This is a genomic window from Neobacillus mesonae, assembly GCF_023715155.1.
Classification (GTDB): domain Bacteria; phylum Bacillota; class Bacilli; order Bacillales; family Cytobacillaceae; genus Neobacillus; species Neobacillus mesonae_A.
This window is the reverse complement of the sequence record NZ_JAMBNQ010000011.1, coordinates 1-57671: the sequence shown is the minus strand read 5'-3', so window position 1 is coordinate 57671 and position 57671 is coordinate 1. Positions and strand designations below refer to the sequence as shown.

The window sequence follows — 57671 nt, the reverse complement described above, 5'->3', positions numbered from 1 at the left end:
CTGAAGCCTAAGTACTGAAACTGGAAAATTCTTAAAGTTTAATTTTATTTTTTAACTTTTACTTAAAAACTTTTTGAGCCCTTCAAAGTTGCGAAGGGCTCCTTCGTTATTGTAAAGTTTAACCAGTGATGTTTTTTTTACATAGTTTTTTCCATAGTCATAATAATTCCAAAGAAAATAAATGAAAAAGATACAAATGTTTTATATAATAGAAAAAGTTATGATTATATAAGGAGCGAGATTGCAATGATTTTTAAAGTATATTATCAAGAGAGCAAAGTGGAAGTACCGGTTAGAGAGAATACCAAAACATTTTACTTAAAAGCTGAATCAGTTCGAGATGTTTATTCAAAAATTGCGGATCGCGGATATAACATTGAATATATTCAAGAAATAAAAGGAGCTTATTTGGAATATGAACAGCAAAATGAAGACTTTAAAGTATTGGAGATTTGATAATTTATGAAATTTGTAAAAAATGATCAAGCTGCCGTTTTTGCCCTCGGAGGTTTGGGCGAGATTGGCAAAAACACATACGGAGTACAGTTCCAGGATGAAATTATTTTAATTGATGCCGGAATTAAATTCCCAGAGGACGAATTATTAGGTATTGATTATGTTATTCCTGACTATACTTATTTAGTTAAAAACGAGGATAAAATTAAAGGCCTCTTTGTGACTCACGGTCATGAGGACCATATTGGCGGTATCCCTTATCTATTAAGGCAGGTTAATATTCCTATTTATGGAGGCAAGCTTGCTTTAGGACTCATTAAAAATAAACTAGAAGAGCATGGTTTGCTGCGAAATGCTAAATTAATTGAAATTAAAGAAGACGATGTAATTAAGTTCCGCAAAACATCTGTTACGTTCTTCCGAACAACCCACAGTATTCCAGATTCCTATGGTATAGTTGTGAAAACTCCTCCAGGACAAATTGTTCATACAGGAGACTTCAAATTTGATTTCACTCCTGTTGGTGAGCCAGCAAACTTAACAAAAATGGCGGAAATCGGAAAGGACGGAGTGCTGTGCTTATTATCTGATAGCACTAATAGTGAGATACCGGATTTTACGATGTCTGAGCGTCGTGTTGGAGAAAGTATTCAAGATATTTTCCGTAAAGTGAATGGACGGATTATTTTTGCTACATTTGCCTCTAATATCCACCGTTTGCAGCAGGTAACTGAAGCAGCTGTTACAAACGGGCGGAAAATTGCAGTATTTGGACGAAGTATGGAAGCAGCAATTAATATCGGTCTTGATCTCGGCTATATAAGGGCACCAAAAGAAACTTTTGTCGATGCTGGACAACTTAATCGTCTTCCAGTTGAAAAAGTGACCATTCTTTGTACTGGGAGTCAAGGCGAGCCAATGGCGGCTTTATCTAGAATTGCGAATGGAACCCATCGTCAAATACAGATTATACCCGGAGACACTGTAGTATTTTCTTCATCTCCTATTCCCGGAAATACAATTAGTGTCAGCAGAACTATTAATATGTTATATCGTGCAGGAGCAGAAGTCATCCACGGTAAATTAAGTAATATCCATACTTCTGGTCATGGCGGACAGGAAGAGCAAAAACTAATGCTCCGTTTAATAAAGCCAAAGTTCTTTATGCCGATTCACGGAGAATACCGGATGCAAATAATGCATGCAAAACTTGCGGTTGACTGTGGTGTAAAAGAGGAAAATTGTTTCATTATGGATAATGGTGAAGTATTAGCACTCTCAGATTCTACTGCACAAATTGCTGGAAAAGTCCCTTCAGGTTCTATCTATATTGACGGAAGCGGTGTCGGAGATATTGGAAATATTGTCTTAAGAGACAGAAGAATTCTTTCAGAAGAAGGACTTGTCGTGGTAGTTGTCAGCATTAATATGAAGGAATTTAAAATTGCCTCCGGTCCAGACATTATTTCACGAGGGTTTGTTTATATGCGTGAATCAGGAGATTTAATTAACGATGCACAAAGCCTGATTGCAAAACATTTAAACAAGATTATGGAACGAAAAACAAGCCAGTGGTCGGAAATTAAAAATGAAATTACCGATACATTAGCACCATTCCTATATGAAAAAACAAAGCGCAGACCAATGATTCTGCCAATTATAATGGAAGTATAAAAAAAGAGAAGCGCTTTAGCTTCTCTTTTTTTATCCCATAACCTTCTTTTCAAAACGATCGATATCAGTATCTGTTCCGATTACAATTAATACATCATTAACATGAATCAATTCAGTTGCTAGCGGGGAAACAATTATGTCTTCCCCTCTTTTAATGGCAACAATATTCAAGCCGTATTTCTTACGAATATCCATATCGATAATTGTATGGCCTCCAAGCTTTTCATTTGCAACGATTTCTACAATACTATGTTCATCAGAAAGCTCAAGATAGTCTACAACATTGCTGGACGTCATATTATGGGCGATTCTTCTTCCCATATCTCTTTCAGGATGTACGACATGATCAGCGCCTATTTTTCTCAATACCTTTTCATGATAATCATTTTGTGCCTTGGCGGTAACACGGGCTACCCCCAGCTCTTTTAGAATTAACGTGGTTAAGATGCTTGACTGTATATCGTCCCCAATTGCTACAATAACATGATCGAAATTGCGGATTCCCAAGCTCTTTAATACCGCTTCATCGGTAGTATCACCGACAACGGCATGGGAAGCAATCATAGAAAATTCATTTACGCGGTCTTCATTAACATCAATTGCTAATACTTCCATTCCTTCGTCTGTTAATGTACGACAAATACTTCCTCCAAAACGGCCTAGACCGATAACAGCAAAACTTTTTTTCACCAAAACTCCCCCAACAATTTCAGTATCATAATGAATCATTTTAGCATTTTTTTAAGAGTTAATATAGGAAAAAGCTAATTAAAAAATTATCCCTATTTGGGCTTACCATCCAAAAAAAGCTGTCCGTTTTAGAAACGAACAGCTTTTATTAATTCTCGTTGGCTGGCTGCACTGAACAACCAGATACTATGACTAGAATCTTCGGTTTCCTTTAAATGTTATATATTTCGTCATAATCCGAATAGCGGTTTCTATTGCTTCCTCATTCGGGTTTAATTTTGCATGATGCAGACCAAATGGTGTATCAACACCCAGCCAGAACATAAACCCAGGGATTTCTTTCAACATGTAGCCAAAGTCTTCACCTGTCATGGCTTCCTTACATTCAAATAACGTAACATCTGGATTTCCCCTGACAAAATCCATAAACTCCTTTGTTAACTCATGATGGTTATATACTTGATAGTACATTGAACCATAATCAATTTTCGTTTCACATTCAAAGCCCGTTTCGATTCCTTTTATAATCGCTTCAATCCGATGTTTCACTTTAGCCATGGATTCTGGTGTTAACGTCCGAATGGTTCCTTCCAGCCTTGCATTTTCAGCGATTATATTCTGGACAGTTCCTCCGGTGATTTTCCCAATCGTAATCACGGCACTATCTAATGGATTCACATTTCTTGATATAATTGTTTGTAATTGCGAGACAAGTGCACAAGCTGCAATCACCATATCGTTGGTTTGATGAGGTAATGCTGCGTGTCCTCCTTTGCCTTTTAGATCAATAAATAACTCAGATGTGTTAGCAAATAATAATCCTTCTTTAACAGCTATCGTCCCAACTGGATACTCTGGAGCGATATGGAGGGCAAAAATCATATCCGGCATCCATTCCCGCATTTCCTGTGATTTCAACATTGGTTCCGCACCACCAGGACCTTCTTCTGCGGGCTGAAAAATAAATAATAGATCATCGTCTACAGGATGAAGGGTAAAATATGTAAGTATTCCTAATGCGATGCTCATGTGAAAGTCATGGCCGCAAGCATGCATCTGAGCTTCATGTGTGGATGAAAACGGTAAACCTGTTTCTTCCGGAATCGGCAGCCCGTCAATATCTGTTCTGTATCCGATGGTTTTTTCAGGATTTAAACCATGGATTTTTACAAATATTCCCGTCTTCCACTTTTTTAATGATAAACGATCCTGAGGTAAAGAATCTATGTAATTCAATAAATACTTCTGTGTTTTAAATTCTTGAAATCCAAGTTCCGGTATTTGGTGAAGATCGCGGCGGATTTTTACAAAAGGGTTCATGTTTTCACTCCTTCAAAAAGAAGCGTGGAATAGCTCCACGCTTTTGAACAGTTTTAGTATTGCATGACTTTAATTTCGGTTAACTAAACCTAAGACTGAACAAGGCTGTTAATCTTTTTAGATTTGACGAAGTTCCTGCATAATTTCAGTTTTGGATTTTGTTTTATCGTCAATATCCTTAATTTTTCTTGCTGGCATTCCAGCCACTACTGTGTTTGGTTCAACATCTTGGGTTACAACAGCACCAGCAGCCACTACGGCGCCTTTACCAATGGTAACACCTTCTAATACTACAGCATTTGCACCAATTACCACGTCATCTTCAACAATTACTGGTTTTGCGGATGGCGGTTCAATTACACCGGCTAAAACCGTTCCAGCTCCGATATGACAATTCTTACCGACAGTTGCTCTGCCGCCCAGCACAACACCCATATCAATCATTGTTTTCTCACCAATGACTGCCCCGATGTTAATCACTGCACCCATCATAATAACTGCATTATCCCCAATTTCCACTTGATCACGGATGGTAACCCCTGGTTCAATTCTTGCATTAATATGCTTTGTATCCAATAATGGGATTGCTGAATTACGGCGGTCGCTTTCTACGACATAGTCTTCAATTTTCCCTTTATTTGTTTCCAAAGAAGCTTCAATTTCTGACCATTCTCCAAAGACAACTCCAGTAGTTCCATTTATAAAGGATTTAGAATTGCTGCCAAAGTCAATTCCTTCTAAATCACCCTTTACATAAACTTTTACTGGTGTAGATTTTTTACTATTTTGGATAAAAGAAATAATTTCATGTGCATCCATCATACTGTCCCCCTATTCTTTCTAAAAATTACTTTAACAAACAAAAGAAGCGAACACAAGAAAAATTACCTTATTGGTCTTTCGAATCCGATATATGTTCCTTCACAAGGTCAACAAATGCTTGTACCTGTTTTAGCTGGAAAGAAGACTCATATCCTAATAGCCATGTGTCCCTTGCAACCGGTTCATTATTTTCATCTAATAAAGGAATCTTAAAAATACTTTGCCCAGCTTTGGTTAACGTTATGGCAGGTAAAATGGCATATCCAATTCCATTGAAAGCCATTTGCTTGCATGTTTCGATTTGATCAACAACAACCGTCCTTTTCGGCGAGGTTTTAAAATTTCTCATCCACCAATCTTGAATAACCTGATAATAATTCGAATCACTTTTAAACTGGATAAACGGACGATCTGTATTTAATACTTGTTCAGGTTTGTTGATTTCTCTATCAACTAAATAGAGCGGATCTTTAAAAAGATGGATCTTATGCCCTTTCCAATCCGGAGTCCCTCTAATAATGCCGATATGAACTTGATCTTCATATAAACACTTTAAAATCTCACTGCTCCAGCCCGTCATTAGTGATATTTTCACTTGTGGATACTTATCAACAAACTTCTTTAAAACTTCTGGGAGCCAGTTCTGACCTACGATAGAGGCTACCGCAATTCTTAAGGTGCCGGAAACATCGGATTGAAGTGAATAAATGGCCTCACGGACCTTCTCTTCCTTTTTAAGTACATCATTGACGAAATCGATAACCAACTCTCCGGCTGGAGTAAGTGACAGCCCTTTTTGCGATCTGATAAATAGCTTTGCTCCCCATTCTTTTTCAATTGTTTGAAGCCGCTGTGATAATGCAGGCTGGGAGACAAATAATCGCTCAGATGCTTTTCTCATGTTCATTTCTTGAGCCAGAACAGCTAATAGTTGAAATTCTGATAATGAGGACAAATACAACTACTCCTTTCAAAAAAGCCCTGTATTCATCATACAGAGCTCTCGTTCTTTTTCGGTATAAATAGTATAAACAGCATACTGATAATGGCAAAAGCAAGCACTACATAATAAACGGAATGCAAAGAAATGGTTAAGCCGTCTTGTAATATTGTACGGACAGTATCTGAAAGTTGAATACGGTCCTCCGCTTTTAAAAGTCTATTAGCATCATCTACCGTAAGAGCTGCATTTTTTTGATGAAAATAATCCATCATCCGATTGTTTAAAATGCCCCCTAATAATGCTGCTCCTATCGTGTTTCCAAGATTCCTCATAAACATATTGGCAGCAGTTGCAATGCCACGCTGGTCCCAGCTGACAGTACTCTGGATAGATACAATAAATGCGGTTGAGGTTAACCCCATACCTACTCCGACTAAAAAAGAACCAATTGCTGCCCAAATTGGACCTGAAGCAGCTGTCATAGTTACAAAAAGAACACTACCTAATATGAGAAACACCCCTCCGATAATAGAGGTTTTTCTATAACCAATCGTTAAAAGCAGCCTGCCAGAGAGGGTTGAAGCGATTGGCCAGCCAATAGACATAGTTGTAAGAGTAAATCCAGCAACAATTGGAGTCTTCTCCATAACTCCTTGAACAAACGCAGGCAGGAAGCTGGATATACCGATTAACATAATACCAGTAGTTAATGAAGAAATATTAGCAATAAATATAGATTTTTCTTTCCAGATTGAAAACGGCATAACAGGTTCTCGTGCACGGTGTTCTTGGAAAACAAAACCAAATATTGTGACAAGAGCCACAGCTGACAGACTTAAAGCCTGCCAGGAACCCCACGCCCACCTGTTTCCTCCTTCAACCAACAGCAGCATGATGGAAGAAATCATAATGGTCAGTAATAGGGCACCAGAATAATCAATTTCATGTTTCTTCTTCTGAATGTTTTCATGTAAAAACAACCACAAGCCAACTAACGAAAGTATTCCAAGAGGGATATTTATCCAAAATACATATTTCCAGCTGACATACTGAACCAACAATCCGCCGACGGCTGGCCCGGTAATGGCGGAAATCCCCCAAACACTTGAAAGATATCCTTGGATTTTCGCCCTTTCTTCTGGTGTGTAAATATCCCCAACAATAGTCGTAGCTATTGGTGCCACTGCACCAGCCCCGAATCCCTGTACAAGCCGAAAAATAATTAACATGTGCATGGTTGTTGCAAAACCGCATAGGATAGAACCGATTAAGAAAATAATAATTCCGAGACTTAATATCGGCTTTCGCCCAAATAAGTCAGATAATTTTCCGTAAATTAAAACCGTAACAGAATTCATTAATAAATAAGCGGAAAACACCCAGCTGTATAAAGTGAATCCGCCTAAATCGGCTACAATTGCAGGCATCGCCGTCGCCACAATTGTAGCTTCAATTGCCCCCATAAACATGGCAAGCATAACCGATGCCAATACCAAATGCTTCTTTGTCTGCTTTTTACTCTTTAGAGATTTCTTAACTGCCTCCCCCATTTAAACACCTCTATTTCAAATGAAAAATGACGGCTCCCTATTTGGGAGCCTTCTCATTTGATTTACTTATTTTCATGATTTTATTTAATTGGTTTAAGAATGTGCTTCTCGGTAAAATTCCCTCGAAATAACCATCATCTGTTTCAACACAAAGAAATGGATGATTCACAAGTAAATCAAGGCATTCCTCGATTGAAGCAGAGATTTTAACCCTTGGGATGGTAATCTTCATGACTTCTTCGACTCGTTTTTCCTCAAGCTTTTCAAATTCAATTCTCTCCAGTCCTAAAATTGAATCCATGATAATGGGTGTACTGATTAATCCATGAAGCTTATAATGCGGATCTAAGACAGGGATTGCTGTATATCCGCTTTTCGTTAACACCAAAAGGGCATGTTCAAGGTTATTCCCCACTTGAACATGTGCAACCCGCTCAGATGGGATTAATAATTCTTTTATGGTTAATTCTAAAAATTCCCCGCTGGGAAGACTGATCATCGTCGAAAACCCCTCAATAAATGTATTCTTATGGTTTATTTTAACATAGTAATCGGGGACTAGGGAAAATATTCAACCCATAAAAGGCAAAAAAAAGGAACCCTAAGGCTCCTATTGGATTAAATCAAATATTTCAATTGTAATCATATCAATATTATCAAATTGATAACGTTTTGGTTTTTCCTTTTCATTATAAACTTCCAATTCAAATGTTTCCGTCTTTGGATGGAAGGTTACCTGACACTTTCTTTCCCCATTAACTTCAAAAAAGCGCTGGGATGGTTCTCCATTTAAAGATTGTTCTTGAAGATGTTTTAATCTTGTTATTATACCTTGAAGCTGTGACATAGCTTTTCGACTCCTTTCAAACACATACGACTTTCTATCTTTATGTTCTGCATTAGACATGTTTCTATCCTGATGAATTATTTCTTAATCTACATGTCAATATTAAAAGCATAAAATAACGAACCCTATTTGTCCAAACAAAATTTATAAAACAAGCAAATTTTTTTCAAATATAAGGCATTATCTCACAATAATTGGTCATGTTCATATAAGTATTGATAGGAAATATCGATAAATAAATACTCCCTTCCATTCATTGGAAAGGAAAATGTCCTGATGGTTTCACCTGTTTCAATGTCACTATATAAATCTGACATGATTCCCTTCCGTTCATTTCTCATTTTTATAATATTTTCTAAAAAATACGGACGCCAGCTCCAGTTTTTATTCTTATATTCCCCCTGAAAATTCCAGCCTTCCTTATCTTTGAAATAATTGGCAGATTTCTGAAAGCCGTCCTCATCGCAAATATACATCCGGAATGCCGCTTGGTCCATTTCCTTAACAATTGCTTGGAAAAGACCTTCATAGCCCAATTTTTTATTTTTCATAACGATTTCATGAACTTTTGTTTGAAATTTTTCCGATGTCGAAAAAACGGTCTCTAATTTTCTTTTCTCATAGGAAATAAAGTCATGAAACATTTCTTTTAGCCGGTACAGTAAGAAATCCCTCGGGACAAATTCTGCTGCTGGCGGATGTAAATAAAACCCTTGATAGTACCGGCCGCCGTTTTTCCAGGCAAACTGCAGCTGATAACTCATTTCAATATTTTCAAATAAAACGGTGGCCCCTATTTTCCTTGCTAAAAGGGAAATCGTAAATAATACATCATTAAAGTTCACTCCGGTTGCGGTTGATTTCAGCGCCTCTAAATTAATTTTTAAAATATCCGGTTCAAGCTCGGCAATCCGTTCAAAGTTACTGCCCTTCTCCATACTGGAAAGTGCCACTTTAATTCCATATGTTCGGTAGTATTGTAAAAGATGATCGAATTGATCTAAATCTCCTTCATAATTACGATCAGAAATTTCTAGAACAATCCGTTTAAGGTTTACCCCTTTTTTTTCAAAATCCAAAAGTGTTTGTAAAAAAGGTTCTCCGTTTCCATACATAAGCAGCTCGGCATTACGATTAAAAAAAATACTTATCTCCTCATCAAGCTCCAGTGCTTTTTCAAGGGCCTGATTAACTAATAATAAATCAACTTCGAATTTATATTCATCAGGAATTTGATCATCCTGAAAAAAAGGCCCCAGGCTAATGATTGTACCATCTGATTGATATCTTCCTAATACTTCATAGGCAATAACCAGCTGTTCATCGGCACTAAAAATCGGCTGGAAATAAGGAAAAACATTTTCTAAATCAGAGAGAATTTCCAAAGCATCCATCCAAGTACCTCCAAAAAATGATATTCATCATTATACCATACGCAAGCCAAATACTTCTTGTTCTTTGCCAAAAGGATACTATTATAGCGCATGAGAAACAAACAGACAATAATAACAATTCTCTTTATAGGGGGATCAATTTTTGAAAAAACTCAGCTTTTTCCTATTATTGCTGCCGCTTTTAGGGTGCAGCCAGACTGATAAAGGGCAGGAGAGCCCCACCGTCAATAAAAAAATTGAAAAAAAGATATCCGTAAATAATGATTCCAGCCATGTCAAAGATCCATCAAAAATTGAGGAATATTCTATTGGAGACCTTAATGAACAAATAATAAATGTCGGCAATAGAAAAACAAACAGTCAGACAACAAATAGTTCTTCAAAAAAAGATTCAGCTTTATTAAATGTCAAGTTAATCAAACAAAATCCCGAGTTGAAATATGGCTGTGAAGTAACAAGCCTTGCTATGATGCTAAACTATGCTGGGGTAAAAACCAATAAAATGGAACTTTATCGATTGGTAAGGAAGGACCCTGATCCACTTGTAAAATCACCCAAAGGAGATATATTGCGCTGGGGAAACCCAGCGGATGGTTTTGTTGGGGATATGACGGGGAGAAGGCCTGGTTATGCCGTTTTTGATAAACCTATGATTGATTTGATTAACCAAAAGCTCCCAGGGAGAGCTGTAAATTTAACTAACCAGCCGTTTGAGCGTATATTATCCCATGTTTCCAATGGACATCCTGTGGTAATCTGGACAACCGGGGATTACCGCCTGCCAGATCGGCCTGAGGGATGGTATCATGGGAAGGCGTATATTAAAACACCGCTTGATTTACATGTTGTAGTTCTTGTCGGATATGATGCCAATTATGTCTATTTAAACGATCCGTTATCCGGCAGAAAGCAAGTAAAGGCAGGAAAACAACAGTTTATTTCTTCATGGAAGGCACTAAATAGAAGGGCTGTAAGTTATAGATAATTGAAATTTCAATCACCGGGGAAACTTCCATCCCCACTAATTGTCAGCTATTCCCGATTAACGCCGCTAAACCTTTGATGCTAATCGGGGCATACGGCAGTTACCCTCTATACTTTCTGTTTACGCTTTTGTCTCAAAGAGGGATATTTAAAAAACACCCCCTTTGAGCAGGATATAAAATTCCTGCTTAAAGGGGTTTTTTTGATTGCTTGTCTGCATATACATAAACAAAAAGAGCCTTTTTGCTTGCAATATTTTCTATTTTTAAAGACAATACACTTATTCACTATGACCCGAAAAACTTGTATAGGTTGGTTGAAAAAATGCCCAATAAAACGACGAGGAGAACTTTTTTAAAACGAACAGCGGGTTCGCTTCTTACCTTACTTGGCTTGAGCTCAGGAGGCTATTATTACGCTAATAAAATTGAACCTTCCATGTTGGGTATTGAGCAAATTAAGATTGAACATTCGCTAATCCCCAAAAGCTTTGATGGAATAAAAATGATTCAATTCAGTGATACTCACATTGGTTTCCAATATACTCTAAGTCAATTTAAAAAGCTCGCTAATCGAATAAATCAGATAAAGCCGGATATCATTCTTTTTACTGGAGATTTAATGGACGAACCTAATAAGTTTAAAGAAATAAATCAACTCCTTCCGATTTTAGAAAACCTGCATGCCCCTCTTGGGAAATTTTGCATTTTCGGAAACCATGATCATGGCGGCTATGGATCCGATCTTTATCGAAATATTATGGAGGAAGCAAAATTTGAAGTCCTATTAAATCAATCCTCGCCCATCAGACTTATGGATGGAAGCCGTATTTATCTGCTCGGAATCGATGATGCGATGCTCGGTCAGCCAGACTTACTTGCCGCATTACAAAATGTGCCAAACCACCATTTCACCATACTATTATCCCATGCACCAGACCTTGCTGATAATGCTTTAGAATATCCCATTGATTGGCAATTAAGCGGACACAGCCATGGGGGACAGGTAAAGCTGCCCTTCATAGGAGCACTGATCAAGCCTCCTTTTGCACAAAAATATCCGGAGGGATTATATACACTTGGTACTGAACAAAAGTTAACCCTGTATGTCAACAGGGGGATTGGAACCACCAGACTTCCCTTTCGTTTTCTATCCAAACCAGAGCTGACCATTTTTACATTAAAATCAGAGAAAGCATAAAAGGATATACTTTCTCTTTTATTTTTAATAATTATTTTACTAACCCTTTTCTATTCTCATTAAAAAAAGTATAATATAGTTGGTTGAAATAATAGAAAGGAGAAAATGTTTTGAATCCCGATCAGAAACGCCCTCAAAGAAACGAAAATCTAACCATCGAAAACCTCTCACAAGCAGTCTTTATTGTTAATCGCCATGCCAAAACTGCGATTAATCCCAAATTTTTGTATAAATTAAAACAAGAATCATTAAAGAAACTAATTGAAGAAGGAAAAGCGAAAAAGATAGGACTCCATTTTTCAGAACATCCGCGCAACAGCCAGCAGCAATCCGATTGTCTGGTGGAATGCGGCAGATATTTTTTTCACATACCTCCAACGAAATCAGACTTTGTTAACCTTCCCCATTTGGGAAAGCTTGATGGTCGTGTAAGAAATCCAAAAGCATCAATGTCCCTTAATTCCGCCAAAGCCATTTTACAATCATACACCGGAATTTTGGAACATGAGAATCCACCAAGATATCGAAAAAATCAACGCCCCTATCAAAAACCAGTATTTAAGAAACTTGGGGAAAGATATTAAATTAAAGCCGATGGGTGAAGCCAGGAAAATTCTCCTGGCTTTAAAAATGGAAGGATGAACAAGATTGGAACATTTAATTAATCAACAAGTTAAAGACATTGAAATCTCAGGTATTAGGAAATTTTCAAACATGGTAGCACATATGGATGATCTTATTTCTTTTACCATTGGCCAGCCGGATTTTCATACACCAGAACATATCAAAAAAGCCGGTATTCAAGCAATTGAGGCTGACATTACCACATACACTCATAATGCCGGTACAATGGAATTAAGGCGTGCTGCCAGCCATTTTGCCGCCGAAAAATATGACTTACACTATCATCCCGAAACAGAGGTTATTGTTACAATAGGAGCAAGTGAAGCCATCGATATAGCCTTCAGGACGATTTTAGCAAAAGGAACTGAGGTTATATTACCTGGGCCGATATATCCCGGTTATGAACCAATTATCCGTATGATGGGAGCAGTTCCAATACATGTGGATACCCGGCAAAATCAGTTCCGCTTCACTTTAGAAATGATAAAGCCATATATCTCGGATAAAACCCGTTGTATTGTCCTCCCGTATCCATCAAACCCTACAGGAGTAAGTCTTACAGAAGAGGAATTAAAAGAAATTGCTGCCTTTTTAAAAGAAAAAGATATCTTTATCCTGGCAGATGAAATTTATAGTGAACTTACATATGACCGCCCACATAAATCAATTGGACATTTTGTTAAAGAAAAAACAATTGTGATAAACGGGCTTTCCAAATCCCATTCAATGACAGGCTGGCGTATTGGATTCTTATATGCCCCTGAAAATATAGCAAAACATATTCTAAAGGTACACCAATACAATGTATCATGCGCCAATTCAATCGCACAAAAAGCTGCTCTTGAAGCGCTGACAGCTGGTTTTGATGATGCCAAACTAATGCGGGAAGAATATGAATCAAGGAGAGATTTCGTTTACCAGCGGTTACAATCCATGGGGCTTGAAACTGTTAAACCGGAAGGTGCTTTTTATTTCTTTGTTAAAATCCCTGATAGAATTACTTTAAACAGTTTTGATTTTGCTTTAGATCTTGTTAGAAAAACAAAAGTCGCTGTGGTGCCGGGAAGTGCTTTTTCGGAATATGGGGAAGGTTATTTCCGCTTATCATTTGCCTGTTCAAGAGAAACTTTGATGTTAGGACTTGACCGGATGGAACAATATCTTGAAACATGGAAATAAAATAATATATTAATAAGACCCTCCTAAAACTTAAGGAGGGTCAACTTATGCTTATTGTCCAGTATATTTTCCATTATTTTTTGCCGCTTTTACTTTTTTGGCTTTATCTTTGTGAATCTTGTTTGTATCAGCAGCACCCATTTCATGGGCAAATTCCTCATTTAAAACTGCGGAGTCAAAGCCTTTTTTATTTTTTTGCTTTGCATCGTTTTTCTTTGTTCTTTTGGCCATCATCCATTCCTCCTATATAGTAAAACATCCATCAGTGGGGTTTTCTCCTTCCCGTTGATGGTTAGTCCCGGTTTACGGACAGTTGACTCCCAACCCAGCATCTTTGTTCACTTATAACACTTAGACGGGATGTCTTACTGCCTGTTAAGGCGGGTTCGAAAATCTATTACTAGTGTTAGATGGATACTCTGGATTTATGCCTGCCAGAAATGGGGATTAATTTTTCCAATATTTATATAATGCTTGCGTACCGCTGTTTTCTTCCCCATTTTTAGCCAATTGATCATACAAAGACTTGGCCAAAGTGAGTCCGGGTACTTCCATATTCATTTGCTCTGCTTCATCAATGGCAATTTTCATATCTTTAATAAAATGTTTTATGTAAAAACCTGGTTCGAAATTCCCATTGAGCATTCTTGGAGCAAGATTGCTCAATGACCAGCTGCCAGCTGCACCGGTTGAAATACTTTTTATAACGGTATCAGGATTTAATCCAGCCTTTTCTGCATAAATGATGGCTTCACAAACTCCAATCATATTAGAAGCAATTGCAATTTGATTACACATTTTGGTATGCTGGCCGGAACCTGCTTTACCCTGATAAACAATATTTGTCCCTAACAGGTCTAAATAAGGACGAATGGTTTCAAATGCATCAGAATCACCGCCGGCCATAATGGAAAGCTTTGCTTCCTTAGCACCGACATCGCCGCCTGAAACTGGTGCATCAATAGCATGAATCCCCCTTTTTTTTGCTTCATTATAAATTTTTACTGCAAGTGATGGTGCTGAGGTAGTCATATCAATTAAATAGCTGCCTTCCGTACCATTAGGAACTAGCCCGTCTTCCCCTAAGTATACTTCTTCTACATCAGCTGGGTATCCAACCATAGTAAAAATAACTGTTGCTTTTTCCGCTATTTCCTTTGGGGTCTCAGCCCAAATCGCTCCTTTTTCTACTAAATCCTTTGTCTTATCTTTCGTCCTTGAGTAGACCATCAATGGATGGCCTGCTGCTAATAGATGAGCCGCCATACTTTTCCCCATTACACCTGTTCCAATAAAGCCTAAGATAACATGATTTTCATTTGTCATCTTTCTTCTCTCCTCTCATTTTTTGCCTTCTTTAAAGTTCCGAAGAAAAATTTGTTAAATAAACTCGTCCAAAGACCTCTTTATTATTAAATATTTCTATGGATACTGCATTATCTTGTTCAATCTTTTTTTGGAGGTCGTATATATGCAAATCTTCTTTTAATGGGATTGGATTCATATAAATGTATTGCTCACTTTTCCCCTTTACATCTATATATTCTCCATTTAGCACCTGATCTTCACCATAAATAATCTCCCGTTTGCCAATTGCTGCAGCTAATTTATCATCATGAATCATTACTTTTACTTTATATAATTGGTGATCATCAATAATTTCATTGTTTATTCGGAAGCGGAATTGAATTTCATTATTCTTTGTCAAAAGAGCATCTGCATACTGATTGACAATGGATTCATTAGACAAGAACTGGCTGCATCCATTTAATATGAAAGAGCTTGTCATTACAAATAGCAGTACAAAAACCACATGTTTATTTTCACGCATTGTAAAACACTCCTTTATATTTCTACCATAGCCAAAAAGATCTGGTAATAAACGTAAACGAGTCTTTCGCGCCAGCCTTCTAATGATGTTATACTGCCTTTACCAAACCGCCATCCACCAGTAGTGCACTGCCTGTTACATATGAATTTGCATCAGATAAAAGGAATGCTGCAACATTCGCAAACTCTTCCGGAGTTCCATAACGCTTTAATGGAATTTGTGCTTTCGATTGTTCTTCCACTTTATTGATGTCAATCCCCAGCTTGTCCGCATTTACTTGATTTAAATGTTTTACCCTGTCAGTAGCAATTCTTCCGGGGGCAATTGTGTTAATTAGAATGTTATATGGCGCCAATTCAGAAGCAAGCGTTTTCGACAAACCTATAATTCCTGTTCGGAAAGTATTTGATAGAATTAATCCAGGAATCGGTTCTTTAATTGATGAGGATGCAATGTTTAGAATCTTCCCGCCTTTCTTTTTTAAGTATGGTAAAGCTTCTCGAATTGTCCTTACGTAAGAAAGCAAATTTAATTCAAAAGAGTCCTGCCACTGTTCATCTGTCAATTCTTCAAACGACCCTGCAGGAGGACCTCCAGCATTATTTACGAGTATATCTATTGAGCCAAAAGTTTCAACAGCATGTGATATTAGCTGTTTAATGTCTTCCGTATTCGTAATATCAGCCTTTTGATAAGTTGGTTTCCCGGCCCCGATTGTTTCAAGCTCACTGCATTTTGATTTTAACTTTTCCTCATTCCGGCCAGAAATGACCACGTTAGTTCCTTCTCTTATCAGCCGCTCTGCAATTGCAAAACCCAAACCCTGGCTTGACGCCAATATGACTGCCGTTTTCCCTTTTAATTCTAGATCCACTATCTTCAACCCCCTCTGATTATTTGTACTTTAGATTATACAGGATTAATAGAAGAAATACTCTGAAAGAAGTCTTAAAACCCAAAAAGACCGGCTATGTACACAGCCGGTCTAATACTTCTAAACTTTATTGAATTGCTTTATTCACAGCATCCACTACTTGAGAGGTTGTCTGCATATTTATTACTTCAGCAGCCAGGTTCTCCATGTCGGATTTATTCAGGTTTTTAATTAAGGAACGAGCTTTCAAAATAGACGTTGCACTCATTGAAAATTCGTCAAGACCCAGCCCTAGAAGAACTGGTACAGCTGTTTCATCTCCAGCCATTTCACCGCACATTCCAGCCCACTTACCTTCAGCATGAGCAGCATCAATGACCATTTTTACAAGCCGTAAAATGGACGGGCTGTATGGCTGATAAAGATAAGAAACCCTTTGGTTCATACGGTCAGCAGCCATTGTGTATTGAATTAAATCATTAGTGCCGATACTAAAGAAATCAACTTCTTTAGCAAATTGGTCTGCTAATACAGCAGTTGAAGGAATTTCCACCATAATTCCCAGCTCAATTTTGTCTGCAACTTTTTGTCCTTCAGATAAAAGCTTTTGCTTTTCTTCTTCAAGGATAGCTTTGGCAGAACGGAACTCATCAAGGGTAGCAATCATCGGGAACATGATTTTTAAATTTCCAAATGTGCTGGCACGGAGTAATGCACGAAGCTGAGTTCTAAAAATATCCTGCTGTTCCAAGCATAAGCGGATAGCACGGAATCCTAAAAATGGGTTCATTTCTTTAGGCAGGTCTAAATATGGAAGCTCTTTATCACCGCCGATATCCAGTGTTCGGACTACAACTGACTTTCCGTCCATACCTTCTAATACTGCTTTATATGCGTCAAATTGCTCGTCTTCTGTTGGAAGCTGCTCCCTTCCCATATATAAGAACTCAGTACGGTAAAGACCTACACCTTCGCCGCCATTAGCTTTTACTCCATTAAGATCATTTGGAGTACCTATATTTGCAGCTAACTCGACATGGTGCCCGTCCTTAGAGACAGTTGCTTCGTTAACAAGCTTAGCCCATTCTGCTTTTTGATTTTCATAATCTTGATGTATTTTTCGGTATTGTTCAACAAGCTCAGGTGTCGGGTTAATATGTACTTCCCCTTTTAAACCATCAACGATGACTAAATCACCATTATTTATCTCCTCAACTGCTGTTTTGGTGCCAACAACTGCAGGAATCTCTAAGGATCTTGCCATAATGGCTGAGTGTGATGTTCTGCCGCCAATATTTGTTGTAAATCCTTTAACAAATTTTCTATTTAATTGTGCAGTATCAGATGGAGTCAAATCTTCTGCCACAATAATAACTTCCTCGGCTATCATGCTTGGGTTTGGCAGCTGTACATTAAGTAAATGAGAAAGTACACGTTTCGTCACATCACGTATATCAGCGGCACGTTCTTTCATATACTCATTATCCATCTGTTCAAACATCGTCACAAACATATCTGCAGTTTCTTTTAGTGCTGATTCTGCATTAACATTTTCCGTTTTAATCTTATCTTCTATTGGATTATTTAATTCTGGATCACTTAGGACAAGAAGATGTGCATCGAATATTGCTGCTTTATCCGGACCCAAATCCACTTTAGCACGATCTCGTATAGCCTCAAGCTCAGACTTAGCCTTTTCAATAGCCTGTTGATATCGCTCTACTTCAGCAGAAGTATCCTCAATTGTTTTTTTGTCGAATGATAAATCTGGTTCTACAAGCAGGTAAGCTTTAGCAATAGCAATCCCATTAGATGCTGCAATTCCGTTTAAAAAAGTCATTATTCTGCCAGACCCTCTTTTCTAATAGTTTCTTCTAAACTGTTTAATGCTGACTCTGCATCACTGCCCTCAGCAGAAATTTTAAAGTCAGCTCCCTTACCAATACCCAATGACATAACACCCATAATGGATTTTAAATTAACTTTCTTTCCTTTATACTCCAAATTTATTTCAGCATCAAATTTGCTGGCTGTTTGTACTAACAGTGTTGCCGGTCTTGCATGAATTCCTGTATCGGCAATAACTGTGAACTGTTTCTCTGCCATCTAAACCGAACTCCTTTTAATAATTTGGAGGCATCTCTTCCTCATATTTTGCCTTTGAAAATATATTTTCATTCTCACAAAGGATAGAATAGCATTTTTTATCCTATCTATACAACTAAAAAATATCAATTTGTGAAACCTTGAACGAAAAAATAATATTTTTCTAAAAAAACAATTAGATGTCATGCATCTAAAATTTCTATTAAATAAAAGCTGTCTATACAACAGCTTTTTAAAGGTTTCCATTTCTTAAAGCCCAACGAAAAAATTATCCATTTCCGTTAACAGGAATAACGGCTTCATTTAAGGCCTTCTCAATAGATAATGTATACTTTTTGATGTCCGAATCAGACCATAGAAACTTGTCAGCCATATAGGAGATCACTTGACTTTTACAATTTTTTACTATTGATATATCGAACCAAAGAGCCCCTGTCCTGCGGACAAAAAAATCAATTGGTGTCGCAATCATCTCTTTCTCAATGGCATAAATAAGCTTTGCAAATATAACAATAGGCAAATCAAATTTTACGGCATCATCTTTATTTGCTTTTAACAAGTCAAAAACGATATCAATATTTGAACCATAAATTCTTGCTAATTTTCCTGCTTCCAAATTTGTGAGTCCTAAATCGACTCCTTTTTCTATTTTGGACTCTATAAATGCAGTTAAATTCTTTGAACCAACTATGTCTCCACCAGAAATGGGGAGATTTTTGGTTTGGCAGGGTAAAAAAAAGCTTCCTCTCTCGATTTTAAATTTCGAAACCAGCAGATCAACAACCGTTTCCGCCATTTTACGATATCCAGTTAATTTCCCGCCTGCTATGGTTATGAGACCAGAGTGAGACTCCCAAATTTCATCTTTCCTTGATATTTCGGAGGGCTTTTTCCCTTCTTCTAAAATCAACGGCCGAATCCCGGCCCAGCTTGATTCTATGTCCAGTCCGCTTATATTCACTTCTGGAAACATATAGTTTATCGCTTGAATTAGATAGCTTCTGTCACTTGTCGTTATTTTAGGCTCTGGTATTGCCTCATTTACAAATGTATCAGTTGTACCCATATAGGTCTTTCCATCTCTAGGAATGGCAAAAACCATCCTGCTGTCCGGTGTATCAAAGTAGACCGCTTGTTTTAATGGAAATCGTTTCCCATCAATCACAATATGAACACCTTTTGACAGCTTTAGTGTCTTTCCTTTTTTAGAGCAGTCCATTTCTCGGATGTCATCAACCCATGGTCCTGCTGCATTCACAATCTTTTCCCCGTGGATCTCATAGGTCTCACCTGTCAACTGATCCTCAACCAGAGCACCGATGACTTTGTTCTCATCATAGACTAGCTTAACAGCTTTTATATAATTACAGGCAGCTGCACCTTTTTCTGCCGCTGCCTTCATAACCTCAATTGTTAAACGGGCATCATCCGTCCGATATTCTACATAATAGCCGCTTCCCTTTAAGCCGTCTTTTTTTAAAAGAGGTTCTTTGGCTATTGTTTCTTCCGGTGATAGAATCGTTCGGCGTTCTGATTTTTTCACTCCCGCTAAAAAGTCATACATCCATAAACCTATAGAAGTGCTAAACGTTCTGAAAGTACCTCCCTTATGAATGGGGAGAAGCATCCATTCTGGTGTAGTGACATGTGGGCCGTTTTCATAGACAATTGACCTTTCTTTTCCTACTTCGGCTACCATTTTTATCTCCATTTGTTTCAAATATCGGAGTCCTCCATGAACTAATTTCGTTGACCTGCTTGATGTTCCTGCGGCAAAATCCTGCATTTCAATAAGCGCCATTTTCATTCCTCTTGTTTGACCATCAAGGGCAATCCCTGCTCCAGTAATTCCCCCTCCTATAATTAAGACATCAAAATCTTCATTTTTTAATTTTTCTACTTGTTCATGACGATATAAATTTGAAAAGGCCATTTTATTTCCTCCTAAAAGAGAAGCTGATCCATTTAATAACCTTATGGTATTTATATTTAAACTTTCCAATTTCGCCATGGTGTATGGTTATCCTTTTTTAGAAAAAAGAGACCAGCAGGTACACAATCATAAAATGATCATGTATATGTGGTCTCCTTTGATGTATTATTATTGTTTTGATTATTTCAATATGAGAAATTTTTATCCCTCATTAACGGACAGCAGCCTACCCCGCTGATTGAAGGCTCAATTTATTTAAAAGCCATTGCAGCTTTAACTGCCTTCTTCCAACCCTTATAAAGGCTTTCTCGATGTTCTTCAGTCATTTTAGGACAGTATTGCTCATCTATTGCCCATTGTTTCTTAATCTCCTCTGTGCTGCTCCAGAAGCCAACAGCAAGCCCTGCTAAATATGCAGCACCTAACGCAGTGGTTTCGTTTATAACCGGGCGTTCTACCATGACATTTAAGATATTGCTTTGGAATTCCATTAAAAAATTATTTTTTACAGCCCCGCCATCAACGCGAAGTGCTTTAAGTTTGATTCCAGCATCCGCTTCCATTGCCGATAAAACATCTTTCGTTTGGTATGCAATTGATTCAAGAACAGCCCTGATGAAATGTTCTTTTGTAGTACCTCTGGTTAAACCAAAAACTGCTCCACGGACATCGCTATCCCAATAAGGAGTTCCAAGTCCAACAAATGCAGGAACTACAAATACCCCTTCCGTAGACTCGACCCTTTTTGCATACACTTCGCTATCTTTTGCCTCTTTAAACATTCTCAACCCGTCCCGAAGCCACTGAATTGCTGAACCAGCCACAAAAATACTGCCTTCTAAAGCATATTCCACTTTATCATTTAGGCCCCAGGCAATGGTGGTCAATAAACCATTTACTGAACGGACTGCTTTTTCTCCCGTATTCATTAGCATAAAACAACCAGTACCATAGGTGTTTTTTGCCATTCCCTGTTCAAAACAGGCCTGACCAAAAAGGGCAGCCTGTTGATCCCCAGCCACTCCTGCCACAGGTACTTCTTGACCAAAAAAATGATAATCAACTGTTTTGGCATAGATTTCCGATGAAGGTCGAACATCCGGAAGCATAGATTTAGGTACAGTTAGAATGTTCAGTAATTCATCATCCCATTTCAATTCATGAATATTATACATAAGTGTCCGTGAAGCATTGGAATAGTCGGTGACATGTGCACGGCCGCCGCTTAGCTTCCAAATCAGCCATGTATCAATTGTTCCGAACAGTAATTTACCTGCATCGGCCTTTTCACGCGCACCTTCAACATTGTCTAATATCCACTTTATCTTTGTCCCAGAGAAGTACGCGTCAATTAAAAGCCCTGTTTTACTTCGAAATAAGTTATTATATCCCTTCTCTTTAAGTTCTTCACAAATTTCACTTGTTTGCCTAGATTGCCAAACAATGGCATTATAAACAGGGACACCTGTTTCTTTTTCCCAGACAACCGTTGTTTCCCGCTGATTAGTAATTCCAATCCCTGCAATTTGATCAGGCTTAATACCTGATTCCGTTAATACTTCTGCAATGACCGATAGAATCGAGCCCCAAATTTCATTGGGATTATGTTCAACCCACCCAGGCTTCGGGAAATACTGAGTGAATTCCTTTTGAGCACTATGAACCATTTCCCCCTTCTTATTAAATAGAATAGCTCGTGAACTTGTTGTCCCTTGATCTAGTGACAATATATACTTCTCCAAGCAATCTCCCCACCTAACCGCATATTTTTCTATCTAACTTCTTGGTTCTTTTAAATATTGAAATAATACGTCTCCGCCTCTTTGACCAATTCCGCGAAAATGTTTAAAGTCTTCCCTTTGTACAAGTACACGGCGAAAATCCATAAAATCCTCATTTTTTATATAGTATTCCGAAAGTTCCCCTGACTTTAAACGATTTAAAATATCCGTGATAAATTCTTCATTCAATTTATACACCACCTATGAATAAATTTTATCTTACATTTAGCGAATTTACGCCAGTTCTAAAAAAATTTTTATTTTTTGCAAGCGTTTTCTTACTTTTTATTGATTTTTCAACATATAATCTATATTATCAGTAGTAATTAACTATATTATCAAATTTATTTCTTTACGAATGCAAGAATTTGAGGCAAACTGTTAATAATAGTTTGCAATTTTGGTAGAAAAAGGAGAGAGACGGAATGAAAAAAGCAGAGGTTGGTAATATTATTGAATTTCGCGACGGCCTGCAAGGGATTGTTGAAAAAGTAAATGAAAATTCCGTAATCGTAGATCTAACATACATGGATAATTATCGCGATTTAGAATTGGATCAGCGGACTGTGGTTAATCACAAAAATTATAAGGTGATAAAAGAAAGCGCTTATTTATAGATAGTTTGGCAGAAAGGCAGAGGATGGTCTGCCTTTCTTTTTTTTATTCAGTATTCATAGGTAGAAAGGCCTTTAATTTTATCTGCCGTTTTCCGTTTCTTTGGCTAATTGTTTTAAAGATTTTACCTTTCCATGAGGGTTTTGATCTTGTTTTCTGACCGTCCATTGCCGTTCCTGCTGACTTTTAGATTGACTCATGCTGACTCACTCCTTTCCATATTATTTTTTCCTGTTTACATGTTCTTATGATAAGAATTGGTTAAAATGATGAATGTCATTTCTTTTAAATAAATTATTTGTTAAAATACAGGGTATTGAAATATGTAAGGAGTTAGTTATGATTAAAAATCTGACATTTGATTTTCGGCTTATCTTTGGATTGATTCTTGCTCACATCCTTATTTACTTTTCATTCCATGAAAAAGTAATTTTTTGGTATATCTTTACTGGTTCCATTTTAGTCTTAATTGCCTATTCGATGTTCCAAGGTGAAGTGGACGATGAATTATCATTTTTTCAATATATCCTCTTTGGGGCCATTACCGGCTTCATATTGTATGCTTTATTCTGGCTGGGATATCAATTAATTGGGCAATTACCATCAGCATTTGACAAAGAGATTAGGAAATTATATAAGTGGTTTGCGCCATCCTTGTTTTGGCAATATCTTGCATTAATTCTTGTAGCAGCTCCTGGTGAAGAAATTTTTTGGAGGGGCTTCTTTCAAAAAAGATTAATGAAACATTTTTCTCCTGCTGTAAGTATTGTAATCGGCGCATGTGCATATGCTTCTGTTAGTTATTATTCAGGCTCACTATTATTAATTCTTGCCTCCCTCTTCTCAGGATTAGTTTGGGGATTCGTGTATTTTCGAAAAAAAAGCATGCCGCTTGTCATTGTTTCTCATATTATTTTTGATGTATTAATTTTTATTATGTTACCTTTCAAATAACCATCAGAGCTGTTCCGTATGAACAGCTTGATGGTTATTTTTTATAGCTTGGTTCCAATGGTTTCATCCACAATAAGACAAAAAAGGTCATACAAATATAACCAAATAAAGGATATAAATGTGATAAAAGTGTCCCATAATTCACTAAGCTTATTAAATAGGAAACAAAAAATATAGCAGTTACCGACAGTATTGTAGGTATCTCCATATATTGCTTCAGCTGTCTATCAAGGCCAAAAACATTTCCGATGACAGAGGTGAAAATTTCTCCATAAATGACAAGAATAAAAATCCAATAAAAAAATGGTGCTAAATTTTTCATAATAATGGCCATCGGAATCTCATATAACTCCAAATTTGGCAGCATAATTAATGTAAAATGACTGGCAATCAAAATAAACGTTAACCCCAGCCCGCCTAAAATTCCGCCCCATTTAATAGTCCAATCATCCTTCACCTCAGTCGCAACAGGCACCAAAACCGCTTGTGCCAGCCCCAAATTTAAGGCAGCATAAGAAAATGGCGCAATTACACTCTTCCATCCGTCTGTTGCATGCGGGATATATAAAAATTGATCTAGAAAGTTCGGCATTCTTAAGGATAAAAACATTAATAATAGGCTGAAACTGATCATAATTGGAACAACAAAGGTGTTAACCGCAAATAATCCCTTTGTACCTACAAGCATGACAATATAAGAAAGAGATATGGTTAAAAAAACACCAATACTTTTAGGAAGTCCCAGCTGTTCTTCAAAAACAGCCCCTGCCCCGGCAAGCATTACTGCACTAATGCCAATAAGCATAAAAAGCATTGAAAAATTAATAATTTTGCTTGGCCATTTTCCAAATAAATGTTCATTAAATTCCTGATAAGATTTGGCCTCGATTTTAGCTGCCATCCTCATTAGTTTTGAGCCAATCATGATAAATAGGTAACCGCTCATTAATATACTAATAAAGCCAAAAAATCCAAACCGGGAAAAAAATTCAACTATCTCTTTTCCAGTGGCGAATCCTGCACCTACTACAGTACCTACATAGACCGCCGCGATTTGAAAGGCTTGATTCCAATTTCTATTTCTTTTCACATCATCTCCCCCTTATCATCAAATATATGAATAAAGGGACAAACAATGACGAGCATTTTTCAAAAGATATGAAAGCATTCAATTCTAAAGCATGAACCTAGAGCCCAGCTTTATTTCTAGTATTTACCACAAACAAATGACTTGAAAGTCAAAGAAGGTCAGAGTATACTGAAACCATAAGGTCAAAGTTAGTCAAAGTCAAATGAAAATAACGAGGAGGTTATTTTATATGCTTTGCGAGCGATGCAATCAAAACCAAGCAAATATACAATTTTCTATTAATGTAAATGGACAGCGAAAAGAAATGAAATTATGTCAAACCTGCTATATGAAAGAACGTCAAGCATTAGGAGGAGGATTTGGAATGAAGATGAATCCATTTGAAGGTTTTCCATTTGAAAATATCTTTCATTTTGCTCCTTTAAGTCAAAATATGGAGTCTCAATTTAATCAAGAAACAGCAAATAAACCTGCACATAATGGCGGCGGCGGATTTATTGACCACTTTGGCCGCAATCTAACACAATTAGCAAAAGCCGGTCTAATTGACCCTGTCATTGGCCGGGATGAAGAAGTTAAACGAGTCATTGAAATTTTAAATCGCCGAAACAAAAATAATCCAGTTTTAATTGGTGAACCAGGTGTCGGGAAAACAGCTATTGCTGAAGGTCTCGCATTGAAAATTGCAGAAGGCGATGTACCATCTAAACTAAAAAATAAAGAAATTTATTTATTGGATGTTGCTTCACTTGTTGCTAACACCGGTATCCGCGGTCAATTTGAAGAGCGGATAAAACAGCTTATTGCAGAATTACAAGAGCGAAAAAATATCATCCTGTTTATTGATGAAATTCATCTGCTTGTTGGTGCAGGTTCTGCCGAAGGTTCTATGGATGCTGGGAACATCTTAAAACCAGCCCTGGCCCGTGGCGAATTACAAGTGATTGGTGCAACAACATTAAAAGAATATCGTCAAATTGAGAAAGATGCTGCATTGGAACGACGCTTCCAGCCAGTTCAAGTTCTAGAACCAACTGTGAATGCTGCTATTGAAATCCTAAAAGGAATTCAAAAAAAATACGAAGATTATCACGAAGTCAAATATACGGATGAGGCCATCAGGGCATGTGTGACTTTATCCAAACGTTATATTCAAGACCGGTTCTTACCCGATAAAGCTATTGATTTATTAGATGAAGCCGGATCAAAATTAAACCTCACATCCGATTATAAAAGTAATGATCAAATTGAAAGCCGCATAAAAGAAATTGCTGCTGAAAAAGAAGAAGCACTTAAAAATGAAAATTATGAAAAGGCGGCAAAACTTCGTGATGAGGAAGCAAAATTAGAAAAAGCCTTAAACAATGATTTCAGTACAGAAAGACCTGTCGTAACATTATCATTGATTCAAAATATCATTGAACAAAAGACCGGGATTCCTGTAGGCAAGTTACAACAAGATGAACAGCTAAAAATGAAATATTTAGAAGAAAACTTAAATAAAAAAGTCATCGGTCAGGAACAAGCCGTACAAAAAATTGCCAAAGCCATCCGACGCAGCCGTGCAGGCTTAAAAGCGAAAAACCGCCCTATTGGAACCTTCTTATTCGTAGGACCTACAGGGGTCGGTAAAACTGAATTAACCAAATCACTGGCCGAAGAACTATTTGGCACGAAAGATTCGATGATTCGGCTCGATATGAGTGAATATATGGAAAAACACAGTGTTTCTAAATTAATTGGTGCACCTCCAGGATATGTCGGCTTTGATGAAGCAGGACAATTAACGGAAAAAGTTCGTCGTAGCCCTTACAGCATTATTTTACTGGACGAAATTGAAAAGGCGCACCCAGATGTACAGCATATGTTCCTGCAGATACTTGAAGATGGACGTCTAACTGACAGTCAGGGCAGAGTGGTCAGCTTCAAGGATACGGTTATCATCATGACCAGTAATGCTGGTGTCTCTGTTAAACCTATTCATGTTGGCTTTGGGGCAAATGAAGCCGTTGCGGAAGCAAGCATTCTTGATTCTCTTGGGGGCTTCTTTAAACCCGAATTCTTGAACAGATTCGACAGTATCATTGAATTTCATTCACTTGATAAGGAACATATTTTAAAAATTGTTGACCTTATGATTAGTGATCTGATGGCAGCTTTAAATGAACAAAACATTGAATTGTCCGTCACAGCTGAAGCAAAAGAAAAATTAGCTGAACTTGGCTATAACCCTATTTTCGGTGCCCGTCCACTCCGCAGAGTGATACAAGAGCAGCTTGAAGATAAAATTGCTGATTATATCTTAGACAAGCCCGATGCCAAAAAACTTACTGCTGTTGTGGAAAATGAAGAGCTAAAAGTTACTGACGAAGCAGTGAAAATACATCAATAAAAAAAGCGAAGCCAATAAATTCGTTGGCTTCGCTTTTTTTTATAAATTTTTATCATCCACTGAATCTAGCCAATTTTCAATAACTCCTGCTACTGACTCAATGCAGCCATCCGTAAATGGAGAAATTAAATTTGCCTTCTGAATAAGCTTGGTAAATGACATACTTCCTCCAAGCTTACAAAGCTTAACATAATCAGCCCAAGCCTTTTCATGATTCTCTCTTGAACGTTTCCAGAATTGGAAGGCACATATTTGTGCCAGAGTATAATCAATATAGTAAAATGGCGAGTTATAAATATGCCCTTGGCGCTGCCAGTACCCTCCATTCTCTAAGTATTCAAAGCCATCATAATCTTTCTGCGGCAAGTATTTCTTTTCGATTTCACGCCACTTTTCTTTCCGCTCTTTGGGTGATGCATCAGGGTTCTCGTATACCCAATGCTGGAATTCATCTACAGATACACCATATGGCAGAAATAATAGTGCTTCACTTAAGTGAGAGAATTTATATTTATCGGTATCTTCTTTAAAAAATAATTCCATCCATGGCCATGTAAAGAATTCCATACTCATCGAATGAATTTCGCATGCTTCATATGTCGGCCAATAGTATTCAGGTATTTCAAAATGACGGCTTGAATAAACCTGGAACGCATGCCCTGCTTCATGAGTTAAAACATCAATGTCCCCTGAGGTTCCATTAAAATTAGAAAAGATAAATGGTGCTTTATAGTTTTCGATATATGTACAATATCCCCCGCTGGCTTTTCCTTTTTTGGCCGTCAAATCCATGAGATTATTTTTTAGCATGAATGTAAAAAATTCTCCTGTTTCCTTTGAAAGCTCTTCATACATTTTTTGCCCATTTCCAATAATCCATTCGGGATTCCCTTTAGGAGATGCATTGCCCGAAAGATAATTAATGTTTTCATCATAATATTTTAATTGGTCTAGTCCCAAACGCTTCCGCTGCCGCTCCTTCAGTCTGGAAGCAAGCGGCACAATGAGATCCTTTACCTGATTCCGAAAATTAGCAACCATCTCGGCATTATAATCTGTACGCATCATCCGGTGGTAAGCAAGCTCAACGAAATTTTTATATCCTAGGACGGTTGCGATTTCTGTTCGTACTTTTACAAGCTCATCATAAATCCGATCAAGCTCTTCTTCATGTTCCGCAAAAAAGCCAAACTTTGCTTCACTAGCACGTTTACGCATTTCACGATCTTTTGATTCTATAAATGGGTCAATTTGAGCAAGAGTCTTCTCTCCCCCCTCAAACTCAATTTTTGCTGAAGCAATAAGTTTTGTATATTCCGTAACCAAACGGTTTTCCTTTTGCAGGTGAGGAATAATTTCTGGTTTAAAAGTCTTTAGTTGACTGTCAGCCAAAGCGAATAGCTGAGGACCCCACTTTTCTTCCAATTCAGAACGGAATTTAGAAGAAATTAAGGCTTGATAATATTTAGTCACTAAACCTTCAATCTCTGGTTCAAGCTCATCCATATAATCCTGTTCAGCTTTGTAAAATTCATCATTTGTATTAATGGAATGCCTGATACTGCAAAGAGTAAACATTGTATCAAGGTTATTTCTCAGTTGGTTAATTTCATTCATGGCAACACTTTGTTCTTTGACAGTATCAGAACCTTCAAAGCGCGCGAGCGCCTCATCAAATTTTGCTGCAGCCTCTGCCAAATCAGGACGAACGTATGTATAATTTTCAAAGCTCATGGGTCAAGCCCCCTTTATTTTCTTTATATTTCCAATCTATTCTATTATATACTATCCTGTTTCAGTACTTACAGTTAGAAAAGCCCAAACGCCTTCGGTTCCATGCATAGCCTATTCCAAAAAGAATAAAAAAAATACGGCTGGTCAGCCGTATTAAAATTTTCCTGCTGGTAATCCTAATTTTTTCAATAACTCAATGGCTTCCGTCTTTTCTGAATCAGTCAGGCTGGACATAAGCTCATCTATTCTTTTGGCATGTTCGGGAAAAATTCCTTGAATTAAATTCTTTCCTTCATCTGAAATTTGTGCAAAAATGACTCTTCGATCATTTGGACATGCTACCCTTTTTAAAAGACCTTTTTGTTCAAGCTTATCAACTACATATGTGATGCTCCCGCTGGCAAGTAATATTTTTGCGCCTATTTGCTGCAGGGGCTGGTCCCCTTTATGATACAGCAGCTCTAAAACAGCAAATTCAGTCGGATTTAAACCATTGGATTGAATAAATTTATTTACATGTTCATTTATCGCTTTGTAAGCTCTGGAAAGGACAATAAATAGTTTTAAAGATTTAGCTGTTGAATCATTTTCCATATTAACGCATCCTTTAAGATTATTAAAAAATCGGTATTAAAGTAAGATCTATTTATCTCGATTTCAAAATTATTATAAGAAATTTTCCACTGCCTGTCAATTTTAGTTGGAAAAAGAAGGTATGACACCATTTCTTATTGTATAATACATTTTAGCAGAATTTATTGTTTGAGGTATTTACATGAAAATGAAAATTCATAAAGGAAATTTTTTAATTTATTTACTAGTCGTAATTATTCCGACCATCCTTTTAGGGCTTTATTTTTATAATCAAATTTTAAAAGAAAACGATGTAAAAAGAAAAGATGATGCCAGGTGGATTGCCTCGATTTATCAGAAAAACTGGGATCAATTTGTTGGTGAAACACTTACAAGCTTGAAAATTCTATCTCTATCAGCAATAGAGAATTTTGACACTCCAGAAAAAATGGAGCCGCTGCTGCAGCAGGCAAAACAAGAAGACCCGCGATATAGCGGCCTGTTTTTACTTGACAATCAAGGCCGGATTTTAACCGGAACAGATACCCATTATCATCAGAATGATTTTCCTGAAAAGTCTTTTATTAAAGAAGCCATCCAAACGAAGGATATTATTATTTCAAACCATGTGGAGGTTCTAGGTAATAATCAGAGGGTCATTAGTTTAGCCTCACCGGTGCTAAATAAGAAGCAAGAATTGCTGGCGGTTTTTATGGCTGATTTAAGGATTGACTACATGAAAAATATTATGAGAGTGCTGACTCCAGATACGAAAATCTTTATTGTAGATGGAGATAAAACACTCCTTCAAATGAATGTGAATAAACAAGAAGCAGAAAATGAGTCCCAGTGGATTACTTATCCAATGAATCAATTGCCTTGGAGCCTTAAGGTTAAAATTGCCGACCGGGACGTAAAAGAGATTGCGAAAAATGTTGGACAGTCATTATTTATTATCATCATTGTTACACATGTCCTCTTTCTCTTAATTGAATACATATTATTACGTATTCATACGCTGAAGGAAAGAAAAGAGAATGAAATCCAAAAAATGGAATTAGTAGGAACGTTGGCAGCCAGTACAGCACATGAAATTCGAAACCCACTAACAGGAGTTAAGGGGCTTATCCAGCTGCTAAGCGAAAAATATACAGACAAAGAAGATCGCTATTATTTTGATGTCATCAACTTAGAATTAAAACGGATTAATGAAATTGTCAGTGATTTTTTAATCCTTGGTAAACCGACAGTACAAACCTTTAATCATGTCAATATTAATGAAACTCTAAATGAATTGAAACCACTGATAATCTCAGAAGGCAATGCCCTTAATATTGAATGTTCTTGGCATATCGATCATCAATCAGTAATTGTTAATTGTGTAAAAGATCAAATAAAACAGGTCATCTTGAATTTGACCAAAAATGCCTTTGATTCGTTTGAGTCCCCCGGAATTTTACAAATTAGGCTCCAAAAATTCGACGAAACTTGTAAACTAGAAATTATTGACAGCGGAAAAGGTATCCCTGAAGAAGATTTAGAAAAAATCTTCCGCCCCTTCTATACATCAAAGGAAACTGGAACTGGACTTGGATTGGTAATATGTAAAAGAATTATCAATTCTTTTGGCGGTGAGATTAAAATCAAAAGTAAAGTATCTGCAGGGACAACAGTTGAAATTACCCTGCCCCTTGCGAATAAAAAACGGATTCGATCATAATCCGTTTTTTGTTTCTAAATGCAAAATAACTATTTCTCAAATAAACTTTATGGTAGTAATATATAGTGATAGAAGATTCAGAGATATTTGTAGAAAAAGGAGATTATTATGAGCCAACAAGCGATACTCCCCCGAAAGCAAATCCCAAAAAGTTCTGAGGGTACTATTTATAAGATCCTCCTCATAATTGGACTTTGTCATTTACTCAATGATGCAATCCAAGCGGTAGTTCCAGCCATGTTTCCCATCTTGGAAAAATCGATGGGCCTTTCTTTTACCCAGCTTGGTATGATCGCATTTGCTTTAAACATGGTTTCATCGGTGATGCAGCCCGTTGTAGGCATCTTCACCGATAAAAAACCAATGCCTTATGCCTTGCCAATTGGGCTGGCCTTTACTTTTATCGGTGTATTGGGAATTGGTTTTGCCCCGAATTTTGGATTGATTATTGTTTCTGTTCTTTTTATAGGGATTGGTTCTGCGGTTTTCCATCCTGAAGGTTCAAGAGTTGCCCATATGGCTGCCGGTAACAGGCGAGGCCTGGCACAATCTATTTATCAGGTAGGTGGTAATACAGGCCAAGCTTTCGCCCCATTAATAACTGCTCTTATTTTAGTACCATTAGGCCAAATTGGAGCTTCATGGTTTTCGATTGCTGCCGCCGCTGCCGTTATTTTATTGGCATATATCGCAAAATGGTATAGCGAAAGATTAACAGCCTCACCTGCTAAGGGAAAGAAAAAGAATACCGGAACTGCCCAACAGAATCCTTTATCAAAGAAGGTCAAGACTACATTAGTGATCGTTTTATTCATCATTTTCGCAAGGAGCTGGTATATTTCTGGGATGACGAACTTTTATGCCTTTTTTGGCATTCAGGAATATTCACTTACAATAAAACAATCACAAATTTTCTTATTTGCCTTTTTAGTTTCAGGAGCCTTTGGAACTTTCTTTGGAGGACCGCTCGCTGACAGATTCGGTAAAAAAACGGTGATTTCCTTTTCAATGCTGGGTACGTTGCCTCTTTCAATCCTGCTTCCTCATGTTCCATCAATCCTGGCGTTTATCATACTTGTCCTAACGGGATTTATTTTGATGACCAGCTTTTCAGTAACGGTCGTTTATGCTCAGGAATTAGTTCCCGGAAAAATTGGAACAATGTCAGGACTTACAGTTGGCCTTGCCTTCGGGATGGGGGCTGTCGGCTCTGTAGGGCTGGGATTTATTGCCGACTTAATTGGAATGCAAACAATGATAACCTATCTGGGAATACTGCCTTTAATTGGTTTAACCGCTTTTCTGCTGCCTTCAGATCAAAAGGTCTCCGAATGGAATAAAAATCATGATAAATGATTAGGAGGGATAACGTTATTCAATCTGATTCCAATTATCGGAGTTATAAAACAATGTTCCTTTCACATTCAAAAAAAGAAGTGTTGTCTGTCATGAACCAGACAACACTTCTTTTTTTTAGGTACTTTCTCTATCATAAGTCGCATTGGGGAATATTCAATTTCCTTTGTTTCCTTTTCTACTATTTACAAGCATGGCAACAAGGACTGAATTATTTCATAACTTGCCCTCTATTTTGCATTTTTCCGTTTTAGGGGGTTGATGGACCTCGGCTATCTTCCCTCTGTTTTACATTTTTCTGTTTCAGAGAATTGATGACCTCAAACCTCGGCTATCTGCCTTCTACTGCTTTCCCTTTAGAAGGATAGAACGACCAATTGTCATTAATTTCCTCCCTTTTACTCAACGGTTAGTAGAAATAATTTTTGCATTTATTACCTGCTTGGCACATAAAGAAATATGATTGGGTATGAATGAAATTGGAGGTTTTTAAAAGAAAAAAATGCGGCAGCTGGTCTTCCTATTACTTAGTAATGTTAAAAATTCAGAAGACCATTTTACCGCAAATGTGCTTGGGGAAGCTTTTAATTACTTAAGATGTGTAAATAAATTTCACCATATCAAATAAGGACTTTTGGCCAAATCATAATGGTTTGCTTAAAAGCTAATTTTACCTCTTCGTAAGGTCTGGAGTCTTGTCCCATCATACGATGATACTCATTAATTAATTCATCAAGTTCTTGGCTGTATTTAATTGTTTCATCGCTGGTAAAACCAAATTTATTAGCACTTTTTATCATTAATTCACGTTTGACCTTTATTTCTTCTATCATTTCTGTTTGAGTATTACTATATCCTTGCACTTTAATCCCTGCCTCTTAAGCTTCTACTTTTATTCGATAAAAAAATAGACTACTTGAAGAATTATGACAGATTTTTTATAAAAGTAAATAGCTTCGCAAAAGTAGACAAAACATTTCTTTTTCGACAATTTCTAGAATGATTTTCGTGTTTTTACGACATAACTTCAGCAGGTATGATGCAAGGGCTCTATTTAAAAATACCCAGTTTTTTTATTCTTCCGACTGCCTCTTTAAGACGTTCTTCTGATGAAAGAAGCCCTACTCTGACAAAACCCTCTCCAAATTTACCAAATCCAATGCCAGGTGCAACCATAATATGAGCCTGTTCGAGTAAAATCGTTGCAAATTCCTCAGATGTATAGCCATTCGGCACTTTAAGCCAAGCAAAAAACGAACCTTTTGGTGCGGTCACATTCCAGCCTATTGAACGCAGCCCCTCAATTAGGACATTTCTTCTTCGTTCATATAAATCATTTAATTCCTTTACACAATCCTGTGGCCCAATCAAAGCCTCCTTTGCCGCCTCCTGTACAGCACCAAATAAGCTGACATATAAATGATCCTGAAGCAGTTCAATTGCTGATATCACACTTGCATTCCCTACAGCGAAGGCTGCACGCCAGCCTGCCATATTATAAGTTTTTGATAATGTATAGATTTCGACTCCAACGTCCTTTGCACCCTTTACCTGCAAAAAGCTTGGCGGCTTAATTCCATCAAATCCGAGTGCACCATAAGCAAAATCATGGACAATACAAATATCATGCTCAGCTGCCAGTTTAACTGTTTCTTCAAAGAAGCTTTCAGTTGCTACAGCACCAGTTGGGTTATTAGGGTAATTCAGAAACATTAATTTTGCTTTTGTTAAATCTTCCGATGAAAGATCTTGATAATTTGGCAGATAATCTTTTTCTTCCCGTAATGGCATTGTAATCATTTCTGCTTTTGCTAAAGCGATTCCTGACAAGTAATCAGGATAGCCTGGATCAGGCACAAGAATGGTGTCTCCAGGGTTAAGCAGGCATTGTGGTATTTCCACCAGTCCCGCTTTTCCGCCAAATAAAATCGCCACTTCAGTATTTGGATCGAGCGTAACGCCATATTCTCTTAAGTAAAAATCTGCAGCAGCCTGTTTAAGGTAATGAAAGCCCTGAAATGGAGAATATTTATGATTTATTGGGTTTTCTGCAGCCTTCTGCAGCTTGGTTACAATATGTTTTGGAGTGGGCTGATCCGGGTTGCCCTGCCCTAAATTAATGACATCATAGCCTTGCTCAATGTATTGGCTGGCTCTTTTGGTTAATGTTGCAAAAAATTGTTTTGGAAGATTATTTAATAAATCTGATTTTGAAAATTGCTTCATGACCTCACCTGTTTTTCTGATATTTAAAAGAAATTCTAGTCACAAATGTATAACTTTTATAAAGGGTTGTAAAGAGAAATTCGAACATTTCAAATATGAAGGGAAAGAGAAATTCGACTGTTAAATGATTGTTCCATAGAAAAGGGCAATCCTGTCTGCTGGATTGCTCCTTTTTAATTCATACTATTTTCAGCCTGGATGACAGAATTAAGGTCACTCGGAAGTGTAACATAAAAAACGCTTCCGTTTCCTTCTTCACTTTCGATTCTTATTTTCCCTTTATGTTCTTCAATAATTTTATAACTTACCATCAGGCCAAGTCCTGTTCCCCTTTCCTTTGTTGTGTAGAAAGGTTCCCCAAGTTTTTTTATTTTCTCTTTTGAAATCCCTGTTCCCTCATCTTGGATGGCAATATAGATTTGACCATCTTCTATTCTTTTTATTGTGACTGAGATCTTGCCCCCATTTGGCATAACCTCGATAGCATTTTTAATTAAATTGATAAAAACCTTTTTTAATTGGTTTGGTTCACAGAAAATAGGAAGATTTCCTTTCTCATAATTGGTGACAAATTGTACGTTATATAAAACTGCATGAGCATGCAATAAATCAATAGTCTCCCTCATAATTTGAATAATATCCTTTTCTTGAAACCGTATAGCCTGAGGTTTTGCCAGAAGCAAAAATTCGTTAATAATGGTATCGATTCGCTCGAGTTCTGCTGTGATTACTTGATAGTACATGGAATGCTCTTTCCTTATACTTCCTTCCAGCAGCTGTATGAACCCTTTCAATGCGGTCATTGGGTTTCGGATCTCATGAGCAATCCCTGCAGCAAGTTCTCCAATTACATTTAACGTCTCAGATTTTCGAAGCTGTTCCTGCATCGTATTTTTTTCAGTAATATCTTTTAAAACAGAAAAATTTAATCCTTCCGTAATATTAATTTTAGAATTACATTCAATAAATTTACTATTGCCATCCTGATCTTCGAAAATAAAGGTAGAAGTGTAACGGTGGTTTTTTAACGCCATATTGATATGATGGATGATTTCTGACACTTGTTCGTCCTTGGTTAAGAAAAAGTCCGATAATACTTGACCAATAAGCTGCTTTTTTGATTTGCCAAAGAGTTCTTCACCGGCAAGATTTATATCTACAATCCGTGAATCGTTATCCCAAAGGATCAGCCCATCAATTGAATCATCAAATATCCGTTTATATCTTTGCTGGTTCTCTTGTAAGAACCTTTCCCCATTCTCTTTTCCATTAAGAATAGTATTCTCCTGACCGAACTGCATTTTCACTTAGTGTCCCCCCGCTAACGTCCATATCAAGCAATAATATTAAATCTATTCGACATAAAGCGGGAAAATTCCTTTTTGGTATATAGTAATTTTTAATTTCTTTATAATAGAATTTTCTTAATAAAGAAAAACGCAAAGCGATTTGGCTTTGCGTTTGAGGTTTTATAGCATTGGATTTTGATGCTTGGCTTTTAGGCGCTGCCATCTTTTTTCGACTTCTTTTTCAAAATCCTCTAAAATTGGTTTGTTTTCCTCTTTTAATAGATGCTTTGTTTTCCCCATGTATTTAAGCCATTCAGATAATGGAATGCGTTTGTTTTTTTCTTCTGGATTATAAGTGATTGTAGTTATACCCTGTTCTACTTCATAAAGAGGGAAGAAACAGGAGTTTACTGCTGCTTCCACAATTTTTGTTCCATAACGATCATCGGACTTCCAGTTGAGTGGACAGGTAATCAATAATTTCCCGTAAACCGTTCCAACATTTTGTGCATACCACTGAGCTTTTGCACCTTTTTTTACTAAGTCCTGCGGGAAAGCTTCTGAACCTGTGAAAACATACGGCATATTTGTTGCTGCCATTATTTGGGCAGTATCTTTATGATGAAATGCTTTACCTTGCTGGGTTTTACCAACACCAGAAGTGCTGGTCATATGACCGATTGGTGTGGAATACGACATTTGAGAGCCTGTGTTCATATACCCTTCGTTATCATACTCAAGCATAATTAATTTATGCCCGCGCAGTGCAGTTCCAATTGCCGACCCCATCCCAATATCCATACCGCCATCACCTGTTATCATAACAAATGTGGCATCATCCGATACTTGTATTTCGCCTCGGCGTTTTAATTCCATAAATGCTTCAACTGTGCCTGATAAAGTTGCGGCACCATTTTGGAACAAGTTATGCATCATCGTTTGTTTATGTGATGTATGCGGGTAACCGGTCGTTGTAACATAGGCACATCCTGTTTGGAAAAGGGTCACAACATCTCCTTCAATCCCCTTAAAGAAGAGTTCTAAACCAGCAAATATTCCACAGCCTGGGCAGGCCCCGTGACCTGAAGCAATTCGTTTAGGCTTTCCTGTCAATGCCCTAAGCGGCGGTATTTTTACCTTTAATTTATTTGTTTCCTCATCCATTTTCACTTCAATCAAACCCGATTTAAATACATCCCCATGCTGCGGCAAAATCACAGGTTTAAGAATCTTTTCCGGATTGCCCGGGATATGGCCGTAATAATCAAAAGGCTTCTCTGCATACCCTTTTTCCATTGCTTCAATCGTCATTTCAAAAAGTTTGTTTGCATCACTTGCATAAAAATCCTTACCGCCCAGACCAAATACCCTGCTTAACACGATCGTTTTATTATGCTTATCATCTTGCAGAGCAGACTTCACTTCATGAGTTAGGTTTGGACCGTTTGCACCATAAGAATCGGCGCGTTCCCCAACTAGCAGTGCTTTTATATTTTTAACAGCCTCCCTGATTTCCTTGGCTGGGAACGGACGAATAATATTTGGACTTATGACGCCAGCTTTTATTCCTTGGGCACGAAGCTGGTCTGCTACATCTTTAGCTGATTCGGCTGCTGAATTTAATAGAAATAAAGCAACTTCAGCATCTTCCATTTTATATAAATCAAGCATTGGATATTCTCTGCCTGAAAGCTTCGCATATTCTTCGGCTGTCTCTTTAAATACTGCACCAGCATTGTACATGGCTTCGGATTGCTGGTAATGGTTATTGATAAAATCATTACCGCTCATATGTGCACCAATAGTTACTGGCTTTTTCGGATCCCTGGCAAAATTATAATTTGTTGGGCATTCTCCAACAAACTGCTGAACATCACGCCGGTCCTTAAAGTATTCTACCCGCCGTTTTTGATGAGAAGTAAAAAACCCGTCATAAGCAACAATTACAGGGAGGCGAACCTTTGAATGTTCTGCAATTTTAAGTGCCATAATATTCATGTCATAGACTGCCTGAGGGGTTCTTGCGGTTAAAATCACCCAGCCGGTGTTTAATGCATAGTAAAGGTCAGAATGATCCCCGCGTATATCCAGCGGACCACTGACTGAACGGGTAACTAAATTCAGTACCATTGGGAAACGGGTGCCTGACTGAACAGGCAGCTGTTCAAGCATGTATAAAAATCCGTTTGCACTGGTTGCGTTAAAAACACGTGCACCAGTGACAGCAGCCCCATAACAAATACCTGCAGAACCATGCTCGCCATCAGCTGGAATCAGCTTAATATCATGTTCACCGCGGGTTTTCATTTGGTCAAGGAACTGTGCAACCTCAGTGGAAGGAGTAATTGGGAAATATCCCATAATGTGATAATTAATTTGGGCAGCTGCCATTGCCGCCATTTCATTTCCCGATTCAAATGTTGAAACCTGCTCTCGTGTCCCCTGGGATATTACTTGATTTTCTGCCATTGCCATTAGAATCTACCTCCTGCCGCATAGGGAAAGTTCTGTTTTACCCGATTTTCATCTGCATAGCCTATCATTTCACGAAGATCGCCAAGCGCATCGGTTGGACATGCCTCAACACATTTTAAGCACCCTTTGCAATATTGATAATCAATCCCTTTAAGAAACATCTGTTTTCTGCCGCGCTTATCTTCCCCTTCCTCCCAGACAAAACAAAAGTCGGGACAAACATTGTCACATGCAGCGCAATGGATGCATTTTTCCTGTTTGAACTCTGGAAGAAATCCTTGTCTTGAACCGCTTAAATCTTTTAAAATACTATTTGCTGGAGCAGTGATAACCCCTCCTGCTTCTTGTGTCATATATCCCAAAAGCGGCTGCGGACGGGTAAAACTTTTACCTGAAGCTCCTTCTGGTACTTCATATGTTTTAAATTGTACCTCGTTATATCCTCTATCGAATGTACGAATGTTTGGTTCAACTAAATGTGGATATTTCTTTGTGAATGTTTTCCGAATTACATTCCTCATCGATTCCGGTTCAAGGAAATCACAAATTCGGTATAAAGCCCCAAGCATTGCTGTATTTACTTTTGTCTTTTCCTCCACAGCAATGGACAAGGCATCAATAATTGCCAGGGTACCATATTCAAGCTGTAAATCCTTTCTGACATCATCAAAATCTCTTGAAGTGTTTACCAGGACAATTCCTTCTGCATCAAGGCCGCTTACAACATTTACTGTTTTATATAAGGCTTCGTGAAAAACTCCAACAATATGAGGCTGTTCAATTGGACTGTGATCTCTAATTTCGACTTCCGGATCGCAAAAACGGATAAAGCTTTTTACGGGAGAACCTTTTTTCTCGGATCCATATGACGAGAAATTCGAACCACTCAAACCAAGGCTTAATACCCCTGCTTCTGCAAGCATTTTACCGGCTAAATTTGCCCCAAGGCCGCCAATCGATTCTAAACGAATTTCAAAAAAACCCAGTTCGTTTTTCTTTGGTAAAATAGACATAATATCCTTTCCCTCACTTTCGTTCAACAACGGCATCATAATGAATTACATTTTTTAGTACTTATCGATATTGTAGGGGAATTTAGCAAAAACGGCTGTGATAAATGTTAAACACCTGATAGTATTTTTTAATACACTTTTTTATATTCTCATTAATCCTTTGTCACACCTGAACTTCCATCTTTATCCTTTTATATAACAGATTTATTTATGTATTATAACAGGGTAGTGTTTTTTCAATTAGTGACCTTTTGTCTTTTTTCAGCAAAATAGGCTATAATTTTAATTGTTTTATCATTTTAAAGGAGTTTTTTTTATGAAAGTTATTTGTTCCACTTTGAACGCAAAATTTATCCACACAAATCTTGCTATACGGTATTTGAAGGCATATGCTGCTCCTGAATTTAATATTCATATTAAGGAATACACCATTAAGGACCCTGTATTGAACATTGTTTCGGACCTTTTTCAGCAAAAGCCGAATATCATTGGTTTTAGCTGTTATATTTGGAACATCGAAGAAACGCTTAAAGTTGTTAACATACTAAAGAAAATTGATCCTTCCGTCTATATTGTCTTAGGTGGACCAGAAGTAACGTATGACACTTGCTGGTGGATGGAGAATTATCCGGAAATTGATTTTATTGTAACTGGTGAGGGGGAACAAACCTTCAAACAATTACTCTTAGAAATTGAATCCTCATCGAAGGCATTTGAAAAAATTCCGGGTCTTGCTTATCGAAAAGATGGACAAGTATTGACTACATTACAAAGAAATAAGCTGGATTTGAAAGAACTCCCATCTCCCTATCGATTTAAAGAGGATCTTCCCAATCTAGGAAAGCGGATTGTTTATATCGAAACGAGCCGCGGCTGCCCATTTAGCTGCCAATTTTGCTTATCTTCAATTGAAGTAGGAGTCCGATATTTTGAACGAGAGAAAATTAAAGAGGACATTCGTTACTTAATGGCTAATGGGGCAAAAACAATAAAATTCGTCGATCGTACCTTTAATATCAGCAGAAGTTATGCAATGGAAATGTTCCGTTTTTTAATTGATGAACATCTTCCTGGTACTGTATTCCAATTTGAAATAACGGCAGATATAATGCGTCCAGAAGTCATTGAATTCCTGAACCAAGAGGCTCCGAAGGGCCTATTCCGCTTCGAAATCGGTGTTCAATCAACAAATGATTATACAAATGAACTTGTTAAGCGGAAACAAAATTTTGAAAAACTTAAAAGAACTGTCACCATGGTAAAAGAAGGACAAAAAATAGATCAGCATCTTGATTTAATTGCCGGTCTTCCTGAGGAGGATTACACTTCTTTTCGAAAAACCTTCAATGATGTATTTGAAATGAGGCCGGAAGAATTACAATTAGGTTTTTTAAAAATGCTTAGGGGAACCGGGGTCAGGATTCGTGCGGATGAACATCAATATCTATTTATGGACCATTCGCCATATGAAATTTTAAGCAACAATGTACTATCTTTTGAAGATATTGTAAGAATTAAACAGGTTGAGGATGTACTTGAAAAATATTGGAATGACCATCGTATGGATACAACAATCGAATATCTGGTAACAAATGTATTTTTAACTCCGTTTGACTTTTTTCAAGAGTTTGGCACCTTTTGGGACGATCAGGGCTGGTCAAGAATCGGACATCAGCTGGAGGATTTATTCCGCCGCCTAAGATCCTTTCTTGAGAAAAAATCAATTGCTCAACTTGATATTATTATGGGGTTAATGAAATATGATTACTTAAAAAATCACAAATACAAACCAAGAAAACCATGGTGGATTCCATCTTTTAACAAGCCAGAGCGTTCAGCTGTTTACAGTGAAATTATCGCAAATCCCGAACTGTTGGGCAAAACATTTGTTAACCTAAATTTGGATGAGAAGGAAATTTACAAGCATACCATGATAGAGAAGGTTTCCTTTGATTTAGGAACGTATTTATCCACAAATAATATTGTCCAGCATCCTTCATACTTATTGGCTTTCTTTGATCCAGCGAACGAACAAACTCTTATTTTTTCCACAGTTTTCATAAGCCGGGATTAGTCCCCGGCTTATTTTTTTCTTTTAGCTGTATTCTTCATATTACGATTTTTTGTTTCTACAAGAGGAACACCATTCACATCGCCATATTCAATAGAAAATTCCTCAACTGGCACCCGAGGTGGTATTTTACGGCGCCTTTTCATTTTCAACTTCTTCCTTTTTTCCCTTGTTTGGAGTTTCGATTAGCAAATCTTATTGCGTTGTTATTATCTGTAAACTCAGCTGAAAATTCACTTTCTTGAACGTTTTTACGCGGTGTTTTGGTATACTTTTCTACAGCATCAAACTCTGCCTTACGCTTCGCCATCAAGACATCCCCCTTTTTTTAAACTTACATTTTCTATTCTTAATCAAAAAATCTATATTATGCGTTCCCTAATTTTTCATAAATAAATTGTATCAGCTCTCGGGAAAATATAAATAAAAGAGGTGATTAGTATGAAAAAGAAAAGTAACCGTAAACTAGATAAAACCATAAGTATTGACGAGACACTGCCACACCAAATAAACGCTCCAAGTTTTAAAGGGACAGGCATTAACATGAAGGCCCCATTTGTCAATCAGCACGGCGTTGTCATTGGTGACAGCTTATATGCTTCTGAAAACTCACCGCTGGAAAATTGGACAGATGAAACAGATCCAGCCACCATGTCAGGAGATGAATGGGTCCATCCAACAAATGATATTGGCTGGAATACAACCGAAAACAGGGAATTACTTGAAAGCAAAAGAAAACCTCAAGGGGTCCCATTCATGCACCCAACAAAAGATGTTAGTAAGGGAACAGACTAAAAAATAAGCAAAACACATACACATCTTTTTCCAAAGAAGAAAATCTTAATTTAGCAAAACATTTCCACTTATGAAATGAACTCAGCTAATAAATAATAAGTTTACAGAGATAAATTTCTCTGACCTGAAAAGGAGTTGAATAATAATGGCAAATAGCAGCAATAAATTATTAGTTCCTGGGATTGAACAATATTTGGACCAGGTTAAATATGAAATAGCACAAGAATTTGGAGTTCAATTAGGTTCAGATACTGTTTCCAGAGCAAATGGATCTGTTGGCGGTGAAATTACAAAAAGATTAGTCCAGCAAGCTCAAGCTCAATTATCAGGACAAAATCAATCATAATTAAATAAATATGGAAAAGAGTCCGGCGGATGCCGGACTCTTATTTTTTGTGCTGAGGGTTTTGTGTTCCTTTATATCTTTGATGAGTGTTTTGCTTTATATTCTCCTTTGAGCGGTTATTTTGAAAATGACTTTGTTGTTTTCCATTGTTTTTAAAATGATTGCTCTGTTGGGAATTGTTTTGTTTCACACGGCCTTTTGTGTTATTTTGTCTTACTTTATTGATCTGTTTGTTTTGATTTTCTTTGATATGATTTGAATTTGAATTTTTTACATTTTTTTTTAGACTGCTGACTTGATCCTTTTTCATAGGCCTTTCTTGATTTATTGCTTTTTTTTGCTGTCCAACGTTTACTTTAGGGTTTCTTTCCAATTTTTTAGATTGCCCTGGAGGGATCTTTTTGCCATCATTTTGATTCTGTTTTTCCAGCTGATAATTTTTTATTTTTCCATCTTGTTTCTGACTTTGATTTTTTATTATATCTACAGGTGTATTCGACTGAGGCGTATTATTATTTTCCTTTTTGGGATTTTCATTGGTTGTTTTAATATTTTGTTTATTTGACTGATACTTTCCAGCTGTAATTCCCTGCTTATGTGCCTTTTTCAAAACCTTTTTTGTACCAGACAGTACAGTCAAATCCAATTGTTGTGAATGGATGGTTTCTTTTATCTCTTTTATATCTTGTTGAAGTTTTTCCTCAACATCATTCTTTCGTTCTTTTGTTCGAACTGTTGAGAAAATAACATGTTTGTTTTCTTTTAATGTGCCAGCTTTTTTCATTTCTGCCAGCAAAGATTTCATTAGTTCAGCTGCGTCCTGTTTCTTCCATTTTGAAAGCCGGGAAATTATCTTTTTTCCTTCCTCATTAAAACCGGTTAATTCAATAACCTGCATTTTGTCATTAACCCCAAGCTCTATACTGGGATTGACATCTATAGACATATACGCATAGGCTTTATCATTTTTATAAACCGGAAATAAGGAACCAAGAATAATCACCAGTAAAAATGAAGCAATCCACAGTGGTTTCATCCGAAAAGATTGGTTAAAGCGATGGATAAATGATGAATTTTTCTTATTGTCTACAATTGGATAAAAGAGTATTTCTTCACCAATCATATAGGCACCATCTTGTCTCCTTGCCCGTAAAAACTCTCCTTCAGGGGTTAGAAGCGTAAGAAAACTGTCTTCTATCTGCATTATTATTCCTTTTTTCACGTATCAAGCACCCCCTTAATATAATCCTTCATGTAGACATAATCACCAGACAAAATTAATGCAATCGCAATAATATATTTTCGATTCCGCTCAATCGTTTTCCGGCTCACATCAACTGTTTTTTCCAGTTTCTTAATAGGTAGCCGTTTTTTTTCAAACAGCAACTCTTTAAGTTCCTGGTTTTCCACTAATGTTTTAGCTACCAGTATTGCATTTTTTCTTGCATCAGCATGTTTCGGAGAATGTTCCACTAAATCATTTAAATTTAAGTCGAACGAAGAAAGTACCTGTTGAAATTGCAGTACTTCTTCTTTCCGAAGTATTTCATCATTCTTTTTTTGATAATCTTCAAGGGAGAGCTCATTAACAATAGCAATCCCTGGGGACTCTTCTTCATATCCATTATTAGTGAGGTCAATACTTACGCTATGCTGATTTTTTGATTGCTTTCGAATATAGTCTATTACTCTGCGTTTAATTATTATCTCAGAAAAGTTTAAAAGGGAACTTCCGCGCTCTGCTGAGTATTTTTCTATAGCCTCATTAAAGGCGATCAGCCCTATGCTAAATTCATCATCAGTTTCATAAATATATCTCTTACATACAGAAGAAACTGTCTTGGCAATAAAAGGTTTATACGCCTCAATCACTTCATTAAGCAGAGAGGTGTCTCCCTGTTGGATTAAGGCAACGGTTTCTTCTAAAGTTGGTTTCTTTTTTTTGGCCAAAAACAATAAACTCAGCATATGCTCACCTCTATTCGACCAATTATACCATACGATTTGGTCCTTTTGTGGGCAAGCATTTTCCTTTTCACTAAAGATTACGTTTACTTTACAAATTTGTGGGGGTTTATTAAAAGTTTTTTACAAATTTTTTTAGAAAAATAAAAATGACGGGAATTCCCGCCATCTTTTATTCATGCTGATCCATTGGATTATAAAGTTGAACATTTGGATTCTTGTCTTGAAACCATCGAAGGGCAAAATCATTTTCAAACAAAAATACATAGTGTTCATATCGGTCTTTCACTAACAAGCTTCTGGAACTTGAAAGATTTTCATCCACTACATCATTTTCAATCCAGCGGGCAATCTTTGAACCTAATCGTTCCATTAATACTTCAGCATTATATTCATTTTTCATCCTGTGCTCAAATACTTCAAATTGCAGCTGCCCAACAGCCCCCAACAAATACTCATCTGTTTTGACGGTTTTATAAAGTTGAATGGCCCCTTCTTGAACAAGCTGTTGAATCCCCTTATGAAATGATTTTTGTTTCATAACATTTTTGGCAGAAACCCGCACAAACAATTCAGGGGTAAATTGTGGTAATCTTTCAAACTGGAAGTCATTTTTCCCAATCGTCAATGTATCACCAATTTGATAGGTTCCGGTATCATAAAGACCAATAATATCACCGCTCACCGCTTCTTCAACTGTACTGCGTTCTTCTGCCATAAAGGAAGTGGACTGTGAAAGTTTTACCTGCTTTCCTAGACGAGGAATATTGACAGACATTCCCCTTTCAAATTTTCCGGAACAAATTCTTACGAAAGCAATTCTGTCACGATGTGCAGGGTTCATATTCGCTTGAATTTTAAATACGAAACCAGAAAATTCCTCAGATAATGGATCAATCTCGCCAATAGATGAATTACGCGCTTTTGGCGATGGAGCAAATTGCAAATAAGTCTCAAGAAACGTTTGTACACCAAATGCAGTCAAGGCGCTTCCAAAGAAAACTGGTGTCAATGTTCCATCTGCTACCCTGCTTTCAGAAAACTCATTTCCCGCTTCATTTAGGAGCATAATTTCTTCAAGTGTTTGATCGTATAGCCCCGTCGTCTTTATAGCATGCTCTCCTTCTATTTCACCATCATCATTTAATGGAATGAATCGTTCTTCCTCATTGCCGCGGAATTGTTCAATTCGGCTATAATAGCGATCATATATTCCAAGGAATTCTTTTCCCATCCCTATCGGCCAATTCATAGGATAAGATTCAATTCCAAGAACTTCTTCTAATTCCGCCAATAATTCAAGAGGCGGCTTACCTTGCCGGTCAAGTTTATTAATAAACGTAAAAATCGGGATGCCGCGCATACGACATACTTTAAATAGCTTAATGGTCTGATCCTCAATCCCTTTAGCAGAATCAATAATCATCACTGCACTATCGACAGCCATCAACGTTCGATAGGTATCTTCACTAAAGTCCTGGTGACCAGGAGTATCCAGGATATTTACTTGAAAATCATTATAGTGAAATTGCATCACACTGGATGTGACGGAGATTCCCCTTTGCTTTTCAATTTCCATCCAGTCACTTGTTGCAAATTTTCCTGTCTTTTTGGCCTTAACAGTTCCAGCATCACGAATTGCACCGCCAAATAGCAGTAATTTTTCAGTTAAAGTCGTTTTACCGGCGTCTGGGTGGGAAATAATCGCAAATGTCCGGCGTGATAATACTTCTTGTTTAAAATCGTTACCCATCATGTCTTCCTCTCTTTTGACAAAAATTTTTGTCCATAATTTTAATCTTAACGCTGACTCGTAAACATTTCAATATTTCAATGAATGGTCTTTATTTAATTGTTGATAAATATTTATATTTTTCCACTTATTCCCTTCACGCATGTCTTCCATCGATTCCCACATCCATTTTTCTGGAAGCTGTTTTATAATAAATTATGACTCTGGTTAAGGAGGATGATTCTATTGAATCGTACAAAATTAATTGTTTCAAAGTTTATTCCGTTATTTATAGCGCTTATTATAGTTATCGCCGGAAGTATTTGGTTTATTCAATCAACAAGTCATGAGATTTCTATTCCTTTTTCTTCTGTTGATAAATTAATTCAAGACCAGCATGGTCAAAAAATCGCTATTACTGAACAAGCAGACGGCAGCCTGTATATTGAAACGAAGAATGCAAAATATTCATCCCATGTGCCGCCTAACAGCCAAATGATTAGTAAATTAGTAGAAAAGTATAATATTGACTACTCCTATACAACCAGCAGCAGATATGGAAAGTGGATTTTGGGCGGTATTGTTCTGTTATTGGCAGGGTTAGCACTTACCCTTCGAAAAACAAAGAGCGGGTTTGGATTTACCTCTATGAAAAACAGTGTTGCCAAATCCCAGCCGCTTCCAACCATCAGTTTTCATGATGTCGGTGGTCTCGGTGAAGAAATGAAAGAGGAAATTCTACAAACGCTGTCGACATTAAAAGAGCCTGAGCGTGCCCTAAGATTGGGCATAAAACCGCCAAAAGGAATACTTTTATACGGTCCTCCCGGGACAGGAAAAACCCTTCTTGCCCAAGCGATGGCCAAGGAATTAAATGCATCATTTTATTCTGCCAGCGGTTCTGCATTTAATGAACTATTTGTTGGTGTCGGTGCAAGCCGTGTCCGTTCATTATTTCAAGCTGCAAGAAAACAAAAGCCTGCAGTCATTTTTATCGACGAAGTAGATGCATTAGCTGGTAAGAGAAAAGCACATGGCGGTGAAGAATCGGAAAAAACGCTGACAGAGCTTCTGGTACAGCTTGATGGCGGCCATTCCAATGATGGAATTCTTTTTATAGCGGCAACAAACCGTAAAGATATGCTTGATGATGCTTTTTTACGCCCAGGACGAATTGACTTCAGCTTCCAAGTGCCGCTTCCAGATACAAAAGGAAGAAAAGAAATTATTGATATTCACACTAAAGGAAAAGCACTTGCTCCTGAGGTCATTGCTTCATTGGATGAACTAGCGGAAAGCACTTCGGGATTCTCAGGTGCCGAACTGCATTCTTTATTTGAAAATGCAAGCAGACGAGCTGCACGAATGGGACACGATGTAGTTGAGAAAGATGACCTGGATTATGCTTTAGACAGGACCATTTTGGGAAGTACTTCGCGTACGTTACAGGACCTTGAAACGAAACGCCGTGTTGCCATTCATGAAGCAGGACATGCCCTTGTTGCTTCTGTAACAAAACCTGGGTCTGTTAGAAAAGCAACAATTATTCCTCGTGGTGAAGCACTTGGATATGTAGCACCAATTCCTAAAGAGATGCATTTATCCACCACAAGTGACTTACTTGACCGCATTGCCATGATCTTGGCTGGCGGTGTTGCTGAAAGAATGCATTTAGGTGAGCATAGTATCGGTGTCGGCGGTGATGTTCAGCAGGCTAAACAGATTATTGAACAAATGGTTGAAACCGGAATGCTCCAAGACGGATTTACAATAACATTTATCAGTAAAGATAAAGAAACTAAAATGCAGGAATTATTTACAAAAGCTCTTGAAAAAGCCGAGAATTTAATACAGAGTTACCAAGAGCAATACCAGAACTTGGTAGAGGCATTATTAAAAAAAGAAACTTTAGAAGGATCTGAAGTTGAAGAAATTGTTTGGATGAAATAATGATACCCAAATACAAAAGACCCGCTTGATACGACAAGCGGGTCCTTTTTCAATTTTTTAGTAATAGCACGCTGCACCTACAATAATTAAGAGGATAAATAATACGACGATTAAAGTAAAGCCGCCGCCGTAACCAAATCCCCCTCCATATCCAAAGCCGCCGTAGCCGAAGCCTCCATATCCAAACATATAGTTACCTCCCTTTATACTTTAATAAAATCCGCCAACCCAAGAAGCACCTACAATAATTAATAAAATAAACAGAACAACGATTAACGCGAATCCAGCTCCGTATCCACCTGCTGCAGTCATTTACTTTACCTCCTTTTTTAGAGTCAATATATCCTATTCATGAAAATAAAAATGTGCGATAGACACTTATCCAAATTACCTGGTTTTCAAAAAAAGAATAAGCCCAATCTTAATAGGCTTACTGGATACATTTTGTAAATTTTATGAACCCTTTTTTAACATTTTGGTTCAATAATCGGCAATGGCCGGTCGACTAATTTAGGAGATAATGGTTGAATTGCACAGAAACAACTTAAATCAATGATTAGGCAATTATCCGTTTTTAACAATGAATAAACTTCCTCACAAAGATCAATCGGACAGCCATCCATATCAACAGGTTCCAGAAGTGAAAGGGTTGCACAGCAATGTTTTGTGTCGAGTTTTTCCAGCCTGAAGACCGGAGTAACAAAACACTTGCCTTTTCCATTTATGCCAAAGGCTTCAAAGCGGCATTTTTGATTAGAGAGAATAAATGGGATTGTGTCATATCCTATAGATTCGCACACAAAGCGAAAATCTTTGAATGACAGTTTTCCCTGCTCCTCTAAAAGCTGCTGCATCTCAGAGCAGAAGCAGCTTTCCTTATGCCTATCCATTCCTATCCCCCTCCCTGTTCAATCTCAATTCACCTTATTTTAGGATATTCTATTCAAGATAGATGGTATAGGCATCCTTCATAATAATTTGTAAAGGAACAAAAACTACTTTACATTAGGAGGGCAAACAATGGATTAACAATGCAGCACACCCGCTTTCTCACTTATCGAATAGCGTGTGCAATCTTATTGTATTAACAAGGTTTAATGGTGTTTTTAATGATTTTTTCACATAAGGAATTTCGGAGTACATCAAAAAGGAAAAAAATTTATTGAAGGGTATATGGATTTGATCTGATTTATAGAAAGCGGGGATTGTAAGGGGACGGCGTGTTGTTCTAACAATTAAATTCGAGCAGCCCATCTCATTGGTTACTCATAATGGTGATCCATTTAACTAATTTAAGCCGCCAATTGTCTTGATTGGCTTCCCTAGATGCTTGATTCACTCAGATTCAGCTTCCAATACTAAATGTTATTTATCCTTAGAATTTAGTAAAAAAACGTGCGAATGAACCATGATTTTAACGGTTATTATTGGTCTGCCCCTCATAAGTAAACTCTTCAGCAATAAATCTGAAGAGTTTGTGTACTGTTTGTTATTTTATAAGACCGTTACACGCTTTTTAAATTTCCAAGGGTGGTACAAATTGTTTCCGCCATTTCTTCCACTGCTTTAGGGAGAGCTGCTTCCAATTTAGAATTTACTACATTCCCAATTTTCCCAGTTGCATTTACTTCAAGGAATCCAGTCAGTTTTGTCCTGTTTACATTAATCGCCCTAGCCTCGAAGTATCCTTTTCCAGTGTACTTTTCGCTTTTTCCTTTTAAATCAAAGCTCACTCTGTTAGGCTCCTGCCATTCTGTTATATCAAGGATTAAACTTATTTTCTTTTTTAACAGGCCGATATCACTTTTAAATTCCCATGTAGACTGCCTTTCCGTAATCTTTTCATGGTGAATGTAATTTGGTACTAACGGAGCCCAATTATCCATATCCTTGACAAAGTTCCAAATTTGATCAATAGGAAGATCTAGTTCAACTTGATGTGTCCCGCTTGGCATGCTTCCCCTCTTTTCATATCATAATAGAACCTTCGAATGTTTAAAGGCCTTTTTAAAAGATATATGTCAAAAAATCAATTTTAGAAGGTTTTCATGATTTCGCTCTTCATTCAGATAACTATTTTTTCATATTAAATCAGCCATTCATCATTGAAAAAATTGGAAGAGTGCTTTATGATAAAATGGCAGATTTGAAAATTCAGAAAACCTGATGTGTTAGAAGCAGGAGGTACTTGGGTGAGACTGTTTCAGTATCTACTATTTTTTTTAGGGCTAATCTTTTTTGGACTGGGTAATGCTATCGCAGTAAAGGTAAAATACATCGGGCTTCACCCATGGGAAGTTCTTAATGTTGCACTTTATCAGCATTTCGGATTTACGATAGGCACCTGGGGTGTTGTTTGCGGTCTCGTTCTAATTCTAATCTCTTTCTTTATTGATAGAAGATATATTAATATTGGAACATTTTTAAATGCCATATCTATTGGGCCTATAATGGACTTTTTTCTATGGCTGGACATTTTACCAAAAGCCTCAAATACATGGATTGATTATTTGATACTTTTATGTGCCATTGTTATCACCGGCATAGGCGGCGGTATGTATGTGGCTGCAGGGATCGGCGCTGGTCCGAGGGATGGTTTTATGTTATCTATTTCCGATAAGACCAAATTATCAGTCAGTTATGCCCGAATAATCGTTGAGAGCCTTGTATTGATTATTGGCTTATTATTAGGCGGCCCAGTATTTATTGCCACGTTTGTGTATACATTTATCCAAAGTCCTGTTTTTCAGCGCTCATTAAAACTATTTAGAATCCTTGTTAAGGCTGTGAAGAAGAAAATGGATAAAGGCAGGCACAGCGTTGCATTATAATGACCCAAATAAAATTTAGGACTATAACATCCATTAAAGGGACAAAAAAGCTCTGCTGTCAGAGGTTTTGCAGCAGAGCTTTTTCATATATAAAGAGTTTAACTACAGGCCAAGAGACCCCGTCCAATTTGACAGGGTCCCTTATTTCCAAAGTCAAATTTGTTAGCAGTCCATTAAGAAATCTTTTTCAATTCTTCTGTTAAAAGAAGGAATCGTGCCTTATTTCCTTCTTTTAGTGTCTTGTCGATTTCCTTTAGAATCTTCTCCTTTTTAAACTGGGTAAGGGCATGTTTTAAAAACATCTCTGCAAACTCAGAATCCGTCATCTCAATTGGCTGTTGTGGTGAATGAAGTAACTTCTTTTCCATTGGAAATCAACTCCTTGAGCTTTTTTTTATTATACTAGTATTTTTCAGAAAATTCAACCATTTTATTGAAAATTTTTTAAAAAAAATTTTGGTAATGCTTCTTGCATTATCCTTACGCCTTTTTTTCAGCCATGAATGGTGTAAAGATATAAAAATTGGGTACATTAATCTCATCAATTTTAATGAAACTCAGGAGTGAAGGATAAATGGAACAAGAGGTATTTTCCGGTCACAAAACGGTAAATAACATAGCTGTTTATTATGAATTCTATCCTAGACCATCGTCCAGCAAGACATTTGTCCTGCTTCATGGTTTTCTTTCATCCACGTTTACGTTTCGCCATTTGATTTCTTTATTAAAAAAAGAATATCAGGTACTTTCTATTGATCTTCCCCCATTTGGCAAAAGTGCAAAATGCAATCAATATGTATATTCTTATAAAAATATAGCTGAAACCGTTATTAAATTAACTGATTCATTTGATTTGAAAAAAATGATTTTTATCGGCCACTCTATGGGCGGGCAAATTGTTTTAAATATATTGCATTTAAGACAGGAACTTGCTGATAGAGCGATCCTGCTATGCAGTTCAGCGTATTTAAAAAGGTCAAAAATCCCGCTGATTTTAACTAGTTATCTGCCTTATTTCGATCGATTTGTGAAATATTGGTTTGCCAGAACAGGAGTAAGAAGAAATTTGCAGGATGCCCTCTATAATCAATCTATTATTAATGAGGAAATGATTAACGGATATCTGGAACCGTTTTTAAAGGATGAGATATTTAAAGCCCTGACGAGAATGATTCGTGACCGTGAGGGAGACCTTCCACGTAAAATTCTCAATCAAATAAAAACACCGTGTTTATTAATTTGGGGGGACCATGATAAATCCATACCGTTAAAGTTTGGAGAAAAACTCAAAAAAGATCTAACTAATTCCGAACTGATCGTTCTTAAAGAGACTGGTCATGCTATCCCTGAGGAACGGCCAATAGAGATATTTGAATATATAAAGGGGTTCCTAGAAGGGGAAGCCATTGCGGCCGATCATTAATTTAAATGGTCAGGCCGCGTATTGTACAAGGTCATTAAGTCTTATTTAAACCAGCCTTTTTCTTTAAATTGGGTTATAGCCTCAATTCTGTTTTTTACCTCAAGTTTATCAAGAATAACGGATATATAATTTCGAACAGTTCCGGTCTTTATACGCAGCTCTTCAGCAATTTCCTTCGTATTTTTCCCATCAGCAATCAGTTCGAGCACCTCTTTTTCACGATCTGTTAATGGATTTTCTTCGCCATACACATCATCCATTAGTTCTGGTGCATATATTCTCCTGCCTGCCATAACACTCCTGATTGCTTTTGCCAGTTCATCACTTGGACTGTCCTTTAACAAATACCCGCTCACCCCTGCCTTTAGGGCACGCTGAAAATAACCAGAGCGGGCGAAGGTTGTTAAAATAATCAGCCTGCAATTTAATCCTTTCAGTTCTTCTGCCGCCTCCAGCCCGGTTTTTCCAGGCATTTCTATATCCATTATGCAAATATCAGGGCTTAGCTTTTTAACCAGCGCTACCGCCTCATTACCATTAGATGCAAGCCCAATTACTTCCATATCCTCTTCTAAATTCAACAAGGATCCAAAGGCCCCCAAAAGCATTTGCTGGTCTTCTGCAATCACTATTTTAATCATTTTCTCCCTCCTTCACACCTGGTTTAACATCATTGGGAACCTTTATGATTAAAGTCGTTCCTTCATTGGTATAAAGCTCAAGATTCCCATTAATGAACTCAAGACGCTCTCTCATACCAATCAATCCATTACCATCTTCCAATGCCCCGTCTATTTTATTAAAATTCCCATCGTCCATTACCTTCATCACTACTTCTTTCCATGTCTGATTTAAGGTAATAACACAATGATCTGCACCGCTGTGTTTAACGACATTATTAACCGCCTCTTTTAAACACATGCTTAAAATATTCTCGGTTAACAAGGAGATCTTTTTAGGTGAAAAATCACCTTCTATTTCTAGGTGAATTTGGGCTGCCTGGAGCATTTGCTTAACTCGCTGCAGTTCATCCTTTAACCGAATCCCGCGCATGGATGATACCATTTTTCGTACTTCACTTAAAGCCGTACGTGCAGTCTGCTGTACATCCTTTAATTCACATTTAGCTTGTTCAGGGTTTTTGGTGATCAGTTTCCTTGCTAAATCAGACTTCAAACCGATTAAAGAAAGCTTTTGACCTAATGTATCATGAAGGTCACGGGCAATCCGATGACGTTCTTCTAATTTAACAAGCTCTGAAATCCGTTTGTTGGCATCTTCCAGCTTTTCTTCCAGCTGTCCCCGCTCTTTACGGTTATGAATGCTAAAAGGGAGGAGGATCACACTTACCCAGATAATAATTATAAAGGGCAGCTGCTGTAAAAATAGTTTTTCATGCATAACAATCCCATAGTTGATGGAGACGGAGGTACTCAATAAATGTATAAAATATAAGGTAAAAAAGGCAACACGGTCTTTTATGTTGCCAAGAAAGTAAGCTAAGAAAAAAGCAAAATAAACATAGCTGAAAAGGCTGGTAGCTGTAATTGAAATCGCAATCAAAATCATTGTCCAAAGATAGACCGGCCAGCCCTTTGAGATAAATGCTATCCGGTAAAGAATAAAGAAGGTTAATGTGAGCAATATTCCAAGAACGATTTGAATGGTTGAAGGTGCTTGAAAAATAAAGTAAAACGGCAAAATACAAAGAACTGTCCATATATATGGAGCTATGCCGTTACTTCTTTGAAATGTAAAATACTTTTTTATAGTTGGCTCCAATTCTTTTTTCACATGAATCACCTTCTGTTGTTTACCTTACGTCCTTATCCCTTAATACTATTTATTCTAAGGGAAGACTCTGCTTCTCTAAACCTAACAAATTTCCTTTGCTGTTCATCCCATAAATGGAACTTCAGAGAAGATAAGCTGGTTTTAAGTGTTATGGTTGGTACATACTGAAGCGGCGGAGTATTATTATGGGCCTCTTCCAGCTTATAATTAGGCACCCTTGGGCTTAAGTGATGTACATGGTGATAGCCAATATTACCAGTCAACCATTGAAGCAGCTTAGGCAATTTATAATAGGAACTTCCCTCCACAGCAGCTAGAACAAAATCCCATTCTTTATCCTCTTCAAAATAGGAATCTTCAAATGTATGTTGGATATAAAACAGCCAAATACCAGCAGAACCGGCAAGCAAGAAGATAGGTCCTTCTACTAGCAGAAAAGACTGCCATCCTATCCACCAGCACATTACCCCTGCAATTGCCATGATGGATAGATTTATCAGATACGTATTCCATTTCTCATTCAATCTTGCCCCTTTTCGGTTGAATCGATTTTTAATTAAAAACACATAAATGGGACCTAAAATAAACATGACAAATGGATTGCGGTATAAACGATACTGCAGCTTTTTCCACGCAGAAGCTTCCATATATTCCCTTACAGTAAGAACCCATATATCTCCTGTTCCCCTCTTATCAAGATTACTGCTGGTTGCATGGTGAACAGAATGGTCATGCTGCCACTGGCTAAAGGGAAATAACGTCAGAATCCCGGTTAATGTGCCAAGTATTTTATTTGCCTTCCGGCTCTTAAAGAAAGAGTAATGGCAGCAATCGTGAAAAATAATAAAGCTCCGCACCAGGAAACCTGCTGCAGCCACAGCAAACACTAATGTAAGGAAATATGAAATGGAAAGGCTTTTATAGCCTAAAAACCAAAAAACAAAAAAGGGTACAATTGTATTTAATATTTGCCAAATACTCGCTATTTTATTTGACTTTTCATATGGAGCCATCTGTTTTCGCAAATTTCTTTGTTTATCATTCATCATGAACAGAATTCCCTTCCACTATTTGATACTAACATTATAGTGGAAGAAAAAAGATCTTTGCAGACATACATGTCATGCCCAAAACATGACAAATGTCATATGATGTCTAATTAAAAGGGCGACTCACATTGAATCGCCCAAAAAAACATGGTTATTTTTTGTTTATCATGCCAAAAACTTGTTCAACATCTTTGTCTCCGCGCCCAGAAAGATTGACAATTAAAACATCATTAGGAGTCAATTCTTTTGCCAATTTAACTGCATAGGCAACCGCATGTGAGCTTTCAAGAGCAGGAATAATTCCTTCTACCTTACTTAACATCTGGAATGCTTCTAATGCCTCCTGTCCTGTTACAGTCACATATTCTGCCCTGCCGCTAACTTTTAGGAAACTATGTTCCGGGCCGACGCCGGGATAATCTAAACCTGCTGCAATGGAGAACGTTGGTTTGGGCTCGCCATTTTCATCAAGAATCGTAATGCATTTAAATCCATGAATGACTGCCGGAACACCTTCTGTTAATGTTGCGGCCTCCGCAGGCTCAACACCGACTAAACGAACATCTTCTTCATCAATATAATGAGCAAATGCGCCAATGGCATTACTTCCACCTCCCGTACAGGCAACAACGGCAGTTGGAAGCTTTCCTTCTTTTTCTAGGATTTGACGTTTTGACTCTTCGCTAATGATTGATTGAAAATGTTTAACAATCGATGGATATGGATGTGGACCGACTGCTGATCCTAATAAATAAAAAGTAGTTTTATAATTCCGGACTAAGTCATCTAAAGCCTCATCCACTGCATCCTTTAAACGTCCCTGCCCTTTTGTCACAGGTATAACTTTTGCTCCTAATAATTCCATCCGGAATACGTTTAAAGCCTGCCGTTCTGTGTCTACTTTCCCCATGTAAATGACACATTCCATGCCGAACATTGCACAAGCTGTTGCAGTAGCGACACCATGCTGTCCAGCACCGGTTTCTGCAATAATACGCTTTGCACCCATTCTTTTTGCCAATAATATTTGTCCAATCGCATTATTGATTTTATGGGCACCCGTATGGTTTAAATCCTCACGTTTCAAATAAATTTTTGCTCCCCCAATTTGCTTAGTTAAATTTTCAGCAAATGTTAAAGGATTTTCCCTGCCGATATATTCTTTCAAATAATATTGATATTCATTAATAAATTCCGGATCATCCTTGTATTTTAAAAATTGATTTTCTAATTCATTTAATACAAGCTGTAAATCTTCAGGTACAAAACTCCCTCCAAATTCTCCGAAATATCCTTTTTTCTCTGCACTTGTTAATTCCATACTAAGCTCGTCTCCCTTAAAACTAAATTCAATTAGTCCAAATTGTTTCTACAGCGACTAATTATTATGAATAATATTAACACTTTCTCTTCACTCTGGGAACTATTTTGCAAAAATTTGGTATAAAAAAACCAGGTAGGCATTAAAAATTACCTCTCTGGTTTTTTTCATTTATTTTTTTGCCGCCAGCCAAGTTGCTACGGCATCAGCATCAGCATCAGAAAGATTTTGAGGCGGCATTTGTCCTTGGCCTTTATGGATAATATTTAAAATATCATCCTTTGAGTGTGTAGAACCAATCTTTGTTAAGTTAGGACCCACACCGCCTTTTAAATCACCGCCATGACATGCTGCGCAAGTTCCTTGGAATACTTTTTCACCATCTGCAGCTGTGTTTGTTGCTGGTGCTTTTTCCTCTGTTTTGTCTGTTTGTTCAGTTGTGGTGTCATTGTCTTGTGTTGTGTCCTTATCATTTCCTCCACCGCATGCTGTCAGAGAAAGCAGAAACATACAACAAATAACACCATATAACATTTTCTTCATTCAATTTCACCTCCATTAAAATTTAGATTTTGTTATTTTTCTCTTCAATATACACATCCAAATAATCCATGATTTTCTTCAAAAAATAGAGTAGGCGCATGAAAAAATTTCATGCGCCTCTCACAGATCCGTACGTGCGGGTCATCGCATACGGCTCCTCCATGCTTATCCCCGCTGGGGATGTAGCTCATTGTAAATGTCTAAAA

Annotated in this window: 58 protein-coding genes; 17 read left to right on the top strand and 41 right to left on the bottom strand. The window is 37.3% G+C overall.

Annotated elements, in window-relative coordinates; translation table 11 throughout:
* The first annotated feature begins 246 nt into the window (after positions 1–246).
* Together M3183_RS11675 and rnjA are read left to right on the top strand one after the other, a co-directional pair.
* The gene (locus tag M3183_RS11675; protein WP_251469741.1) at positions 247–456 is read left to right on the top strand and encodes a DNA-dependent RNA polymerase subunit epsilon; all 210 of its coding nucleotides are present in this window, start codon (positions 247–249) and stop codon (positions 454–456) included.
* A gap of 6 nt (positions 457–462) precedes the next feature.
* Positions 463–2130: a ribonuclease J1 gene (gene rnjA / locus M3183_RS11670; RefSeq protein ID WP_251469738.1), complete on the top strand. Its 1668-nt coding sequence runs from the start codon at positions 463–465 to the stop codon at positions 2128–2130.
* Between the two features lie 30 nt (positions 2131–2160).
* Here the strand turns inward: rnjA and M3183_RS11665 are convergent, their stop codons facing one another.
* From M3183_RS11665 to M3183_RS11630, 8 genes are all read right to left on the bottom strand, one after another.
* Positions 2161–2823 carry a potassium channel family protein gene (locus M3183_RS11665; RefSeq protein WP_285879463.1) on the bottom strand — a complete coding sequence of 221 codons (663 nt, stop codon included), beginning with the start codon at positions 2821–2823 and terminating at the stop codon, positions 2161–2163.
* Positions 2824–3012: 189 nt separating this feature from the next.
* Positions 3013–4140, bottom strand: a complete 1128-nt coding sequence (locus tag M3183_RS11660) for an N-acetyldiaminopimelate deacetylase (RefSeq protein WP_251469734.1) — start codon at positions 4138–4140, stop codon at positions 3013–3015.
* A 117-nt stretch (positions 4141–4257) separates the two neighbouring features.
* Positions 4258–4962, bottom strand: a complete 705-nt coding sequence (gene dapD, locus M3183_RS11655; RefSeq protein ID WP_251469733.1) for a 2,3,4,5-tetrahydropyridine-2,6-dicarboxylate N-acetyltransferase — start codon at positions 4960–4962, stop codon at positions 4258–4260.
* A 67-nt stretch (positions 4963–5029) separates the two neighbouring features.
* Positions 5030–5917: a LysR family transcriptional regulator gene (locus M3183_RS11650; protein WP_285879460.1), complete on the bottom strand. Its 888-nt coding sequence runs from the start codon at positions 5915–5917 to the stop codon at positions 5030–5032.
* Between the two features lie 35 nt (positions 5918–5952).
* The gene (locus M3183_RS11645; protein WP_251469732.1) at positions 5953–7455 is read right to left on the bottom strand and encodes an MDR family MFS transporter; all 1503 of its coding nucleotides are present in this window, start codon (positions 7453–7455) and stop codon (positions 5953–5955) included.
* Between the two features lie 37 nt (positions 7456–7492).
* Positions 7493–7954, bottom strand: a complete 462-nt coding sequence (gene cbpB / locus M3183_RS11640) for a cyclic-di-AMP-binding protein CbpB (protein WP_251469731.1) — start codon at positions 7952–7954, stop codon at positions 7493–7495.
* Positions 7955–8065: 111 nt separating this feature from the next.
* Positions 8066–8302, bottom strand: coding sequence for a YkuJ family protein (locus M3183_RS11635; protein ID WP_251469730.1), 237 nt, complete (start codon positions 8300–8302; stop codon positions 8066–8068).
* A 185-nt stretch (positions 8303–8487) separates the two neighbouring features.
* A complete protein-coding gene (locus M3183_RS11630; RefSeq protein ID WP_251469728.1) occupies positions 8488–9696 on the bottom strand; it encodes an EAL domain-containing protein in 1209 nt (402 codons plus the stop codon).
* Positions 9697–9838: 142 nt separating this feature from the next.
* Between M3183_RS11630 and M3183_RS11625 the strand changes: the two genes are divergently transcribed.
* The 4 genes from M3183_RS11625 to M3183_RS11610 all read left to right on the top strand — a co-directional run bounded on the left by M3183_RS11625 (position 9839) and on the right by M3183_RS11610 (position 13683).
* Positions 9839–10681 (top strand): C39 family peptidase, encoded by an 843-nt coding sequence (locus tag M3183_RS11625; protein WP_251469726.1) that lies wholly within the window; start codon positions 9839–9841, stop codon positions 10679–10681.
* A 323-nt stretch (positions 10682–11004) separates the two neighbouring features.
* A complete protein-coding gene (locus M3183_RS11620; RefSeq protein WP_251469725.1) occupies positions 11005–11880 on the top strand; it encodes a metallophosphoesterase in 876 nt (291 codons plus the stop codon).
* A gap of 110 nt (positions 11881–11990) precedes the next feature.
* The gene (locus tag M3183_RS11615; RefSeq protein WP_251469724.1) at positions 11991–12464 is read left to right on the top strand and encodes a YkyB family protein; all 474 of its coding nucleotides are present in this window, start codon (positions 11991–11993) and stop codon (positions 12462–12464) included.
* A 64-nt stretch (positions 12465–12528) separates the two neighbouring features.
* Complete coding sequence (locus M3183_RS11610; RefSeq protein ID WP_251469723.1) at positions 12529–13683, top strand: aminotransferase A; 1155 nt, start codon at positions 12529–12531, stop codon at positions 13681–13683.
* 51 nt (positions 13684–13734) lie between these two features.
* Here the strand turns inward: M3183_RS11610 and M3183_RS11605 are convergent, their stop codons facing one another.
* From M3183_RS11605 to M3183_RS11565, 9 genes are all read right to left on the bottom strand, one after another.
* Complete coding sequence (locus M3183_RS11605; protein WP_251469722.1) at positions 13735–13914, bottom strand: hypothetical protein; 180 nt, start codon at positions 13912–13914, stop codon at positions 13735–13737.
* Positions 13915–14130: 216 nt separating this feature from the next.
* Positions 14131–15009, bottom strand: coding sequence for an NAD(P)-dependent oxidoreductase (locus M3183_RS11600; RefSeq protein WP_251469721.1), 879 nt, complete (start codon positions 15007–15009; stop codon positions 14131–14133).
* Positions 15010–15040: 31 nt separating this feature from the next.
* A complete protein-coding gene (locus tag M3183_RS11595; protein ID WP_251469719.1) occupies positions 15041–15514 on the bottom strand; it encodes a hypothetical protein in 474 nt (157 codons plus the stop codon).
* 88 nt (positions 15515–15602) lie between these two features.
* Positions 15603–16388 (bottom strand): SDR family oxidoreductase, encoded by a 786-nt coding sequence (locus M3183_RS11590; RefSeq protein ID WP_251469717.1) that lies wholly within the window; start codon positions 16386–16388, stop codon positions 15603–15605.
* Positions 16389–16515: 127 nt separating this feature from the next.
* Positions 16516–18228, bottom strand: coding sequence for a phosphoenolpyruvate--protein phosphotransferase (gene ptsP / locus M3183_RS11585; protein WP_251469715.1), 1713 nt, complete (start codon positions 18226–18228; stop codon positions 16516–16518).
* Complete coding sequence (locus tag M3183_RS11580; RefSeq protein WP_251469713.1) at positions 18228–18494, bottom strand: phosphocarrier protein HPr; 267 nt, start codon at positions 18492–18494, stop codon at positions 18228–18230. The genes ptsP and M3183_RS11580 overlap by 1 nt, the downstream gene beginning before the upstream one ends.
* 268 nt (positions 18495–18762) lie before the next feature.
* Complete coding sequence (locus tag M3183_RS11575; protein WP_251469711.1) at positions 18763–20427, bottom strand: glycerol-3-phosphate dehydrogenase/oxidase; 1665 nt, start codon at positions 20425–20427, stop codon at positions 18763–18765.
* Positions 20428–20678: 251 nt separating this feature from the next.
* On the bottom strand, positions 20679–22169 hold the full coding sequence (gene glpK / locus M3183_RS11570; RefSeq protein ID WP_251469709.1) for a glycerol kinase GlpK: 1491 nt from the start codon (positions 22167–22169) through the stop codon (positions 20679–20681).
* 33 nt (positions 22170–22202) lie between these two features.
* Positions 22203–22397: a hypothetical protein gene (locus M3183_RS11565; RefSeq protein ID WP_251469707.1), complete on the bottom strand. Its 195-nt coding sequence runs from the start codon at positions 22395–22397 to the stop codon at positions 22203–22205.
* 236 nt (positions 22398–22633) lie between these two features.
* Here M3183_RS11565 and M3183_RS11560 point away from each other — a divergent pair, with 236 nt between their 5' ends.
* A complete protein-coding gene (locus M3183_RS11560; RefSeq protein WP_251469705.1) occupies positions 22634–22825 on the top strand; it encodes a YkvS family protein in 192 nt (63 codons plus the stop codon).
* A 78-nt stretch (positions 22826–22903) separates the two neighbouring features.
* Here M3183_RS11560 and M3183_RS11555 read toward each other — a convergent pair whose 3' ends face one another.
* Positions 22904–23023, bottom strand: a complete 120-nt coding sequence (locus tag M3183_RS11555) for a DUF6254 family protein (protein WP_251469703.1) — start codon at positions 23021–23023, stop codon at positions 22904–22906.
* 139 nt (positions 23024–23162) lie between these two features.
* Between M3183_RS11555 and M3183_RS11550 the strand changes: the two genes are divergently transcribed.
* Complete coding sequence (locus tag M3183_RS11550; protein ID WP_251469700.1) at positions 23163–23777, top strand: CPBP family intramembrane glutamic endopeptidase; 615 nt, start codon at positions 23163–23165, stop codon at positions 23775–23777.
* Positions 23778–23811: 34 nt separating this feature from the next.
* Here M3183_RS11550 and M3183_RS11545 read toward each other — a convergent pair whose 3' ends face one another.
* The gene (locus M3183_RS11545) at positions 23812–24867 is read right to left on the bottom strand and encodes a YkvI family membrane protein (protein WP_251469698.1); all 1056 of its coding nucleotides are present in this window, start codon (positions 24865–24867) and stop codon (positions 23812–23814) included.
* Positions 24868–25096: 229 nt separating this feature from the next.
* Here M3183_RS11545 and M3183_RS11540 point away from each other — a divergent pair, with 229 nt between their 5' ends.
* Positions 25097–27259, top strand: coding sequence for an ATP-dependent Clp protease ATP-binding subunit (locus tag M3183_RS11540; RefSeq protein WP_251469696.1), 2163 nt, complete (start codon positions 25097–25099; stop codon positions 27257–27259).
* Positions 27260–27298: 39 nt separating this feature from the next.
* Here the strand turns inward: M3183_RS11540 and M3183_RS11535 are convergent, their stop codons facing one another.
* A complete protein-coding gene (locus M3183_RS11535) occupies positions 27299–28993 on the bottom strand; it encodes a M3 family oligoendopeptidase (RefSeq protein ID WP_251469692.1) in 1695 nt (564 codons plus the stop codon).
* 153 nt (positions 28994–29146) lie between these two features.
* Positions 29147–29587 carry a MarR family winged helix-turn-helix transcriptional regulator gene (locus M3183_RS11530; protein ID WP_251469689.1) on the bottom strand — a complete coding sequence of 147 codons (441 nt, stop codon included), beginning with the start codon at positions 29585–29587 and terminating at the stop codon, positions 29147–29149.
* Between the two features lie 181 nt (positions 29588–29768).
* Between M3183_RS11530 and M3183_RS11525 the strand changes: the two genes are divergently transcribed.
* Together M3183_RS11525 and M3183_RS11520 are read left to right on the top strand one after the other, a co-directional pair.
* The gene (locus tag M3183_RS11525) at positions 29769–31286 is read left to right on the top strand and encodes a PAS domain-containing sensor histidine kinase (RefSeq protein WP_251469687.1); all 1518 of its coding nucleotides are present in this window, start codon (positions 29769–29771) and stop codon (positions 31284–31286) included.
* A 108-nt stretch (positions 31287–31394) separates the two neighbouring features.
* The gene (locus M3183_RS11520; protein WP_251469684.1) at positions 31395–32642 is read left to right on the top strand and encodes an MFS transporter; all 1248 of its coding nucleotides are present in this window, start codon (positions 31395–31397) and stop codon (positions 32640–32642) included.
* A gap of 620 nt (positions 32643–33262) precedes the next feature.
* On the opposite strand, the gene M3183_RS11515 is transcribed toward M3183_RS11520, so the two are convergent.
* The 5 genes from M3183_RS11515 to M3183_RS11495 form a co-directional block, all read right to left on the bottom strand.
* Positions 33263–33505, bottom strand: coding sequence for a Spo0E family sporulation regulatory protein-aspartic acid phosphatase (locus M3183_RS11515; protein ID WP_251469682.1), 243 nt, complete (start codon positions 33503–33505; stop codon positions 33263–33265).
* A 187-nt stretch (positions 33506–33692) separates the two neighbouring features.
* Positions 33693–34868 (bottom strand): pyridoxal phosphate-dependent aminotransferase, encoded by a 1176-nt coding sequence (locus M3183_RS11510; protein ID WP_251469680.1) that lies wholly within the window; start codon positions 34866–34868, stop codon positions 33693–33695.
* Positions 34869–35041: 173 nt separating this feature from the next.
* Complete coding sequence (locus M3183_RS11505) at positions 35042–36169, bottom strand: ATP-binding protein (RefSeq protein ID WP_251469908.1); 1128 nt, start codon at positions 36167–36169, stop codon at positions 35042–35044.
* A gap of 168 nt (positions 36170–36337) precedes the next feature.
* Positions 36338–38632: a transketolase C-terminal domain-containing protein gene (locus M3183_RS11500; protein ID WP_251469678.1), complete on the bottom strand. Its 2295-nt coding sequence runs from the start codon at positions 38630–38632 to the stop codon at positions 36338–36340.
* The gene (locus tag M3183_RS11495; RefSeq protein WP_251469675.1) at positions 38632–39645 is read right to left on the bottom strand and encodes a 2-oxoacid:acceptor oxidoreductase family protein; all 1014 of its coding nucleotides are present in this window, start codon (positions 39643–39645) and stop codon (positions 38632–38634) included. Before M3183_RS11495 ends, M3183_RS11500 begins: the two co-directional genes overlap by 1 nt.
* A gap of 316 nt (positions 39646–39961) precedes the next feature.
* Between M3183_RS11495 and M3183_RS11490 the strand changes: the two genes are divergently transcribed.
* On the top strand, positions 39962–41719 hold the full coding sequence (locus tag M3183_RS11490; protein ID WP_251469673.1) for a B12-binding domain-containing radical SAM protein: 1758 nt from the start codon (positions 39962–39964) through the stop codon (positions 41717–41719).
* Between the two features lie 8 nt (positions 41720–41727).
* Here M3183_RS11490 and M3183_RS27090 read toward each other — a convergent pair whose 3' ends face one another.
* A complete protein-coding gene (locus M3183_RS27090; RefSeq protein WP_285879444.1) occupies positions 41728–41862 on the bottom strand; it encodes a hypothetical protein in 135 nt (44 codons plus the stop codon).
* 2 nt (positions 41863–41864) lie between these two features.
* Positions 41865–42026 (bottom strand): hypothetical protein, encoded by a 162-nt coding sequence (locus M3183_RS11485; protein ID WP_251469671.1) that lies wholly within the window; start codon positions 42024–42026, stop codon positions 41865–41867.
* A 131-nt stretch (positions 42027–42157) separates the two neighbouring features.
* On the opposite strand from M3183_RS11485, the gene M3183_RS11480 reads away from it, so the two are divergent.
* Both M3183_RS11480 and M3183_RS11475 read left to right on the top strand, forming a co-directional pair.
* A complete protein-coding gene (locus M3183_RS11480) occupies positions 42158–42511 on the top strand; it encodes a DUF3905 domain-containing protein (protein ID WP_251469668.1) in 354 nt (117 codons plus the stop codon).
* A 145-nt stretch (positions 42512–42656) separates the two neighbouring features.
* Entirely contained in the window at positions 42657–42857 is a 201-nt protein-coding gene (locus tag M3183_RS11475) for an alpha/beta-type small acid-soluble spore protein (RefSeq protein WP_251469665.1), read from the top strand.
* Between the two features lie 40 nt (positions 42858–42897).
* Here M3183_RS11475 and M3183_RS11470 read toward each other — a convergent pair whose 3' ends face one another.
* The 3 genes from M3183_RS11470 to M3183_RS11460 all read right to left on the bottom strand — a co-directional run bounded on the left by M3183_RS11470 (position 42898) and on the right by M3183_RS11460 (position 46575).
* Complete coding sequence (locus M3183_RS11470) at positions 42898–44079, bottom strand: anti-sigma factor domain-containing protein (protein ID WP_464513927.1); 1182 nt, start codon at positions 44077–44079, stop codon at positions 42898–42900.
* Positions 44076–44825, bottom strand: a complete 750-nt coding sequence (sigI, locus tag M3183_RS11465; RefSeq protein WP_251469660.1) for an RNA polymerase sigma factor SigI — start codon at positions 44823–44825, stop codon at positions 44076–44078. The genes M3183_RS11470 and sigI overlap by 4 nt, the downstream gene beginning before the upstream one ends.
* Before the next feature lie 169 nt (positions 44826–44994).
* Positions 44995–46575, bottom strand: a complete 1581-nt coding sequence (locus tag M3183_RS11460; protein WP_251469905.1) for a peptide chain release factor 3 — start codon at positions 46573–46575, stop codon at positions 44995–44997.
* A 225-nt stretch (positions 46576–46800) separates the two neighbouring features.
* On the opposite strand from M3183_RS11460, the gene M3183_RS11455 reads away from it, so the two are divergent.
* On the top strand, positions 46801–48504 hold the full coding sequence (locus M3183_RS11455) for an AAA family ATPase (protein ID WP_396953718.1): 1704 nt from the start codon (positions 46801–46803) through the stop codon (positions 48502–48504).
* Between the two features lie 57 nt (positions 48505–48561).
* Here M3183_RS11455 and M3183_RS11450 read toward each other — a convergent pair whose 3' ends face one another.
* From M3183_RS11450 to M3183_RS11435, 4 genes are all read right to left on the bottom strand, one after another.
* Positions 48562–48693 (bottom strand): YjcZ family sporulation protein, encoded by a 132-nt coding sequence (locus tag M3183_RS11450; RefSeq protein ID WP_251469656.1) that lies wholly within the window; start codon positions 48691–48693, stop codon positions 48562–48564.
* A 21-nt stretch (positions 48694–48714) separates the two neighbouring features.
* Complete coding sequence (locus M3183_RS11445; RefSeq protein WP_082193289.1) at positions 48715–48816, bottom strand: YjcZ family sporulation protein; 102 nt, start codon at positions 48814–48816, stop codon at positions 48715–48717.
* 155 nt (positions 48817–48971) lie between these two features.
* The gene (locus M3183_RS11440) at positions 48972–49394 is read right to left on the bottom strand and encodes a CotY/CotZ family spore coat protein (protein ID WP_251469654.1); all 423 of its coding nucleotides are present in this window, start codon (positions 49392–49394) and stop codon (positions 48972–48974) included.
* Positions 49395–50009: 615 nt separating this feature from the next.
* Positions 50010–50459: a CoxG family protein gene (locus M3183_RS11435; RefSeq protein ID WP_251469652.1), complete on the bottom strand. Its 450-nt coding sequence runs from the start codon at positions 50457–50459 to the stop codon at positions 50010–50012.
* Positions 50460–50696: 237 nt separating this feature from the next.
* Here M3183_RS11435 and M3183_RS11430 point away from each other — a divergent pair, with 237 nt between their 5' ends.
* Positions 50697–51335 (top strand): YczE/YyaS/YitT family protein, encoded by a 639-nt coding sequence (locus M3183_RS11430; protein ID WP_251469650.1) that lies wholly within the window; start codon positions 50697–50699, stop codon positions 51333–51335.
* A gap of 173 nt (positions 51336–51508) precedes the next feature.
* On the opposite strand, the gene M3183_RS11425 is transcribed toward M3183_RS11430, so the two are convergent.
* Positions 51509–51703 carry an IDEAL domain-containing protein gene (locus tag M3183_RS11425; protein ID WP_251469648.1) on the bottom strand — a complete coding sequence of 65 codons (195 nt, stop codon included), beginning with the start codon at positions 51701–51703 and terminating at the stop codon, positions 51509–51511.
* 206 nt (positions 51704–51909) lie between these two features.
* Between M3183_RS11425 and M3183_RS11420 the strand changes: the two genes are divergently transcribed.
* On the top strand, positions 51910–52758 hold the full coding sequence (locus tag M3183_RS11420) for an alpha/beta fold hydrolase (protein ID WP_251469646.1): 849 nt from the start codon (positions 51910–51912) through the stop codon (positions 52756–52758).
* A 41-nt stretch (positions 52759–52799) separates the two neighbouring features.
* Here the strand turns inward: M3183_RS11420 and M3183_RS11415 are convergent, their stop codons facing one another.
* The 5 genes from M3183_RS11415 to cccB form a co-directional block, all read right to left on the bottom strand.
* Complete coding sequence (locus M3183_RS11415) at positions 52800–53399, bottom strand: response regulator transcription factor (RefSeq protein WP_251469644.1); 600 nt, start codon at positions 53397–53399, stop codon at positions 52800–52802.
* Positions 53392–54528, bottom strand: a complete 1137-nt coding sequence (locus M3183_RS11410; RefSeq protein ID WP_251469903.1) for a sensor histidine kinase — start codon at positions 54526–54528, stop codon at positions 53392–53394. The genes M3183_RS11415 and M3183_RS11410 overlap by 8 nt, the downstream gene beginning before the upstream one ends.
* Before the next feature lie 56 nt (positions 54529–54584).
* The gene (gene desA / locus M3183_RS11405) at positions 54585–55601 is read right to left on the bottom strand and encodes a Delta(5) desaturase DesA (protein ID WP_251469642.1); all 1017 of its coding nucleotides are present in this window, start codon (positions 55599–55601) and stop codon (positions 54585–54587) included.
* 151 nt (positions 55602–55752) lie between these two features.
* Positions 55753–56922 carry a tryptophan synthase subunit beta gene (gene trpB / locus M3183_RS11400; RefSeq protein WP_251469639.1) on the bottom strand — a complete coding sequence of 390 codons (1170 nt, stop codon included), beginning with the start codon at positions 56920–56922 and terminating at the stop codon, positions 55753–55755.
* 171 nt (positions 56923–57093) lie between these two features.
* Complete coding sequence (gene cccB, locus M3183_RS11395; RefSeq protein ID WP_251469637.1) at positions 57094–57465, bottom strand: cytochrome c551; 372 nt, start codon at positions 57463–57465, stop codon at positions 57094–57096.
* Between the last annotated feature and the right edge of the window lie 206 nt (positions 57466–57671).

What these genes read in the sequence shown, in the direction of transcription:
- M3183_RS11475 (WP_251469665.1), top strand. Translation starts at nt 42,657, where the DNA reads ATGGCAAATAGCAGCAATAAATTATTAGTTCCTGGGATTGAACAATAT.
- M3183_RS11530 (WP_251469689.1), bottom strand. Translation starts at nt 29,587, where the DNA reads ATGGAAAATGATTCAACAGCTAAATCTTTAAAACTATTTATTGTCCTT.
- M3183_RS11505 (WP_251469908.1), bottom strand. Translation starts at nt 36,169, where the DNA reads ATGCAGTTCGGTCAGGAGAATACTATTCTTAATGGAAAAGAGAATGGG.
- M3183_RS11445 (WP_082193289.1), bottom strand. Translation starts at nt 48,816, where the DNA reads ATGACTGCAGCAGGTGGATACGGAGCTGGATTCGCGTTAATCGTTGTT.
- M3183_RS11510 (WP_251469680.1), bottom strand. Translation starts at nt 34,868, where the DNA reads ATGAAGCAATTTTCAAAATCAGATTTATTAAATAATCTTCCAAAACAA.
- M3183_RS11675 (WP_251469741.1), top strand. Translation starts at nt 247, where the DNA reads ATGATTTTTAAAGTATATTATCAAGAGAGCAAAGTGGAAGTACCGGTT.
- rnjA (WP_251469738.1), top strand. Translation starts at nt 463, where the DNA reads ATGAAATTTGTAAAAAATGATCAAGCTGCCGTTTTTGCCCTCGGAGGT.
- M3183_RS11495 (WP_251469675.1), bottom strand. Translation starts at nt 39,645, where the DNA reads ATGTCTATTTTACCAAAGAAAAACGAACTGGGTTTTTTTGAAATTCGT.
- cccB (WP_251469637.1), bottom strand. Translation starts at nt 57,465, where the DNA reads ATGAAGAAAATGTTATATGGTGTTATTTGTTGTATGTTTCTGCTTTCT.
- M3183_RS11460 (WP_251469905.1), bottom strand. Translation starts at nt 46,575, where the DNA reads ATGGGTAACGATTTTAAACAAGAAGTATTATCACGCCGGACATTTGCG.
- M3183_RS11575 (WP_251469711.1), bottom strand. Translation starts at nt 20,427, where the DNA reads ATGGCCTTTTCAAATTTATATCGTCATGAACAAGTAGAAAAATTAAAA.
- ptsP (WP_251469715.1), bottom strand. Translation starts at nt 18,228, where the DNA reads ATGACTTTTTTAAACGGAATTGCAGCATCTAATGGGATTGCTATTGCT.
- trpB (WP_251469639.1), bottom strand. Translation starts at nt 56,922, where the DNA reads ATGGAATTAACAAGTGCAGAGAAAAAAGGATATTTCGGAGAATTTGGA.
- M3183_RS11560 (WP_251469705.1), top strand. Translation starts at nt 22,634, where the DNA reads ATGAAAAAAGCAGAGGTTGGTAATATTATTGAATTTCGCGACGGCCTG.
- M3183_RS11635 (WP_251469730.1), bottom strand. Translation starts at nt 8,302, where the DNA reads ATGTCACAGCTTCAAGGTATAATAACAAGATTAAAACATCTTCAAGAA.
- sigI (WP_251469660.1), bottom strand. Translation starts at nt 44,825, where the DNA reads ATGCTGAGTTTATTGTTTTTGGCCAAAAAAAAGAAACCAACTTTAGAA.
- M3183_RS11605 (WP_251469722.1), bottom strand. Translation starts at nt 13,914, where the DNA reads ATGGCCAAAAGAACAAAGAAAAACGATGCAAAGCAAAAAAATAAAAAA.
- M3183_RS11450 (WP_251469656.1), bottom strand. Translation starts at nt 48,693, where the DNA reads ATGTTTGGATATGGAGGCTTCGGCTACGGCGGCTTTGGATATGGAGGG.
- desA (WP_251469642.1), bottom strand. Translation starts at nt 55,601, where the DNA reads ATGATGAATGATAAACAAAGAAATTTGCGAAAACAGATGGCTCCATAT.
- M3183_RS11535 (WP_251469692.1), bottom strand. Translation starts at nt 28,993, where the DNA reads ATGAGCTTTGAAAATTATACATACGTTCGTCCTGATTTGGCAGAGGCT.
- M3183_RS11540 (WP_251469696.1), top strand. Translation starts at nt 25,097, where the DNA reads ATGCTTTGCGAGCGATGCAATCAAAACCAAGCAAATATACAATTTTCT.
- M3183_RS11440 (WP_251469654.1), bottom strand. Translation starts at nt 49,394, where the DNA reads ATGGATAGGCATAAGGAAAGCTGCTTCTGCTCTGAGATGCAGCAGCTT.
- M3183_RS11435 (WP_251469652.1), bottom strand. Translation starts at nt 50,459, where the DNA reads ATGCCAAGCGGGACACATCAAGTTGAACTAGATCTTCCTATTGATCAA.
- M3183_RS11620 (WP_251469725.1), top strand. Translation starts at nt 11,005, where the DNA reads ATGCCCAATAAAACGACGAGGAGAACTTTTTTAAAACGAACAGCGGGT.
- M3183_RS11420 (WP_251469646.1), top strand. Translation starts at nt 51,910, where the DNA reads ATGGAACAAGAGGTATTTTCCGGTCACAAAACGGTAAATAACATAGCT.
- cbpB (WP_251469731.1), bottom strand. Translation starts at nt 7,954, where the DNA reads ATGATCAGTCTTCCCAGCGGGGAATTTTTAGAATTAACCATAAAAGAA.
- M3183_RS11520 (WP_251469684.1), top strand. Translation starts at nt 31,395, where the DNA reads ATGAGCCAACAAGCGATACTCCCCCGAAAGCAAATCCCAAAAAGTTCT.
- M3183_RS11415 (WP_251469644.1), bottom strand. Translation starts at nt 53,399, where the DNA reads ATGATTAAAATAGTGATTGCAGAAGACCAGCAAATGCTTTTGGGGGCC.
- M3183_RS11600 (WP_251469721.1), bottom strand. Translation starts at nt 15,009, where the DNA reads ATGACAAATGAAAATCATGTTATCTTAGGCTTTATTGGAACAGGTGTA.
- M3183_RS11580 (WP_251469713.1), bottom strand. Translation starts at nt 18,494, where the DNA reads ATGGCAGAGAAACAGTTCACAGTTATTGCCGATACAGGAATTCATGCA.
- M3183_RS11630 (WP_251469728.1), bottom strand. Translation starts at nt 9,696, where the DNA reads ATGGATGCTTTGGAAATTCTCTCTGATTTAGAAAATGTTTTTCCTTAT.
- M3183_RS11555 (WP_251469703.1), bottom strand. Translation starts at nt 23,023, where the DNA reads ATGAGTCAATCTAAAAGTCAGCAGGAACGGCAATGGACGGTCAGAAAA.
- M3183_RS27090 (WP_285879444.1), bottom strand. Translation starts at nt 41,862, where the DNA reads ATGAAAAGGCGCCGTAAAATACCACCTCGGGTGCCAGTTGAGGAATTT.
- M3183_RS11480 (WP_251469668.1), top strand. Translation starts at nt 42,158, where the DNA reads ATGAAAAAGAAAAGTAACCGTAAACTAGATAAAACCATAAGTATTGAC.
- M3183_RS11660 (WP_251469734.1), bottom strand. Translation starts at nt 4,140, where the DNA reads ATGAACCCTTTTGTAAAAATCCGCCGCGATCTTCACCAAATACCGGAA.
- M3183_RS11645 (WP_251469732.1), bottom strand. Translation starts at nt 7,455, where the DNA reads ATGGGGGAGGCAGTTAAGAAATCTCTAAAGAGTAAAAAGCAGACAAAG.
- M3183_RS11425 (WP_251469648.1), bottom strand. Translation starts at nt 51,703, where the DNA reads ATGGAAAAGAAGTTACTTCATTCACCACAACAGCCAATTGAGATGACG.
- M3183_RS11550 (WP_251469700.1), top strand. Translation starts at nt 23,163, where the DNA reads ATGATTAAAAATCTGACATTTGATTTTCGGCTTATCTTTGGATTGATT.
- M3183_RS11490 (WP_251469673.1), top strand. Translation starts at nt 39,962, where the DNA reads ATGAAAGTTATTTGTTCCACTTTGAACGCAAAATTTATCCACACAAAT.
- M3183_RS11595 (WP_251469719.1), bottom strand. Translation starts at nt 15,514, where the DNA reads ATGCGTGAAAATAAACATGTGGTTTTTGTACTGCTATTTGTAATGACA.
- dapD (WP_251469733.1), bottom strand. Translation starts at nt 4,962, where the DNA reads ATGATGGATGCACATGAAATTATTTCTTTTATCCAAAATAGTAAAAAA.
- M3183_RS11500 (WP_251469678.1), bottom strand. Translation starts at nt 38,632, where the DNA reads ATGGCAATGGCAGAAAATCAAGTAATATCCCAGGGGACACGAGAGCAG.
- M3183_RS11485 (WP_251469671.1), bottom strand. Translation starts at nt 42,026, where the DNA reads ATGGCGAAGCGTAAGGCAGAGTTTGATGCTGTAGAAAAGTATACCAAA.
- M3183_RS11525 (WP_251469687.1), top strand. Translation starts at nt 29,769, where the DNA reads ATGAAAATGAAAATTCATAAAGGAAATTTTTTAATTTATTTACTAGTC.